General features: G+C 63.1%; 51 protein-coding genes. 26 read left to right on the forward strand and 25 right to left on the reverse strand.

Annotation, left to right across the window (positions count from 1 at the left end):
• The first annotated feature begins 36 nt into the window (after window positions 1-36).
• The 4 genes from repA to AC3WVQ_RS20270 all read left to right on the forward strand — a co-directional run bounded on the left by repA (window position 37) and on the right by AC3WVQ_RS20270 (window position 5,559).
• On the forward strand, window positions 37-1,233 hold the full coding sequence (repA, locus tag AC3WVQ_RS20255; protein WP_034787965.1) for a plasmid partitioning protein RepA: 1,197 nt from the start codon (window positions 37-39) through the stop codon (window positions 1,231-1,233).
• A gap of 3 nt (window positions 1,234-1,236) precedes the next feature.
• Window positions 1,237-2,238, forward strand: a complete 1,002-nt coding sequence (gene repB, locus AC3WVQ_RS20260) for a plasmid partitioning protein RepB (RefSeq protein WP_060582302.1) — start codon at window positions 1,237-1,239, stop codon at window positions 2,236-2,238.
• Between the two features lie 155 nt (window positions 2,239-2,393).
• A complete protein-coding gene (gene repC / locus AC3WVQ_RS20265; protein ID WP_492382932.1) occupies window positions 2,394-3,662 on the forward strand; it encodes a plasmid replication protein RepC in 1,269 nt (422 codons plus the stop codon).
• 730 nt (window positions 3,663-4,392) lie between these two features.
• The gene (locus tag AC3WVQ_RS20270; RefSeq protein WP_060582304.1) at window positions 4,393-5,559 is read left to right on the forward strand and encodes an RHE_PE00001 family protein; all 1,167 of its coding nucleotides are present in this window, start codon (window positions 4,393-4,395) and stop codon (window positions 5,557-5,559) included.
• Between the two features lie 43 nt (window positions 5,560-5,602).
• On the opposite strand, the gene AC3WVQ_RS20275 is transcribed toward AC3WVQ_RS20270, so the two are convergent.
• The 9 genes from AC3WVQ_RS20275 to AC3WVQ_RS20315 all read right to left on the reverse strand — a co-directional run bounded on the left by AC3WVQ_RS20275 (window position 5,603) and on the right by AC3WVQ_RS20315 (window position 14,882).
• Window positions 5,603-5,818 carry a hypothetical protein gene (locus AC3WVQ_RS20275; protein WP_034787730.1) on the reverse strand — a complete coding sequence of 72 codons (216 nt, stop codon included), beginning with the start codon at window positions 5,816-5,818 and terminating at the stop codon, window positions 5,603-5,605.
• A 54-nt stretch (window positions 5,819-5,872) separates the two neighbouring features.
• Window positions 5,873-6,571, reverse strand: a complete 699-nt coding sequence (locus AC3WVQ_RS20280; protein ID WP_060582305.1) for a helix-turn-helix domain-containing protein — start codon at window positions 6,569-6,571, stop codon at window positions 5,873-5,875.
• Between the two features lie 89 nt (window positions 6,572-6,660).
• Window positions 6,661-7,056 carry a hypothetical protein gene (locus tag AC3WVQ_RS20285; RefSeq protein ID WP_034787727.1) on the reverse strand — a complete coding sequence of 132 codons (396 nt, stop codon included), beginning with the start codon at window positions 7,054-7,056 and terminating at the stop codon, window positions 6,661-6,663.
• 180 nt (window positions 7,057-7,236) lie between these two features.
• A complete protein-coding gene (locus tag AC3WVQ_RS20290) occupies window positions 7,237-8,742 on the reverse strand; it encodes a tripartite tricarboxylate transporter permease (RefSeq protein WP_492382933.1) in 1,506 nt (501 codons plus the stop codon).
• A gap of 10 nt (window positions 8,743-8,752) precedes the next feature.
• Complete coding sequence (locus AC3WVQ_RS20295) at window positions 8,753-9,214, reverse strand: tripartite tricarboxylate transporter TctB family protein (protein ID WP_034787711.1); 462 nt, start codon at window positions 9,212-9,214, stop codon at window positions 8,753-8,755.
• A gap of 219 nt (window positions 9,215-9,433) precedes the next feature.
• Window positions 9,434-10,411, reverse strand: coding sequence for a tripartite tricarboxylate transporter substrate-binding protein (locus tag AC3WVQ_RS20300; protein ID WP_034787709.1), 978 nt, complete (start codon window positions 10,409-10,411; stop codon window positions 9,434-9,436).
• Window positions 10,412-10,639: 228 nt separating this feature from the next.
• Entirely contained in the window at window positions 10,640-11,425 is a 786-nt protein-coding gene (locus tag AC3WVQ_RS20305) for a pseudouridine synthase (RefSeq protein ID WP_060582306.1), read from the reverse strand.
• A 78-nt stretch (window positions 11,426-11,503) separates the two neighbouring features.
• On the reverse strand, window positions 11,504-13,066 hold the full coding sequence (locus AC3WVQ_RS20310; RefSeq protein ID WP_034787706.1) for a D-aminopeptidase: 1,563 nt from the start codon (window positions 13,064-13,066) through the stop codon (window positions 11,504-11,506).
• Between the two features lie 97 nt (window positions 13,067-13,163).
• A complete protein-coding gene (locus AC3WVQ_RS20315; protein WP_060582307.1) occupies window positions 13,164-14,882 on the reverse strand; it encodes an ABC transporter ATP-binding protein in 1,719 nt (572 codons plus the stop codon).
• 335 nt (window positions 14,883-15,217) lie between these two features.
• Here AC3WVQ_RS20315 and AC3WVQ_RS20320 point away from each other — a divergent pair, with 335 nt between their 5' ends.
• Window positions 15,218-15,511 carry a DUF6074 family protein gene (locus AC3WVQ_RS20320; RefSeq protein WP_034787698.1) on the forward strand — a complete coding sequence of 98 codons (294 nt, stop codon included), beginning with the start codon at window positions 15,218-15,220 and terminating at the stop codon, window positions 15,509-15,511.
• A 10-nt stretch (window positions 15,512-15,521) separates the two neighbouring features.
• On the opposite strand, the gene AC3WVQ_RS20325 is transcribed toward AC3WVQ_RS20320, so the two are convergent.
• From AC3WVQ_RS20325 to AC3WVQ_RS20335, 3 genes are all read right to left on the reverse strand, one after another.
• A complete protein-coding gene (locus AC3WVQ_RS20325; RefSeq protein WP_034787961.1) occupies window positions 15,522-16,742 on the reverse strand; it encodes an adenylate/guanylate cyclase domain-containing protein in 1,221 nt (406 codons plus the stop codon).
• A gap of 68 nt (window positions 16,743-16,810) precedes the next feature.
• Window positions 16,811-18,877, reverse strand: a complete 2,067-nt coding sequence (locus tag AC3WVQ_RS20330; RefSeq protein WP_034787694.1) for a 2Fe-2S iron-sulfur cluster-binding protein — start codon at window positions 18,875-18,877, stop codon at window positions 16,811-16,813.
• Window positions 18,878-18,936: 59 nt separating this feature from the next.
• Window positions 18,937-19,548 (reverse strand): glutathione S-transferase family protein, encoded by a 612-nt coding sequence (locus AC3WVQ_RS20335; RefSeq protein WP_034787691.1) that lies wholly within the window; start codon window positions 19,546-19,548, stop codon window positions 18,937-18,939.
• Window positions 19,549-19,695: 147 nt separating this feature from the next.
• On the opposite strand from AC3WVQ_RS20335, the gene AC3WVQ_RS20340 reads away from it, so the two are divergent.
• Window positions 19,696-20,589 (forward strand): LysR family transcriptional regulator, encoded by an 894-nt coding sequence (locus tag AC3WVQ_RS20340; protein WP_034787688.1) that lies wholly within the window; start codon window positions 19,696-19,698, stop codon window positions 20,587-20,589.
• Window positions 20,590-20,599: 10 nt separating this feature from the next.
• Here the strand turns inward: AC3WVQ_RS20340 and AC3WVQ_RS20345 are convergent, their stop codons facing one another.
• The 3 genes from AC3WVQ_RS20345 to AC3WVQ_RS20355 all read right to left on the reverse strand — a co-directional run bounded on the left by AC3WVQ_RS20345 (window position 20,600) and on the right by AC3WVQ_RS20355 (window position 23,702).
• Window positions 20,600-21,403: a LytR/AlgR family response regulator transcription factor gene (locus AC3WVQ_RS20345; protein ID WP_492382934.1), complete on the reverse strand. Its 804-nt coding sequence runs from the start codon at window positions 21,401-21,403 to the stop codon at window positions 20,600-20,602.
• Window positions 21,400-22,494, reverse strand: a complete 1,095-nt coding sequence (locus tag AC3WVQ_RS20350) for a sensor histidine kinase (protein ID WP_492382935.1) — start codon at window positions 22,492-22,494, stop codon at window positions 21,400-21,402. Before AC3WVQ_RS20350 ends, AC3WVQ_RS20345 begins: the two co-directional genes overlap by 4 nt.
• Before the next feature lie 113 nt (window positions 22,495-22,607).
• Window positions 22,608-23,702, reverse strand: a complete 1,095-nt coding sequence (locus AC3WVQ_RS20355; RefSeq protein WP_492382936.1) for a sensor histidine kinase — start codon at window positions 23,700-23,702, stop codon at window positions 22,608-22,610.
• A gap of 256 nt (window positions 23,703-23,958) precedes the next feature.
• Between AC3WVQ_RS20355 and AC3WVQ_RS20360 the strand changes: the two genes are divergently transcribed.
• Together AC3WVQ_RS20360 and AC3WVQ_RS20365 are read left to right on the forward strand one after the other, a co-directional pair.
• Window positions 23,959-27,000 carry an autotransporter family protein gene (locus AC3WVQ_RS20360; RefSeq protein ID WP_492382937.1) on the forward strand — a complete coding sequence of 1,014 codons (3,042 nt, stop codon included), beginning with the start codon at window positions 23,959-23,961 and terminating at the stop codon, window positions 26,998-27,000.
• Complete coding sequence (locus AC3WVQ_RS20365; protein ID WP_034787678.1) at window positions 27,000-27,536, forward strand: invasion associated locus B family protein; 537 nt, start codon at window positions 27,000-27,002, stop codon at window positions 27,534-27,536. The genes AC3WVQ_RS20360 and AC3WVQ_RS20365 overlap by 1 nt, the downstream gene beginning before the upstream one ends.
• 167 nt (window positions 27,537-27,703) lie before the next feature.
• Here the strand turns inward: AC3WVQ_RS20365 and AC3WVQ_RS20370 are convergent, their stop codons facing one another.
• Complete coding sequence (locus AC3WVQ_RS20370) at window positions 27,704-28,282, reverse strand: flavin reductase family protein (protein WP_034787676.1); 579 nt, start codon at window positions 28,280-28,282, stop codon at window positions 27,704-27,706.
• A gap of 217 nt (window positions 28,283-28,499) precedes the next feature.
• Here AC3WVQ_RS20370 and AC3WVQ_RS20375 point away from each other — a divergent pair, with 217 nt between their 5' ends.
• Genes AC3WVQ_RS20375 through AC3WVQ_RS20385 form a run of 3 tightly spaced genes read left to right on the forward strand, consistent with a single transcriptional unit; the run spans window position 28,500 to window position 29,488 of the window.
• The gene (locus tag AC3WVQ_RS20375) at window positions 28,500-28,823 is read left to right on the forward strand and encodes an ArsR/SmtB family transcription factor (protein ID WP_034787670.1); all 324 of its coding nucleotides are present in this window, start codon (window positions 28,500-28,502) and stop codon (window positions 28,821-28,823) included.
• Entirely contained in the window at window positions 28,820-29,230 is a 411-nt protein-coding gene (locus AC3WVQ_RS20380) for an SRPBCC family protein (protein WP_034787666.1), read from the forward strand. The genes AC3WVQ_RS20375 and AC3WVQ_RS20380 overlap by 4 nt, the downstream gene beginning before the upstream one ends.
• A 42-nt stretch (window positions 29,231-29,272) precedes the next feature.
• On the forward strand, window positions 29,273-29,488 hold the full coding sequence (locus AC3WVQ_RS20385) for a hypothetical protein (protein ID WP_034787664.1): 216 nt from the start codon (window positions 29,273-29,275) through the stop codon (window positions 29,486-29,488).
• Window positions 29,489-29,507: 19 nt separating this feature from the next.
• On the opposite strand, the gene AC3WVQ_RS20390 is transcribed toward AC3WVQ_RS20385, so the two are convergent.
• Together AC3WVQ_RS20390 and AC3WVQ_RS20395 are read right to left on the reverse strand one after the other, a co-directional pair.
• Window positions 29,508-29,762 (reverse strand): helix-turn-helix domain-containing protein, encoded by a 255-nt coding sequence (locus tag AC3WVQ_RS20390; protein WP_034787662.1) that lies wholly within the window; start codon window positions 29,760-29,762, stop codon window positions 29,508-29,510.
• A gap of 65 nt (window positions 29,763-29,827) precedes the next feature.
• Entirely contained in the window at window positions 29,828-30,721 is an 894-nt protein-coding gene (locus tag AC3WVQ_RS20395) for a LysR family transcriptional regulator (protein ID WP_034787658.1), read from the reverse strand.
• A gap of 122 nt (window positions 30,722-30,843) precedes the next feature.
• Between AC3WVQ_RS20395 and AC3WVQ_RS20400 the strand changes: the two genes are divergently transcribed.
• Window positions 30,844-31,539, forward strand: coding sequence for a type 1 glutamine amidotransferase domain-containing protein (locus AC3WVQ_RS20400; protein WP_034787656.1), 696 nt, complete (start codon window positions 30,844-30,846; stop codon window positions 31,537-31,539).
• A 241-nt stretch (window positions 31,540-31,780) separates the two neighbouring features.
• Here the strand turns inward: AC3WVQ_RS20400 and AC3WVQ_RS20405 are convergent, their stop codons facing one another.
• A complete protein-coding gene (locus AC3WVQ_RS20405; protein WP_034787653.1) occupies window positions 31,781-32,254 on the reverse strand; it encodes a VOC family protein in 474 nt (157 codons plus the stop codon).
• Window positions 32,255-32,508: 254 nt separating this feature from the next.
• On the opposite strand from AC3WVQ_RS20405, the gene AC3WVQ_RS20410 reads away from it, so the two are divergent.
• Window positions 32,509-33,273, forward strand: a complete 765-nt coding sequence (locus AC3WVQ_RS20410) for an SDR family oxidoreductase (RefSeq protein ID WP_492382938.1) — start codon at window positions 32,509-32,511, stop codon at window positions 33,271-33,273.
• 197 nt (window positions 33,274-33,470) lie between these two features.
• Window positions 33,471-34,208 carry a glutathione S-transferase family protein gene (locus AC3WVQ_RS20415; RefSeq protein ID WP_060517739.1) on the forward strand — a complete coding sequence of 246 codons (738 nt, stop codon included), beginning with the start codon at window positions 33,471-33,473 and terminating at the stop codon, window positions 34,206-34,208.
• Between the two features lie 75 nt (window positions 34,209-34,283).
• Here the strand turns inward: AC3WVQ_RS20415 and AC3WVQ_RS20420 are convergent, their stop codons facing one another.
• The 3 genes from AC3WVQ_RS20420 to AC3WVQ_RS20430 all read right to left on the reverse strand — a co-directional run bounded on the left by AC3WVQ_RS20420 (window position 34,284) and on the right by AC3WVQ_RS20430 (window position 36,134).
• Window positions 34,284-34,661 (reverse strand): hypothetical protein, encoded by a 378-nt coding sequence (locus tag AC3WVQ_RS20420; RefSeq protein ID WP_034787648.1) that lies wholly within the window; start codon window positions 34,659-34,661, stop codon window positions 34,284-34,286.
• Between the two features lie 10 nt (window positions 34,662-34,671).
• Window positions 34,672-35,586 carry a glutathione-dependent disulfide-bond oxidoreductase gene (gene yghU, locus AC3WVQ_RS20425; RefSeq protein WP_034787644.1) on the reverse strand — a complete coding sequence of 305 codons (915 nt, stop codon included), beginning with the start codon at window positions 35,584-35,586 and terminating at the stop codon, window positions 34,672-34,674.
• A gap of 128 nt (window positions 35,587-35,714) precedes the next feature.
• Entirely contained in the window at window positions 35,715-36,134 is a 420-nt protein-coding gene (locus AC3WVQ_RS20430; protein WP_034787642.1) for a GNAT family N-acetyltransferase, read from the reverse strand.
• A 239-nt stretch (window positions 36,135-36,373) separates the two neighbouring features.
• Between AC3WVQ_RS20430 and AC3WVQ_RS20435 the strand changes: the two genes are divergently transcribed.
• Window positions 36,374-37,342, forward strand: coding sequence for a TerC family protein (locus tag AC3WVQ_RS20435; RefSeq protein WP_210333184.1), 969 nt, complete (start codon window positions 36,374-36,376; stop codon window positions 37,340-37,342).
• 136 nt (window positions 37,343-37,478) lie between these two features.
• Here AC3WVQ_RS20435 and AC3WVQ_RS20440 read toward each other — a convergent pair whose 3' ends face one another.
• Window positions 37,479-38,894 carry an aldehyde dehydrogenase family protein gene (locus tag AC3WVQ_RS20440; protein WP_060517859.1) on the reverse strand — a complete coding sequence of 472 codons (1,416 nt, stop codon included), beginning with the start codon at window positions 38,892-38,894 and terminating at the stop codon, window positions 37,479-37,481.
• Between the two features lie 96 nt (window positions 38,895-38,990).
• Between AC3WVQ_RS20440 and AC3WVQ_RS20445 the strand changes: the two genes are divergently transcribed.
• The 11 genes from AC3WVQ_RS20445 to AC3WVQ_RS20495 all read left to right on the forward strand — a co-directional run bounded on the left by AC3WVQ_RS20445 (window position 38,991) and on the right by AC3WVQ_RS20495 (window position 53,077).
• A complete protein-coding gene (locus AC3WVQ_RS20445; RefSeq protein ID WP_051659106.1) occupies window positions 38,991-39,932 on the forward strand; it encodes a LysR family transcriptional regulator in 942 nt (313 codons plus the stop codon).
• A 117-nt stretch (window positions 39,933-40,049) separates the two neighbouring features.
• Window positions 40,050-40,592, forward strand: a complete 543-nt coding sequence (locus AC3WVQ_RS20450) for an RNA polymerase sigma factor (protein WP_034787638.1) — start codon at window positions 40,050-40,052, stop codon at window positions 40,590-40,592.
• Window positions 40,593-40,757: 165 nt separating this feature from the next.
• Window positions 40,758-41,756, forward strand: a complete 999-nt coding sequence (locus tag AC3WVQ_RS20455) for a FecR family protein (protein ID WP_051659105.1) — start codon at window positions 40,758-40,760, stop codon at window positions 41,754-41,756.
• Between the two features lie 117 nt (window positions 41,757-41,873).
• Entirely contained in the window at window positions 41,874-44,180 is a 2,307-nt protein-coding gene (locus tag AC3WVQ_RS20460) for a TonB-dependent receptor domain-containing protein (RefSeq protein ID WP_492382939.1), read from the forward strand.
• Between the two features lie 110 nt (window positions 44,181-44,290).
• A complete protein-coding gene (locus AC3WVQ_RS20465; protein ID WP_034787636.1) occupies window positions 44,291-44,581 on the forward strand; it encodes a DUF2218 domain-containing protein in 291 nt (96 codons plus the stop codon).
• A gap of 102 nt (window positions 44,582-44,683) precedes the next feature.
• Window positions 44,684-46,468, forward strand: coding sequence for an IucA/IucC family protein (locus tag AC3WVQ_RS20470; protein WP_492382940.1), 1,785 nt, complete (start codon window positions 44,684-44,686; stop codon window positions 46,466-46,468).
• Window positions 46,452-48,206, forward strand: coding sequence for an IucA/IucC family protein (locus tag AC3WVQ_RS20475; RefSeq protein WP_492382941.1), 1,755 nt, complete (start codon window positions 46,452-46,454; stop codon window positions 48,204-48,206). Before AC3WVQ_RS20470 ends, AC3WVQ_RS20475 begins: the two co-directional genes overlap by 17 nt.
• A gap of 107 nt (window positions 48,207-48,313) precedes the next feature.
• Complete coding sequence (locus tag AC3WVQ_RS20480; protein ID WP_192373398.1) at window positions 48,314-49,384, forward strand: IS110 family RNA-guided transposase; 1,071 nt, start codon at window positions 48,314-48,316, stop codon at window positions 49,382-49,384.
• A gap of 263 nt (window positions 49,385-49,647) precedes the next feature.
• The gene (locus AC3WVQ_RS20485; protein ID WP_412472498.1) at window positions 49,648-50,928 is read left to right on the forward strand and encodes an AMP-binding protein; all 1,281 of its coding nucleotides are present in this window, start codon (window positions 49,648-49,650) and stop codon (window positions 50,926-50,928) included.
• Window positions 50,925-52,235, forward strand: a complete 1,311-nt coding sequence (locus AC3WVQ_RS20490) for a DUF6005 family protein (protein WP_112771514.1) — start codon at window positions 50,925-50,927, stop codon at window positions 52,233-52,235. The genes AC3WVQ_RS20485 and AC3WVQ_RS20490 overlap by 4 nt, the downstream gene beginning before the upstream one ends.
• Window positions 52,232-53,077: a sugar phosphate isomerase/epimerase family protein gene (locus AC3WVQ_RS20495; protein WP_492382942.1), complete on the forward strand. Its 846-nt coding sequence runs from the start codon at window positions 52,232-52,234 to the stop codon at window positions 53,075-53,077. The genes AC3WVQ_RS20490 and AC3WVQ_RS20495 overlap by 4 nt, the downstream gene beginning before the upstream one ends.
• Window positions 53,078-53,134: 57 nt before the next feature.
• On the opposite strand, the gene AC3WVQ_RS20500 is transcribed toward AC3WVQ_RS20495, so the two are convergent.
• Complete coding sequence (locus tag AC3WVQ_RS20500) at window positions 53,135-54,958, reverse strand: adenylate/guanylate cyclase domain-containing protein (protein ID WP_162251832.1); 1,824 nt, start codon at window positions 54,956-54,958, stop codon at window positions 53,135-53,137.
• A gap of 117 nt (window positions 54,959-55,075) precedes the next feature.
• Entirely contained in the window at window positions 55,076-56,260 is a 1,185-nt protein-coding gene (locus tag AC3WVQ_RS20505; RefSeq protein ID WP_492382943.1) for a glycoside hydrolase family 5 protein, read from the reverse strand.
• Window positions 56,261-56,441: the final 181 nt, after the last annotated feature.

Consider the following 56,441-nt stretch of genomic DNA (forward strand, 5'->3'; position numbering starts at 1 on the left):
ATGACGATTTTTGCGCAGTTTTCGGGGATATCAATGTTGCAGCAAAAAATTCAAAGCCAGGACGCACAGGAGCATCTGCCGACGCTTCTGGCTGCCGATGCTTTGGAGCTTGCCCATCAGCTGCAGCAGCACCAAAAGAAAATCTTCCCCCCGCAAGCGCAAAAGCAGATGCGTCTCTTCAGCCCTGCCGAAGCGGCAGCCTTCATCGGAATCGGCGAAGGCTATCTGAGGCAGGTGGCCTCAGAGGGCCACGGCCCAGCGCCCTTGTCAAACGGTCGGCGCATGTATGCCGTTTCCGACATCGAACGCATTCGCCGCGTTCTCGACGATGGCGGCAAGTCGGGCAAATATGTCCCGCACCGGCGCGGCGATGAAAAGCTGCAGGTCCTGTCTGTGATGAACTTCAAGGGCGGGTCGGCTAAGACGACGACCTCAGCCCACCTCGCCCAATATCTGGCACTTCGCGGCTACCGCACGCTCGCGATCGATCTCGATCCGCAGGCTTCGCTTTCCGCCCTCTTCGGCCATCAACCGGAGTTGGATGTCGGAGAAGGCGAGACGCTTTACGGCGCGATCCGCTATGACGCCCCGCGGTCGATCGCCGATATCGTGCGGTCGACCTACACCGCCAATCTGCATCTCATTCCCGGCAATCTCGAACTCATGGAATTCGAGCACGAAACGCCGAAGGCGATGATGACGGGCGGGGCTGCAGAAACCCTTTTCTTCGCCCGCATCGGCGATGTGCTCGCCGATATCGAGAGCTTCTACGACATCGTCGTCATCGATTGCCCCCCGCAGCTCGGCTTCCTCACCATGTCGGCGCTCTGTGCCGCAACGTCCGTCCTGATCACCGTGCATCCGCAGATGCTCGACGTCATGTCGATGTCGCAGTTCCTGTCGATGACGAGTGAGTTGATGAGCGTCGTCGAAAAAGCCGGTGGCCGCACCAGCTATGACTGGATGCGCTATCTCGGAACACGGTTTGAGCCGAACGACGGCCCTCAAAGCCAGATGACCGGTTTCATGCGCGCCATTTTCGGCAATCGCATGCTGCAGAACGCCATGGTGAAGTCGACAGCTATCTCCGACGCCGGCGTAACAAAGCAAACGCTTTATGAAGTCGAGCGCTCGCAGTTTGTCCGCGGCACCTACGACCGCGCAATGGACTCTCTCAACCTCGTCAATGGCGAGATCGAGGACCTGGTCCGCAAGGTCTGGGGGAGGAAGTAATCCATGGCCCGTAAGAACCTGATCGGGATATCGGAGGAACGCGTCGACGATGCCAACGGCGCACCGGGCAACGACCGCCCGATCGCCGGGCTGATGGCCGGTGCCCGCCCCCCGACTGCTGTCGGTGGCATCACCCGGTCGCTGTCGAACATCACGCAGAAGGTCGAACGCGCCCAGGAGCTCGAGCGGCAACTTGCCGAAGGGCAAGCGGTCGTCGAACTCGATCCGGCGCTCATCGACGCATCCTTCATCGTCGATCGCCTCGGGATTGCGGCCGACGCGCAACTGAGCCTGGCTGAACAGATGCGAGAGCACGGACAACAGGTGCCCATCCTGGTCCGGCCGCATCCAACCATCGAGGGGCGATACCAGGTCGCCTACGGCCATCGCCGCCTGGCTGCTGCCCGCGACATCGGTAGCAGTGTTCGTGCGGTCGTTCGCAATCTCAATGACGAGCAATTGGTCGTCTCGCAGGGACAGGAAAACAACACCCGTTCCGACCTCTCCTTCATCGAGCGCTCGCTCTTTGGCGGCCGCCTTGAGGATCGCGGGTTTTCGCGTGAGATCATCATGTCGGCGCTGGGTGTCGACAAAGCCGCCCTGTCGAAGATGATTTCTGTTGTTCGCCGGCTACCGATTGCGCTGATCGAGGCCATCGGACCGGCACCATCGATCGGACGGCGCCGTTGGTTTGAACTCGCTGAGCTTCTCGCACAAGATGGCAAGCCGGAGGCCGCAGCCGCCTTCACGCAAGGCCGAGAATTCCAGAAGGCCGGCAGCGATCAGCGTTTCGACGCCTTGTGCACCTTCTTAAGCGCCTCCAGGGCGCGTGCCCGGCCTATCCCATGGCTGGCGCCAGACAACACAATCCCGGTGCGTATCCGTGAAACGGACGTCGAGACGACGCTTGCCTTCAACAGCAAGACGGCACCAGGCTTTGCAGATTTCGTGAGGCAGAGGCTCAAATCTCTGTACCTCGAATATCAAGAGGAAACAGGAGACTAACTGAGCAAAAGAAAAAGGCTTCCGAACGACTAGCGCTGCGGAAACCCTTCTCTCGTGTAGCAACTAGAGAATCCCATTTCCGCGAATCGGTGTCAAGAGTTTTCAACGTCGTTTCGGCGAACGGGTTTCTTTTGCCTTGGAAAAGGTGAAGAAGAATGGATCGTGGGATTGTCACGACGCCCTTCGGGCGGCGGTCGATGACGCTTGGGATGTTGGCACACCAACTTTCCAGCGCTCCGGCCGTCGACGACGGGAGCGTCGACAAATGGAAATTGTTTCGAACGGTATGTGCCGCCAAGACAAGCCTTGGGGTTTCCGACCGTTCGCTTGCGGTGCTGAACGCACTGCTGTCCTTTTACCCAAAGGCCGAACTCGACCGGGCCGCCGGCCTCGTCGTGTTTCCGTCGAATGCGCAGCTTTCGCTCCGTACGCACGGCATGGCCGAGACGACGCTGAGGCGGCATCTGACGGCGCTTGTCGAGGCTGGGCTCATCCTCAGGCGCGACAGTCCCAACGGCAAGCGTTACGCCCGGCGTGACCGCAAGGGCGCGATCGGCCAGGCCTTTGGCTTCGATCTCGCCCCGATGCTTGCACGGGCGTCAGAGTTCGCAGCGGAAGCGGCACGGCTGGAAGCGGATCGTCGCTACCTGCAGGTGATGCGCGAACGTCTGAGCCTTTGCCGGCGCGACGTCGTCAAGCTCGTCGAGCTCCTGCGCCAGTCCGATGTCCTCCAAGCGGAAGAAGCGGAAACGCAGTGCCAGGCGGTCTACACGGCACTGTCGCGCAAGCCGCTGATCACCGAAGTGGAGCGCGCCCTCGCCGTTTTGTCGGCACTCCGCGACAATCTGACTAATTACCTGGAAAACTTGCTGAAAACGCAGAATACGGCTGCCAATGAACGCCAGTATGAGCGGCACATACAGAGTTCAGAATCCGATTATCAATCTGAATCTGAAAACGCTTGTGAAATACCTGAAGCGGCATTTTCGGATCTGGCTGGCACCAAGACGTCATGCACCGCGGATGATGATACCGTTGCAGGCAGTGCAAAGTCGCCCGGCCTTTCTCGCCTTCACGATCATATCGGCGCGCTGCCGGTGGTGCTGAAAGCCTGCCCGCAGATCCGTGACTATGGACCAGCGGGGCGAATTGGCAACTGGCGGGACATGTTCCTAGCCGCAACCGTTGTCAGGACGATGCTCGGCGTCAGCCCGGAGGCCTACGACGAGGCGTGCACGGTGCTTGGTCCCGAAACGACGGCAACGGTACTCGCCTGCCTTCTTGAACGATCCGAGCACATTCATTCGGCCGGGGGCTATCTGCGGGACCTGACGCGCCGCGCGAGAAACCAGACATTCACCGTGTCGGCGATGCTGTCGGCGCGCTTGCGAGCCCAGGCCGGAGTGGTGGCCGTGAGCGGATGAACAGCGACAGGGGGCATGAGCGTCGCGGAAACGCTTTGGCTTGTCTGTGACGTTGAAATGCGGGACACTGTAAGTGCAGGGATTCGTTGACATCTCTACGTTATTCTTACGTCTGAGATTGTTTTCAGACCCTCGCCACCCATCAGAAAACATTGCTGTTTCTCCTTCTTTTGGAAAGGAAGGGGCGGTTCAGTTCCGTTGCGCGGACTCAGCGTACAAGACTTCGAATTTCTCGATCTCGAGCCGAATGATTGAGCGTCCTCCCTTGTTAGAGCCCGTTCTAGCGGCAGAATCCGTTCAGGTGGCGAACTCGCGGGCTGTTGCCAGCTGTCAACAGGTTGCTGGTTTAAAGCCGAGCGCCCTCCCCCCAAAAAGCTGGGTCGCGAAAGGGTAAACTAAAGCGACAAAGCACCAAGCATAGTTGGATCTCACTGCCGCGTGATTGCGAACACGGTATGGCTGGGGGAAACAGCGAGTATGGTACTCAACTCACTGACCGGGTTTGGCGTTGATAGACGAGACATCAACACGGTTGACAGCTGTCAACACATTGGCGTGCGCCGAGACACATGCAAGTCCTGTTTGAATAGAAATATTCGCCCCGTCGTCGTTTGCGAAATCAGGCGGCGCAGCTTGCTGGTCTTCAAGCGGTGGAGAAAGCGTCTCCTGCCTGTGGGGGAAGTGATTCTCATGTTACGTTCCACATCCGCAGGAACCGTTTATTTTCAAAATGCGATACCAGTCTCCCGATCCCTACCATCCAACGCTGATCCCGCTGATGATTTCGGCGGAAGACGCCTTGGCGCGGCTCGATGAGCGCACGAACCGTCATGTCGTCGAAGACGGGTACCGCGAGCGCGGGCATTTCTTCGATGCGACGGCAGCACTTTGGGTGGCCGGCGAACTCGTTCATGTCGAGGATCTCGTGCTGCACGATGCGCACATGGACGCCCGAGCGCCGACCCACGAGTTGACCATCGCCCATTCGGTCCTGAAAGTCCGCCGCCGCATCTGGCTCGGCGAGCCTGGTTGGGCCCTTTCTGCCCAAGGGCTTGCAGCACTCAGCGGCGAACAGAGCCCGGTCCCGGAGCTCGATATCCCTTCACTTGCGCCGGCCGAAACACGTCAGGCGGCGGGTGTCGATCGTGAGCCGGAGCGGGGCGAGCCGGAGGACGACGGCGACAGCAATCCGATGGCGGCCGAATTCGCGGCCATCGACGCCGCCATCGCTCGCTCGCAGCGCCTGCTCGATGCGCATGACCAGGACACGCTGGAAGTCGCGGAACGGACGGCGTTAGCGACAGCCCGCGAGCCGATGGGACAGCTCGGCCTGCTCTTCGACGAAGAGTGGGATGAGGAAGTGCGTCTTGACGAATGGCGCCAGATGGTGGCAGCGGCTGATCAGCTGCCGCCCTGTCTTGGAGCCGCCTTGCTCTTCGATGCCTGGGAGCGGAGGGAGCCTCTGCGCCGTCAGCATTGGCTGGGGTCATTGTTGGTCGGCGCTTACCTGCGCTCCAGAGGCAAGGTCACCTCGCACCTGCTGTCGTTCAACACCGGGCTAAAGACCATCCGCTATGAGCGACGGAGGTCCCAGGACGCACTGACCCGCTGGAGCGCCTTTCTGGAGGCGATGACGGTGACGGCGGATCTCGGTCTCAAGGAACTCGACCGTTTGTCGCTTGCGAAGACCCAGATGGACATGCGCATTCGCGATCGTCGTTCCAACAGCAGTCTGCCGGCCCTGATCGACCTGGTTCTGTCGCGGCCGATCGTATCGGCAGCTTTGGTCGCCAAGCATGTCGGGGTGACGCCGCGCGGCGCGCTGAACCTCGTTCGAGAGCTTGGCATCCGCGAGATGACCGGCCGCGGGCGTTACCGCGGCTGGGGCGTGCTTTGAACCGGCGGCAGCGCGGAAAGCTTGCCGCCGGACCGTATAGGCGTCAGCCCATCGTGATCACGATCAACAGAACGAAGATCACCGGCACCAGCGTCAATGCCGGAATGATGATCGCCGGGTAGCCGAAGGCGACGATGGCGAGCAGCCAGAGCAGCGCGCAGTTGATCAGAAACAGCACCTTGGCCGTCTGTGAACCTTGCACGGCCTCCTTGAGCATCCAGCCGAACACCGGCACGTGGTAGACAAGTCTCGCAATCATGGTTTTCCTTTGCGTGGGTGGCCGCATTGGGGGGACAGGCGGCGCGGGTTTTATTCAAGGGCGTGTCGTCTCGCCGGTCTGTTGTCGGGTGAAGCCGGCGGTCGTTTCGAGGCGTTCGGGATCGAGGACACGCATTGTCTTCGGGTGGCTGAAGTCGATCAGGCCCTCGCGCTTGAAACGGTTGAGACAGCGGCTGACCGTTTCGACGGTAAGGCCAAGCCAATCCGCGAGGTCGGCGCGGGTGAGATGGAGATGAAAGCTCAACCGGGCAGGGGCGCCGTTACGGCCGGTCCGATTGAACAGGCGCGATAGTTCCACCAGCGCACTGGCGACTTTCTCGCTGGCGGTCTTGCGACCAAGCAGCGTGGCATGGATCTGCATGCGGTGAAGCGTCGTCTTCAACTCGCTGGCGACGGCCGGATTGGTGGCGTTGAGATCCGCGTCACCCAGAGGCTCGATGCGCGCGATACTCAGCGTTTCGGCGGTGGCGATGTTGCGGCCGTCGATAGTGAAGCCGAAGAGCCGGCCCGGTCCGAGCACGTCGGTGATCTGGCGGCGACCGTCGTTGAGAAGTTGCGAAAGCACGACGCAGCCGTCAACGACACGGTAGAGCGCGCGGTTGCGTCCGCCCTCATAGAGCAGGGTCAGGTTTTCGCCGACGACACGACTACGCGAGGCCGGGCGAGGCGGCCTTATCGAGGACGCGCGAGGGGGAGCCGCTGGCGCGGCAGTGGTGATCAGGGTTTCTGGCATGAAAAACGTCCGCATGACCGACGCAAGGAGGCGTGATGCCCCGATGCCGACGGGCGTCGAAGGAGGATGTTGACAGCTGTCAACGGAGGTCAAAGCCGGATGACGACCTGTGGCGGGCCTCGCGGACGGGCATTGGGTGCGTGAACTTGTGGCACCGGTCGAACTGCCGCAACCCGGATCGCAGGTGTGCGGTTTGCCTCCAGGCGCTCGCTGAGAGAACCGTCCGGCGGCGTCAGCAGCGCCCAGAAGAACCGACAGGCGCTGCAAACATGTTTATGGCCGGGCTGGTCTTTGCCGTCTTCACCCAAACCGGTCTGGCAAAAATCGGGCAGGGACCCGTCGGGCAGGGCATAGAGCGCCAGTTCGGCCGCCGGCAGGCGAGTGGCCAGGGCAGGGCCGAGATGGGCAAAACCAAGCAGGAACAGCGCCGCGGCGCAAAGCATGCGCACGGCATTGTTCCATCTGATCTTCTCGCGACGTGTCATCGCCCCGGCTCGTTCCTGTTTCGATGGGGCAGAGATTGGCGACCGGCTTGATAAAGCTCAATGTGGCAAACCGCGCAGGGGCAGAATGCCGCAGCCAGAAGAACGCCGCACCTCCGATTGGGGCGCGGCGATTAACCTATTGAATTATATTGTTATTGTTGCGAAATTGGCGGGCAGGGATCAATCCTCCTCGACAAAAACCTCGTGGCGCTTGGCCTTCACACTCGGCAGGAACACGACGACGAGCACCAGGGCTGCGATCAGAAGCAGGATGGCGCTGATCGGTCGAGTGACGAATGTCATCGGGTCTCCGCGCGACAGGATCATGGCGCGGCGGAGGTTTTCTTCGAGCAGCGGTCCGAGCACGAAGCCGAGCAGCAACGGAGCGGGTTCGCAGCGCAGCTTCAACAGCAGGTAGCCGACGAGGCCGAAGAAGGCGACGGCATAGAGGTCGTAGACATTGGAGTTGACGCTGTAGACCCCGATCGAGCAGAACGCCATGATGATCGGGAAGAGCACGTAATAGGGGATCTTGAGCAGCTTCACCCAGAGCCCGATCAACGGCAGATTCAGGACCACGAGCATCAGATTGCCGATCCACATGGAGGCGATGATGCCCCAGAAGAGGGCGGGCTGTTCGCTTGCGACGTTCGGACCGGGCACGATGCCCTGGATGATCATCGCGCCGATCATCAGCGCCATCACCGGATTGGCGGGAATGCCGAGGGTGAGCAGCGGAATGAACGAGGTCTGCGCGCCCGCATTGTTGGCGCTTTCCGGACCGGCGACGCCGGCAATCGCACCGTGGCCGAACTCTTCGGGGTGGTCCGAGACGCGTTTCTCCACGGTGTAGGAAGCGAAGGCCGCAAGGATTGCGCCGCCACCGGGCAGAATGCCGAGCGCCGAACCGATGATGGTGCCGCGCACGACCGGCGCGAACATGCGCTTGAAGTCGTCCCTGGTCGGCATCAGGTCGGTGACTTTGGCCATCAGCACCTCGCGGGTGCGTTCGTTTTCAAGGTTGCGCAGGATCTCGGCGATGCCGAAGACACCGACGGCGAGCGCTACGAAGTTCAGGCCGTCGGCATATTCCCGGATGCCGAGGGTAAAGCGCGGCGTGCCGGAATAGATATCGGTGCCGACGAGGCCGAGCAGGAGGCCGAGGGCGACCATGGCCAGCGCCTTGACGATCGACCCGTGCGCGAGTGCGATCGAGGAGACGAGGCCGACGATCATCAACGAGAAGTACTCGGCAGCGCCGAACTTCAAGGCGATTTCGGTCAAGGGCGGCGCGAAGACCGCGACGAGGAAGGTCGAGACGGTGCCAGCAAAGAATGAGCCGAGGGCAGCGATCGCCAGGGCGGCCCCGGCCCGACCCTTGCGGGCCATCTGGTAGCCGTCGATCGCGGTGACGGCTGACGACGATTCGCCCGGCATGTTGATCAGGATCGCCGTGGTCGAGCCTCCATACTGCGCGCCGTAATAGATGCCGGCGAGCATGATCAGCGAGGAGACCGGCTCGAGTTGGAAGGTGATCGGCAGCAGCATGGCGATGGTTGCCGTTGCGCCGATGCCCGGAAGGACCCCGATCAGGGTGCCGAGAAGCACGCCGATGAGGCAGAAGAGCAGGTTGGCGGGGGAACCGGCGGTCACAAAGCCGAGCGCGAGATTGTTGAAAAGATCCATTGCGCGTCTCCTAGAATTGGACCCAGGGGCCGAAGCGCTGGAAGGGCAGGCCGAGACCATAGCTGAACACGGCGACGGAGAAGGCCGTCAGCGCTGCGGAGAGCGCCAAAGCCATGAGCGGCGTCATGCGGCCGGAGGCAAAGCAGGCGATGAGTGCCGTGAAGAACAGTGCCGGGACGAAGCCGAGGCCGCGGACCGTGAGGCCGAAGAAAACCGGCGCCGGCAAAATGAAGAGCATGCCACGCAGCGCAATCGCGCCGATCGGCTCCCCCTGGACGCGGGTGGACTGTACGAGGATCACGATGCCGAGGAGCGTCAGGATGATCGCGAGCACGAGGGGGAAATAGCCAGGCCCCATGCGGAAGGCTGTGCCGAGCTCTAGGTTGAAGGCCTGCCAGGCGAAGAACAGGCCGACCGCGGTCAGGATCCCGCCGCAGAGCGCATTGGTGCTATCGAAGGAGAGTGATTTCATCGTGTCCCCATTTGTTTTCGCGGGGTAGCCGGGCCGAGGCGTCGACGGCCTCCCGCATTGGCATTGCCGGCTCGCGCCGGGTTCGCACATTGGGCAACGTCGCGTTGACAGCTGTCAACCGCTGTTGACGGCGCCTGTCCGGACACCGTCGGGAACATGCCCATGTCAGAACCGCCGCGCCCCGAGATGTTTCGAGAGCGCGGCGCGATGAGCGGTGGATTAGTCGGCGTACTGGCCGGCCGCTTCGATCACCGGCTTCCAGCGGGCGATCTCGCCTTCGAGCTTGGTCTTCAGCGCGGCCGGGGTGGCGTCGGCGTCCGAAGACGGCTCGGTGCCGAGTTCGCCGAAGCGGGCAACCACGTTCGGATCCTTGAGCGCCACCTGCAGCGACTTCGACAGGCGTTCGGTCACTTCAGCCGGCGTACCCTTCGGCGCGTAGACGCCGTGCCAGATACCAACCTGCAGGTTCGGCAGACCACCTTCGGTGGTCGTCGGCAAGTCCGGGAAGACCTTCAGGCGTTCGGGCGAGGTGACGGCGTAAGCCTTGATCGTGCCGCCCTGAATCTGCTTGGTGGTGTTGGTCGTCTGGTCGCACATGATGTCGACCTGACCGCCGAGGAGATCGGTCATCGCCGGACCGGTGCCCTTGTAGGGAACGGTGGTCAGCGGCGTTTCGATGGCGCTCATGAACATCATGCCGCAGAGGTGCGAGGCGGCGCCGATGCCGGCGTTGGCGACGGTGACCGTGTCCTTGTTCGCCTTCACATATTCGACGAGACCCTTGAGGTCGGTCGGCTCGAGGTCCTTGCGCGCGACGATGGTCATCGGCACTTCGGTGACGAGGCCGACATATTCGAAGGCGTTCAGCGTGTCATAGGCGAGTTTGCGGTAGAGCGTCGCGCTGGTTGCCATGCCGATGTGATGGAGCAGCACGGTGTAGCCGTCCGGATCGGCCTGGGCGACGCGACCGGCGCCAAGCGTGCCGCCGGCGCCGCCGACGTTCTCGACGATGATCTGCTGGCCGAGGTCCTTCGACATGGATTCAGCAACCAGGCGCGCAACCGTATCCGTCGGGCCACCGGCGGAGAAGGGCACGACCATGGTGATCGAACGCTCGGGGTAGGTCTGTGCGTTGGCGGAAACGGCAAAAATGGAAAGGGCGGCAACGGCGCCGAGCAATGCGTTGAGGGTTTTCATCTTCTTCCTCCCGGATGAAATATGGCCAGCCGGCAAGGTTTCCTCCCACGCCGGTGCTGGATGCCCCCATTTGCGGACGCAATCTTAGCACAGACAACGGGCTGTCCGCACGATCCGACGCATTTGTCAGGAGCCTGGATCGGCTTTGGGTGGATTTGGAAACATGGCGGTGCTGGCGTGGGTGGATTTCCACCCATCGCGCGTTTGGCTGCGCGCCGCGGGAAGGGCCTAGAGGCCGGTGCGCCGCTTCAGATCGGCGATTTCGTCGGCGGTGAGGTTACGCGCAGCACCCTTCGGCAAATCACCGAGAGCGATCGTCCCGATCGAAACTCGCAGCAGCCGCAGCACTTCGAAGCCGAGCGCATCGAGCATGCGGCGAATCTGGCGGTTTCGACCCTCTTCGAGTTCCACCTCGATCCACATGTTGCGGCCGCCCACCCTTAGGCGTTCGGCCCTGGCGGCCCGCAACATCTCGCCGCCTTCGTCGATGCCGGCGACCATTTGCGCAAGCTGCGCGTCGTCGATCTGCCCGGTCAGTTGCACGTGATAGACCTTGCCGACATGGGTTTCCGGATCGAGCAGCCGCTGCGCAAGCACCGTGTCGTTGGTGAACAGCAGAAGGCCCTCGCTCGCCTTGTCGAGGCGTCCGACCGGCGACAGATGGGTGGAGTCGATGTTCTTCAGGCAGTCGAAGACCGTCGGCCGGCCCTCCGGGTCATGCCTGGTCGTCACCAGCCCGCGCGGCTTGTTCAGCATCAGGTAGACCTTCTCTTCGGCAAGCACGGCCTTACCGTCGACGGCGAGACGGTCCATGTCGACATCGACCCATGCGGTGAGGTCAGTCGCCTTGCGCCCGTTGATGCTGACGCGGCCTTCAAGCACCAGCTTTTCGGCCTGCGTGCGCGAGCAGTAACCAAGCTTGGAAAGGGCGCGGGCGACCGTCACGCGTTTTCCCGTATCGGCCGTGGGGCGGCGGCCGGTATCTCGGGCGGCTGTCGGTCGCTTCTGTTTCACGTTCTGGTCTTCCGGTTGCTGGTCATCTTGTGCAGCATGGTCCCGCCTGCGAGCATCGCCGGCGGCACAATCTCGACATCAGCCGATCTTGCTATAGTCGATCCGCCGGGCGAGCCAGCAGCCGATCGTCAGCCCCGTCACCTTGCCTTCTGCGTCACGCGAAACGACTACGGTCCAGTCTCCCGGTGCCGGCGCGTCCATCGAGCGTTTGCAGCGCAGCAGCCAGACATCGTCGGCGAGCGGCCGCAGGGCGTGCATGGCGCCTCTGCCAAGCGAACCGTCGAAACCACCATAGAAGACGCCGTTGGTGGAGACGATGTCGAGATGGGCGTCGAGTTCTGCCGCATGGTAGCGGCCGGCGATATCAGGCTTGGCGGCGCCAGAGATGCGCGCGGCGTGAACCGTCAGGTTCTCACGCGGGCGCTCCATGTGCAGCGAGGCGCCTTCCACGCGAAGGGTAACGGCCGCTGACTGCGCGCTGCCATCCGGACCGACCGCAAGCGTTTCGGCACCCGTGGCGAAGTTCAGCGCGACGCGGGATTTGCCGGCGGGCCTGGTAACGAGTGCGAGGCCCGTTTCCGGATCCAGATAGCTGCCGGTGCCGTCGGCATCCCAGGTGCCTGTCGCGGGCTCGGCATCGCTGTGGCCAAGGGCGACCTTCATCAATGCGGTCGCCGCCGCATGGGCGTCGGCTTCATGGTTGAACATCACCACGACCGAAAGGCGCTCAGCGGGCGCGTAGAGCCTGCGGCTGCGGAAGCCGCGCAGCGCGCCGCCATGGCCGGTGATGGCGACGTCGCCGATCTTTTCATGCGCAAGGCCGAACCCATAATGGGCCGGGCGGCCATCGGCATAGGTCTGCGGTACGGACAGGCGGCGATAGAGACTGTTTTCGTCATTCCGCGTCCGGTCGATGAAGCATTCCCAGGCGAGCATATCGTCGAGCGAAGCGGAAACACCGGCATCGCCCGCCCAGTAGATGTTGTTGGCCGCCTCGAAATAGCCAGCCGTCTCATTGCCCTCGTAGCCGACGATACCGTCGGGGGGCAGGCTCGTATCGGCGGTGAGGGCAGCGGTCTGCATGTCGGCCGGGCCGAACACGGAACGCTGATAGAGCTCGGCCATCGAGCGCCCGGTATGCGCTTCGATGAGGTCGGCGAGAATGCGGAAATTGCCGTTCGAATAGGAGTAGCGCGTGCCCGGCTCGAAATGGGTCGACCGCGCGGAGGAGAGCAGGGGCCGTGCGTCCTCGCGGCGGAAGGCGCCGTCGTGCCTGGCGCCTTGCAGCACGGTCAGCGCCCAGTAGTCGCGCAGCCCCGACTGGTTGTGACAGAGATGGGCCACGGTCGGGCGCTTGCCTTCGAGCAGAGGCAGGTAGGCGTCGAGCGCGCGGTCGAGCTTTGCCGGTTCGCCGACGGCGTCCAGAAGCACGGCGCAGGTCATCTGCTTGGTGATCGAGCAGATCGGTACGCGGGTTGTCGCCGTCATCGGCCTGCGGGCGGTCAGGTCGGCGTAGCCCCAGCGGTGGCTGAGGATCACCTGACCATCCCGGACCACACCGGCGACGCCGCCGGGACCGGGATAGTGTTGGGGCAGGGCTTTTAGGGCGCGTTCGAGAGTGGAAAGTTCGGAAGTGGTCATGGCGCTGAAGGATCGGTCCGACGAAGGGCAGGGCGGTGTCTGCCTTCGTTCGTACCGTCCCCTCCCGGCACTTGCAATGCCGCGCCGACAGCTCTCCTCAGCCGGCGCCTGCCTGGGCGTGATAGAGGCGGCTGTAGGCGCCCTTGGCGGCCAGCAGCGTTGCATGCGGTCCCTGCTCGCGAATGCCGCTGCCGTCGACCACGACGATGCGGTCGGCATCGCGGATCGTTGCCAGCCGGTGCGCGATGATCAGCGTCGTGCGCCCCTTGGAAAGCTCGGCGAGCGACTGCTGGATTGCTCTCTCGGTTTCCGTGTCGAGCGCCGAGGTGGCCTCGTCGAGAATGAGGATCGCCGGGTTTTTCAGGAACATGCGGGCGATCGCCAGTCGCTGTTTCTGTCCGCCGGAAAGCTTGACGCCGCGTTCGCCGATCACCGTGTCCATGCCGTCGGGCAGGGCGGCGATCATGCCGTCGAGCCGGGCGCGCCGCGCCGCTTCCAGGATGTCGGCTTCGTTTGCTCCGAGCCGGCCATAGGCGATGTTGTCGCGAATGGTGCCGGCAAAGAGGAAGACATCCTGCTGCACGATACCGATCTGGCCGCGCAGCGACGACAGGGTGATGTCGCGGATATCGGTGCCGTCGACAGTGATTGCGCCTTCCATCACTTCGTAGAAGCGCGGCAGAAGCGAGCAGATCGTCGTCTTGCCGGCGCCCGACGGGCCGACGAAGGCGATCGTCTCGCCGGCGCGGATCGCGAGGTCGATATTCTGGATGATCGGCTTTTCGGCGCTGTAGCCGAACGAGACGTTGCTGTAGGTGATGTCGCCCTTGAGATCAGCGACGTCGGTCGCACCGGGACGATCCTCGATATCGGGCTCGGTTTCCATCAGTTCGAGGAAGCGCTTGAAGCCGGCGATGCCCTTCGGATAGGTCTCGATCACCGAATTAATCTTCTCGACCGGCCGGAAGAAGACGCCGACCAGAAGCAGGAAGCTGACGAAGCCGCCATTGGTCAGCTCGCCCGTCAACACGAAGTAGCACCCGGTAATCATCACGATCAGCTGCGTCAGCCGCATGCTCATGTAGCTCAGCGACGTGCTGGCCGCCATGATACGGTAGGCCTCAAGCTTGGTGCGGCGATAGTTCTGGTTGTCGGTCTCGAACAGGCTGCGCTCATGGGCCTCGTTGGCGAAGGCCTGGACCACGCGCATGCCACCGACATTCTCCTCGATACGGGCGTTGAAGTCTCCGATCCGGCCGTAGAGATTGCGAAAATTCCGGGTCATGCGCCCGCCGTAGCGGCTGGTCACCCAGGCGGTCAGCGGCACGACGGCGGCTGTAATCAGCGCCAGCTGCCAATGCACCATCAGCATCAGGATCAGCGCACCGATGAAGGTCATGACGGCAATGAACAGATCCTCCGGACCGTGATGCGCGACCTCGCCGATTTCTTCCAGATCCTTGGTGAGGCGGCCGACGAGATGGCCGGTCTTCTGGTTGTCGAAGAACGAGAAAGAGAGCTTCTGCAGATGATCGAAGGCCATGCGCCGCATGTCCGTCTCGATATTGATGCCGAGCATGTGGCCCCAATAGGTGACGGTTGCCATCAGGCCGGTGTTGAGCAGGTAGACGATCAGCAGCCCCACGGAGGACAACAGGATCAGTGTCCATTCCTGGCTCGGCAAGAGCTGGTCGACGAACAGCTTCACCGCAATCGGGAAGCCGAGTTCGAGCAGGCCTGATAGTACGGCGCAGGAAAAGTCGAGAATGAACAGGCCGCGATAGGGGCGGTAGAACGCGAAGAAACGCTTCAGCATGCACGTGCACTCACTGGGGGCGGGGGCGCCATGGGCGCTGATAGAAAGATGATTTTTAATGTCATGTTTTTGGATCGAAACCAACCCAGAAAAGCGTGAAAGCGTGTCGGCCACGTGACGCGACCGATGTCTCGTGCACCTGCGAGACGCAATCGGTTCACTTCGGCACCGGTGGGAAGGAAACGTTAACCATAGGCTTCGTAGAAATGGAATCAGCAGAGCAAATCGCCTTCGGTTGGGGACACCGGAAGCGGAGCCATTGCTCGATATCACTACGCGTAGGGCGTCTTTGTGCGTTCGCGTCAACGCACGAAGTCCAGGGGGCAAACGAGACGATGGCAAGCAATCAATCAGTGGAAGCCACGGAAACCAACACCATTGTTCCGTTTCCGGTGGTCAGGAGATTGCATGCCATTCGCAGTGCTGCCGCCGAGCTTGAAGATCTGCACGGTGCCGAAGCGCTGCAATTCTGGCGCCGCCGCTGCCGCGCTCTAGCGGATGAGCTCTTTGCCTGCGGATGTTCGGAAGACGAAGTGCGCCATCAGGTTCTGGTTTTTCAGGACGAGGTGCAGATCGAGCTGCAGCATCGCCACCTCTCGCGTCTTTCTGCAGGCGCGATGAGCCAGTAGCCGCTGCGTCTCAGGCCACCGGCAATTCCGGATCCCAGGTAAACAGCTCCTTGGCCCTCGCGATGCCGCGCAGCGCAAAGCGGCCGAGCGAGACTGCGTGGACCCGTTCATCCGGCGGGCAGGCTTCGACGAAATCAGACGACATGATCATGTGCCGCTCGACGGAACGGCACATCGAGGAAATGCGGCTCACCTCATTGACCGCCGGGCCGACCACGGTGAAATCGAGGCGGGTCTGGCTGCCGATATTGCCATAGAAAACTTCGCCGATATGGAGCCCGAGATAGACTTCGGTGGTCGGCTTGCCTTCGGCCTGCCGGCGGGTGTCGAGTTCCGCAAGCATGCGGCGCAGCTGCCGTTCGGCGGCGATTGCGTTGGCGCAGGCGGTCCCCGGATCGTCGGCATTGAAGATCGCCAGAACACCGTCGCCGATCAGCTTCAGCACGCTGCCGCCATGGTCGTGAATGGCGGTGATCACGGTTCCTGAATAATCGTTGAGAAGCGGGATGATCTCGTCGGGTGCTGCGGTGTCGGAGATGCGCGTATAGCCGCGCAGGTCGGAAAACCACATGACCGTTTCGATGCGTTCGGCCGAACCGCGGGCAATGCTGCCTTTGACGACGCGCTGGCCGGCATCGGCGCCGAGATAAACGTCCGCAAGCGTGCTGATGATCCTCACGCATGAGCCTGCCTTCACCGCCAGCGCAAGCGTTGGCAGCAGGATACGGAGTGCTGCGATGTCATCGTCGCTGAAGCCACCGTCGTTCCGCGTCGTCCAATAGGAATAGAAACAGTCCATCTCGCCGACGCGGCCCTGGTCGGTGAAGTGGTGGATCATGCTGACGCAGTCGGTGTGGCCTTCGTCTTTCAGCTTGTCCAATATGTTGTAGGTGGTGCCCTCGTCGGAGGAAAGCCGGATGCGGCGCTCCGCGGTTCGGTCGCAAAGCATGTGGTAGAAGATCGAATTCTGCCAGTTCAGCAGCGCCTCGCCCGTGGTCGTCGAGCCGTATTGGATGACCTCCGGCGTGATCTCGCTTTCGTCGTTCCACTGGAACGCGCGCCCCTCGAATTCGGGATGCAACGTGTCGATCAACCCGAGCGCGCGGGCAAGGTCGAGACCGGCTGCCCGACATTGCTCGCAGAAGCCGGCAAACAGCTCCGGCTCGTCCAGTCCCTTCAGGCCCTGTTCTGAAAGCCAGAGCACGATATCGCGTAGCTGTTGGTCGTTCATGGCGCATCCCGCTCGGCCGAGGTCGACTGCCTGATGATGTGGTGCATCATCCATAGCCGAACCAGGGCTCAGAGCGAAAGATGCAGTTTGCCCGTTTCGCTCTCCGCCGGCACGGCGCAACAGATCAGCGCTTCGCCTTCGCCGACCGGGAAGGAGGGCTGCGAGGGGTAGGTCACCCTGCCCTCCAGCACTGGCGTCCGACAGGTGCCGCAACTGCCGTTGCGGCAGCCGTATTCCGGCTTCAGGCCACGCGCCTCCGCCAGATCAAGCAGCGTGCCTTCGCCCGGTTGCCAGCGCGCCTCCTTGCTCGACTTGGCAAAGACGACGTGAACCGGGGCGTTCGCCGCCGGTACCATCACCGGGCCAGAACCGCCGTCCGGTCGCCGGGTCAGCGACGACAGCCCGAAGGCCTCCGCATGGATGCGGGCATCGGCGATGTTGAGCGCCCGCAAGCCGTCATAGAGCGACTGGGTGAAGGCGGCCGGGCCGCAGAGATAGAAATCGTAGTCGTCGAAGGGCAGGGTGGCCTTGAGATGGGTGAGGTCGATGCGACCGGCAATGTCATAGTCCTGGCTTTCGATGGCCGTTGCCGGCTGGCTCAGCGCCCGCACCAGACGAATATTGCCCTCGCCTTCCGCGACCAGGTCGGCGATCTCCCGATCGAAGGCGCGCTCTTCCGGCGAGCGGGCGGCCTGAAAGATCCAGGTCGGGCGCGTGCGCCGCTTGCGGCGGCTTTCGGCGACAATGTGCTTGAGCATGGCAAGGATCGGCGTGATGCCGACGCCGGCGCCGATCAGCACGGCGGGCCGCCGCTCGGTTCCATCGATCGTGAAGCTGCCGGCAGGCGCCCGCGCCTCGATCCGGTCTCCAGGCTTCAGTCCGTGCAAGTGGCGGGAAGCCACGCCGTCCTTCTTGACGCTGATGCGGTAGAGACCATCCGTCGGTGCCGAGGACAGCGTATAGCTCCTGACGAGCGGTCTTTCGCCGTCTCCGACGTTGATGCGGATCGGCAGGTGCTGGCCGGCCTGATGGGCCATGAGCCCGACGCCATCGTCCGGCGCGAGGTAGAGTGAGCGGATCGTCGTGCTCTCGTCCTCAACGCGGGCAATCCGGAACGGGCGCCACGCATCGGCAAGGGCCGCGGCCTCAAGCCGGACCTTCGCCTGATCCCAGTCGCCGGTGGAATTGAGACTGGGAGACCAGCCGCCCTCCTCGAAGGCCCAGCGAAGCGGCAGGCCGTCCTCGCGATAAATGACCTTCTCCGGCCGGAAGCGCCACAGGCGTTCGGCGCCCTGAAATGCCGCGACCTCCGGAGAAGACAGGATCACCTCGGCGCTGCCGGTCATCTGCAGCATGTCGCCGGTCGCAAAATCGACGAACAGCAGTCCTGCGCGCGGGTTGACCATGAAATTGCCGAGCGTGTTGAAGAACAGGTTTCCGGAGAAGTCCGGAATCGTCAGCACGCCGTCCTCGCCGATCTGTACGAAACCCGCCTTGCCGCCGCGATGCGAGACGTCGACCTGGCGCTCGCCGCTGTCGCGATCGACGTAGGACGCCACGAAGAAGGTGTCGGCCTTGGCGATGATGGCCCGGGCGCGGGCGTCGAGCACGCGACCATGCACCGGGCGCACCGAGGCCGGCTGGTGCGGGTCGCGAACGAAGGCGAACTGGCGAAGCTGGATATATTGCGGGCAGTTGCCGAAGCTCTGCCGGACGCGGAGCGTGAAGCCGTCGTCGGCATCGCGCCGGATCGCGCCGTTCAACCGGTTCCTGCGCCGGGTTTCGAGCTGGATGCCGAGCATGCCGATGGAGTGCGCGTCCTCCATGCCGGCATCGGCCGGATCATCCCTGTCACGCGGCAACCGTATATCGAGATTCCAGGCGTCCGGCGCCTGCATGAAGCCGGGGGCTGCCGCGCGCATCGTCGCCCAGACATCGCCGCTCGCGTCGACGGCTCCGAACATGGCGAAGGGCAGCATCGGGAAGAATTGCTGGTGCTGCTCCGGCATGAAGCTGCGCACGAAATTGCGCCCGGTCGCATCCATGCGCTCGGCGACGCCGAGGCTGCGCTGGATGGCGAGTTCGCCTTCGTGCCACGGCGAATCCGGCTTTTTCTGTTGTGCGTTGTCCGGCATGGTCGGGTGTCCCGGTTGGAAGGGGGCCGGGGCAGCGCTGCCGCCCCGGGGAGCTTGGATCAGGCGGCGAGGCCGACGGCGGTCTTCTCAAAGCCGACGAAGCCGGGCAGGCGCTCGATGCGCGAAAGCCAGGCACGAACATGGGCGTAGTCGGAAAGGTCGACATTGCCTTCCGGTGCTGCCGACACGTAGCTGTAGAGGGCGACGTCGGCGATGGTCGGCCTTGCGCCCACGAGGAAGTCGTGGCCGGCAAGCTCCGCATCAATCTGTGCAAGCACCCGGTGGGCCCTGGAGATAGCCCCTTCTGCATCCAGATTGGCGCCGAAGACCGTGACGAGACGCGCGGCTGCCGGACCAAAGGCGATGTCGCCAGCGGCAACCGAGAGCCATTTCTGCACCTTCGCCGCCGAGGCCGGATCTTCCGGCAGCCAGTCGATGCGGCCGAGCTTCTTGGCGAGGTAGACGAGGATGGCGTTGCTGTCGGCGATGACCGTGCCTTCGTCGTCGAGCACCGGAACCTGACCGAAGGGATTGAGCGCGAGGAATTCCGGCGCCTTGTGTGCCCGCGCCTTGAGGTCGACGTCGATCAGCTCGTGCGGCACGCCGAGCAGCGACAGGAAAAGCTGCGCCCTGTGCGAGTGGCCGGAGAGCGGATGGCGGTAGAGTTTCATGGGAGATGTCCTCGAAGAGCTTGAGAACCGTCACGGCCCTCCGGCGGTTCGGAATGAACCACCTTCGAGATCAATCTATGACTTTCCAATTTTCGGCAGTAGAATGCGATTTCGATAGTCTGATTTCCGAATTATGGAAGGATAAAAGTGGACCGTCTCGACGCCATGGGGGTTCTGATCGCCGTCATCGAAAACGGCAGCCTGTCGGCCGCCTCCCGGCACCTCAAGGTGCCGCTGGCCACGATCAGCCGGAAGGTTTCCGAGCTTGAAACGCATCTGGGCGCGCAACTCATCACCAGGACCAACCGCAGGATCCAGCTGACCGAGGCCGGCCGCGTCTATGTCGAGGCTGCCAAGGAGATCCTTGCCCGCGTCGAAGAGGCGGAACGGGTGGCAGCCGGCGAATACAGCACGATCAAGGGCGATCTGACGGTCTCTGCGCCCATCGTCTTCGGACGCCTGCATGTGCTTCCCGTCGTGGTCGATTTCCTCAAGGCCCATCCCGAGGTCGATATGCGGCTCGCCTTGGGCGACCGGTTCGCCAATCTCGTCGACGATCACATCGACGTGGCGCTGAGGATCGGCAACCTGCCCGACAGCAATCTCGTGGCGACGAAGATCGGCACGGTGCGCCGGGTGGTCTATGCAAGCCCCGATTATGTCGCGCGGCATGGCGTGCTCCGGCACCCGAGCGAACTTGCCGATCACGATTGCATCACCTTCGAAAACGTTACGGCCGCCCATGTCTGGCGTTTCCTCGACGGCGGGCGCGAGCTGGCCGCGCCGATCCGGTCGCGGCTTATCGTCAATACCGCGGAATCCGCCGTCGACGCGGCGATATCCGGTCTTGGATTGACGCGGGTGCTTTCCTATCAGGTGGCGCGCCAAGTGGCGGACGGCCTGCTCGTACCGCTGCTGGAAGACTTTGAGCACCCGGCGCTGCCGGTCCAGCTCGTCTATCTTCCGCAGGGGCTGGTGCCGATGAAGCTCCGGGCCTTCGTCGACTTCGCCGCCCCGCGGCTGCGCGCGGTCCTGCGATAGTGGGCGGCGGCTAGTCCGGCTGGCTGCGTTCGCCGGTCGTCGGGCGGATGTGTCGGGCGTAGGTTCGGCCGACGCGGATCTCGCTGCCGTCGGAGAGAAGGGCGATGAGCGCGGCGAAGGGGGCCTGCTTCAGCCCCACGATACAGTCCCGGCGCACGATCGAGCTGCGATGCAGCCTGAGGAATTCTGCGGGATCGAGGCGACGCTCGAGCGAGGCGAGGCTTTCGTGGTGCAGATAGGACCGGCCCTCGACGTGAATGCGGACATAGTCGCGTTCCGCCTGAAAGCGCACGACCCGGTCGAGCGCGATCCGCACGAATTCTCCCCGGGCCTTGATCCAAAGGTCGCCGGTCTGGGTTTCGTGCTTGCGCAGCGCCTGGCGCAGCGCCGTCACGGTTTCGTTGAGTTCGAGCACCCGCTCGGCGCTCGTGCGTGCGGCGATTGCGAGGCGGGCTCGCTCGATCGCGGTGCGCAGGCGGCTGGATTCGATCGGCTTGGTGACATAGTCGACCGCGGCGGCTTCGAAGGCGCGCAGCGCATAGTGGTCGAAGGCGGTCACGAAAACGACTGCGGGTGCGTGGTCGCCCAGCCGTTCCAGGACATCGAAGCCGGTGCCGCCCGGCATCTGGATGTCGAGCAGGATCGCATCCGGCGAAAGTTCGGCAACCATGGAGCAGGCTTGCTGCACGTTGCCGGCCGTTCCCACCACCTCAACGGCGGACATGGCGCCGAGCAGGCGCAGCAGGCGCCGCCGCGCCAGTGGCTCGTCTTCGATGACGAGGATTGAAAGCGGAACAGTCTGGATTTCATTCATGCAAGCCTCAGCGGCATTGTGATTGCAGCTCTGAAACGACCGGGCGTGACGAGACCCGAAACGCAGGCGCCGACGCCGGGAAAACGGGCCTGGACGCGATCGGCTACATTCTTGAGGCCGATCCCCGTGCCCGGCCTCCGCTCGGTTTCGGGAGTTGCCGCAATGTCGTTTTCGACGGAGATTTCCAGCGCATGGCCCACTTTGGCGGCGCTGATGACGATTTCCACCTGATCCGGCGAGCGGCTGACCCCGTGCTTGACGGCATTTTCGATCAGCGGCTGCAGGATGAGGCTTGGCACCAAGGCCTCCTCGAGACCGGTGTCGATGTCCATTCGGAGCCTCATGCGGTCGCAATAGCGCTCGCCCTCGATATGCAGGTAACGGGCCTGGAGCGCGAGTTCGTCGGCAAGCCGCACGTCGTGCAGCGGGTCAAGCTCCAGCGTCGTGCGCAGAAAGTTGGACAGCGACATCACCATGCGCGTCGCGGCAAGGGACCGCCCCTCCTCGATCAGGCCGGTGATGGAGTTCAGTGTGTTGAACAGGAAATGCGGGTTGACCTGGTAGCGCAGCGCTCGCATCTGTGCGGCGAGTGCCTCCTCGCGCGTGATCGCCAGGCGTCGCTCGCGCTCGCGCAGTTCGAAGCTGTAGAGCAATGCCACGAAGAAGAAGGACCAGCCGACGAAGGTCGCCATGCTGTAGACCAGCGTGTAGCCGATGCTGGTCCAATCGGGCGTGATCGGGTCGGGACGCACGATGAAAAGATAGAGAAGAAAGTCGACGCCGGTATTGGCGATCGCAGCCATCAGAGCGGTCGTAAAGCCGACGACGATCTTCAGCGCGATGTGTTGATGGCGGACGCCGAACATCGCAGCGGCGATGCCATAGGAAAAGACCATGCCGCAGGACATCAAAAGGAGCTTGCCTGGCGCGGACATGATCGGGTCGATCCCGAGGATCGCCCAAAGAATGCTGCTGATCAGGAATTCCACGAACCAGTAGAGTAAACCGAGCCAGAGCGTCGCGCGCCGCACGCTGGCGATGTAAGCGCTCTCGTCCACCGATCTTGCGTCGTCCTCAGGTTTCATGGCCATTTTTATCCTTCAACCGGCCGCCGATGTCGATTGCCGTTCGTCGGCCAAATCGAGCGGTTTGCAGAAAGGCCCGGACTTTCGACTACCGGCCGTCGTTGGCCGGAGAGCGGCGATCAGACCAGCCGCAGCGGCATGGTGATCGCTGCCCGAAAACGGTGCGGTGCCACGAGGCCGGATATGAAGGCTCCGACCTCGGGGAACCGGGCCTTGATGCGGTCGGCGACATTCCTCAGTCCGGTGCCGGTCCCGGCAGGTTTATTCGCCGGGCGCGGCGGCTCGTTCGCCATGTCGTTTTCTACGGAAAGCTCCAGCGTCTCGCCTTGCCTTGCCGCCCGGATCACGATCTCGACCACGCCGATCGAACCGCCGACGCCGTGCTTGACCGCATTTTCGATCAATGGCTGAAGGATGAGGCTCGGGACCAGCGCCTGCTCCAGGCCCGGTGCAATCTCGAGCTTGACCCGCATGCGGTCGGAGAAGCGTTCGCCCTCGATGTTGAGATAGCCGAGCTGCAAGGCCAGCTCGTCGGCAAGGCAAACGTCCTGCATCGGATCCAGCTCGAGTGTCGTGCGCAGGAAGGAGGAGAGCGAGAGCACCATGCGGCGGGCGGTCGTCGATGCGCCCTCTTCGATCAGCCCGGCAATCGAGTTCAAGGTGTTGAACAGGAAGTGCGGATTGACCTGGTAGCGCAGCGCCCGCATCTGCGCCGTCAGCGCTTCCTCCCGTGTCACGGCAAGCCGGCGTTCCCGCTCGCGCAGTTCGGAATTGGCGAGAAGGGCGATGTAGAGAAACGCCCATCCGTGAAACAGCGCCATGCAATAGATGAGGGTGTAGCCGACATTGGTCCAGTTGATTGGGCCCGGATCGCCATGCTCGATCAGGCCGTGACTGAGGAGATCGATGCTGGCATTGATCGCTGCGGCGACGAGCGCCAGAGCGGAGCCGAGCAGAAGCTTGAAGAGGATGGACCTGCCCCGGAAGCGAAAGAGTGCCACTGCCATCGCATAGGACATGAGTGTCCCGTTCAGCATCAGGATCAGGGTGATCGGCGCGATCGCAATCGGGTTATATCCAAGGAAAGCCCAGAGCGTACTGCTGATGACGAACTGCATGAACTGGTAGAGGAGCCCGAGGAAGAGCGTCGCCCGCCGAACGCTTGCGGCATATCCAGCCTCGTCAGGCAAAACCGTCTCATGTCCTCGCGCCATGCGAGGTTTTATCCTTCAAGTCCATATGGTTGTCGACCGCCGTTCGTCGCCGAAAACAAGCCGTTTGCAGAAACCCACAGCCCTTCGACGCCGCAATCTGCCGTTTGCAGAAAGCCGAATTCTCGCTTTTTGCGGGCTTGCTATAGCCGCCCCATGACCCGTGCTTTCCCGGCGAATCCGTTCGCCTGGGATTTGTGCGCCCACGAATGAAAAGGAAAAGGGGCAGACATTGAATACCTGTGCGAAGGCGGACGTTTTGAGGATCAACCTTCTGAGTTCGACGGCGCTCGGTCGCGCCGGCCTGCTCTCGCTGGCTCTGGCCGCCGTGCCACTCGTGCCGTCGCCGGCAAAGGCGGCCGGCTTGCTGGTTCCAAACGACACAACGTGGTCCAGCGACCATACGATCAACGGCAATCTCGTTATCCGCGGCGGGCCGGGCGGCGCGACACTGACGATCAACAATGGTGCCAAGGTTGAGAGTACCGATGGTTACATCGCAGACAGTCGCGGCAGCGTCGGCACGGTCGTCGTCTCCGGGCCGGGCTCGACCTGGGACATCGTCGATGCCAATCCCAACGGCGACCGCATGCTCTTTGTTGGCGGCTTCGAAGGCGGTATCTATGGCGGCAAGGGCACGCTGAGCGTCGAGAACGGCGGCAAGGTTTCGGCTAAGGAGACCTATGTCGGCGCCCTGCAGGAGGGCGACGGAACGCTCGTGGTGCGCGGCGCGGGTTCCATGCTAAACACCGAGTTCCTGGGGGTCGCTTACGGTGCACTGACGCTCAACACCGCTACAGTTCGGATCGAGGACGGCGGCCTCGTCAACACCAACAAGACCTACTTCGAAAACGGCACGGTGCTCGTCACCGGCGACAATACGCGCTGGGTCAACACCGGTGAATTCACGATCGGCGACAGCTTTACCGTCGAGAAGGGCGCTGTCGTTTCCACCAACACCGCGATCCTGCGTGAGGACGAGAGCACCGACACCATCCAGGCCGTTATCGACGGCGCCGGCAGCGAACTCAAGGTCGCCGACAGGTTGCTGATCGGCGAGGCTGGTCGGGCGAACCTTTCGATCGCCAACGGCGGCAAGCTCTCGGTTGGCGGTGACATCGTGCTCTCCGCCGTCGGCGGCATCAACAACGAGGGCATGGGCAACCTGACGATTGGCGGCAAGGTCAATCTCAACAACATCGCTGAACCGATCGCCGAACAGGCGCAGGCGGCAGGCACGGTCAATTCCTCGGCGAAGATCGATTTCGGACCGCGCAAGGGCTACGTCAACTTCAACCATACGAACACGGGCTACGAGTTCGCCAACACGATGGTCGGCAAGGGCACGATCACCAACTTCTCCGGCGAGACCATCGTTGGCGGCGACCTGTCGAAGTTCTACGGCAAGGTGAATGTCTCCGGCGGCAAGCTGGTCCTGAAGGGCAATATCGACACGATCGACAACGACCCGGACAACGGTCCCGTGGACTTCAGCGAGACCCGCTTCGAAGTGAGCGGCGGCACCCTGATCGTCGATGGCGAAACGGGACGTGTTGAGGGCGATCGTTTCTATACCAATGAAGTGAATGTGCTCGGCGAGTTGAACCGCATTCGCAATCCGAACTCGACCGCTTTCGGCAGGCTCGGCGGCTCCGGCACGGTCGGCGACACGTTTATCGACAAGAATGCGATCATCTCGCCCGGCAACAATTCGACCGGAACGCTGACGATCATGGGCCGGCTGGATATGGCCTCTGGCTCGATCTATGAGGCCGATATCGCCGGCGACGGCCGCTCCGACCGGATCGTTGTCAAGAGCATAGGCACCAACGACAACACCGGTATCGCCAAGATCGGAACCGGTACCAATGTCCAGGTGACGGCACTCGACGCCAACACCAGCTACAAGACCGGTCAGACCTACACGATCCTGACCGCCGATCGTGCGATCGAAGGCAAGTTCGCCGAGGCGATTTCGAAATCGGCGTTCCTCGAAATCTCGCTCGACCAGAAGGAAAAGCAGGTCGATCTGACGATCAAGGTCAAGAACGGCGGCAAGCCGGGCGGCGAAGAGCCGGGTAAGCCGGGTGAGCCGGGTGGAGAGCCGAAACCGGGCGGAGAGCCCAAGCCTGGTGTCTTCGAAGGCGAGGCTGCCACCGGCAACCAACGGCAGACGGCACTGGCGCTGAACACTCTTGCCCAGAGCGGCCCGTCGGTCGGCCTCTACAATGCATTGACACTGCTCGACGGCGCCGGGGCACGCCGTGCCTTCGATCAGCTCTCCGGCGAAGTCCATGCGTCGGCCCAGACCGCGTTGATCAACGACAGCAGCCTGTTGCGCCACGCGGCGAACGACCGCATCCGCGATGCTTTCGGCGACGTCGGCGCTGCAAACGTCCCGGTTCTGGCCTACGGTCCGGAGGACAAGATCACGACAGGCGCAGTCGCGGCGGTCAACTCTGTCCCGGTGGCGCCGCCGGCCATGGTCGGCTGGGGACAGGTGTTCGGGTCCTGGACCAACACCGACGGCAACGGCAACGCCGGTGCGCTCGATCAGTCGACCGGCGGTTTCGTTACCGGTTTCGATGCGGCTATCTCGGACAATGCGCTCGTCGGTATCATGGCCGGCTACAGCCGGACCAACTTCGACGTCGACAGCCGCTCGGCGAGCGGCAACAGCGACAATTACCACCTTGGTGTCTATAGCGGCAGCCGGTGGGGCGACGTCGCACTGCGCTCGGGCCTTGCCTATACCTGGCATTCGATCAACACGTCGCGCAATGTCGCCTTCCCGGGCTTCAGCGATCAGTTGAAGGCCGATTATGACGCCGGTACCTTCCAGGCCTTCGGTGAAGTCGGCTACCGCATCGACCTGCCGAGTGTCGCGCTCGAGCCGTTCGCCAACCTCGCCTATGTCAGCCTGCACACCGACGGCTTCACCGAGCGCGGTGGTGCGGCGGCTCTGTCGACCCGGAGCAACACGACGGATACGACCTTCACGACGCTCGGTCTTCGCGCTTCGGCTCCGCTCAGCCTTGGCACAACCGAAGCGAAGCTGCGCGGCATGCTCGGCTGGCAGCATGCCTTCGGCGATACGACCCCGTTCTCGTCGATGGCGTTCGGCACGGGCAGCGCCTTCTCGGTCGCCGGTACGCCGATCGCCGAGGATGCGGCGATCATCGAAGCCGGCATCGACTTCGCGCTGACCGGCAATGCGAGCCTCGGCATCACCTATACCGGCCAGTTCGGCTCCGGCACGACGCAGAACGCCGTGGACGCCAAGCTCGATGTGCGCTTCTGATGCGCAGGTTCGTCTGGCTCTCGACAATGCTGATGGCGACTTTCGTCGCCATCACGCCGCTTCATGGGGAAGACGCCGCCGGCAAACCCGCGGCGCCCTCCCAGCTTTCGGAGACCTACGAGGACTGGAGCGTCGCCTGCGCCGAGATCGAGGGAAAGAAACATTGCCTCCTCTCGCAGCGCCAGTTCCACAAGAGCGGTCAGCATGTCCTGACGATCGAGCTTCGCACGGCGGCCGAAGCCGGGCTTGAGGGGAGCCTCGCGCTCCCCTTCGGTCTTTATCTGGACAAGGGCGTGACGCTTGGCGTCGACGACGCGACCGGCGGCAAGCCGACCCGCTTCCGCACCTGCTTGCCGCTCGGCTGCATCGTGCCTTTGACCTTCACCGAAGCGACGGTTGCGCTGCTTCGTAGCGGCACGGCATTGAAGATCGGCGCGTTCGCCAGCGACAGCCAAAAGGACGTGGCGTTCGCTGTCTCGCTCAAGGGCTTCGCTGCAGCACTCGACCGGGTGATCGCCCTGTCCGGAAAGAGCTGAGGCAACGTCACGGCCTTCGCTTCACCGCCAGGCTTTTGGCCGGTTTTTTTAAGGTGCGTAGCCTCCCGGGGCGGGCCCGGTCGTGCGAAAGAGCGCGGCCGGGTCTTCTCCATGGGGGAACCGAGTGTCGCCATCCGGACGCGCCACCGTTGGTGGGCGCTTTCGGCCTATCGGGAGGACACGTCGATCGCATCGCCGATGGCGTAGAAATGCCCGCCCGCCACATAGTGCAGGCTGCGCAAGGCCGGATCGGCCGTCTCGAACATCCAATGCCCGTCGCGAAACACGCGATCGTCGGCCCAGGCCGCGAAGACTTCGCCGATGAACAGGTCGTAGCGGCTCTCGATCGACGGCTCGCTGATCAGCCGGCAGGCGAGCCAGGCGGAGCAACCGGTAACAAGCGGAAGATCATAGTCCGGCATGTCGAACAGTTTGACGCCGGCGTTGCGAAGTTTGTCGGGATCGTCGTGAAGGCTCGTGGTGCCCACCGCATGGGTCAGCAGCGCCTGGGCGGCGGTCGGCACCTGGATGACGAACACGCCCGCTTCCTCCGCGAGGCTGCGGGTACGGGTGGCGCTGTCGAGCACGACCGTCAGCTTGGGCGGATCGTAATCGAGCGCGCAGGCCCAGGCTGCCGCCATCACATCCTGAACGCCGCCATGGCGGGCGGAAACCAGGACTGTCGGGCCATGGTTCAGCAGCCGGTATGCCTTTTCGAGAGGAACGGCACGAATATGCGAAACCATCAGACTACCTCACCGCCATTGGCGGACATTGACCGATCATGCCTCTTCTATAGGGGCGCTGCATTTCGCCAACAAGCGCAACCTTTCGCGGTGCCGGAGGGGCGGTACGGCAGCGGCTAAGGCACTTGAAAGGGATGCGGGCCGACGAAACATAAGCATTTGACAAACGCATACCCGTTTGGCTATACGTTATCTCATAGCCAAACGGGTATGAGATATGACTGAGTTACAGGACGCGGTTTTTCGGGCGCTCGCCGATCCCACACGCCGTGGGCTCTTCGAACACCTTTGCCGCCAGGGGGATACCACGGTCGTCGGCTTGTTGGCCGATGCCGGGGTTTCGCAGCCGGTCGTGTCCAAGCATCTCAAGATCCTGAAGGCTGCAGGGCTCGTGCACGACCGGCATGAGGGCCGCTACACCTATTACAGCGCCCGGCGCGAAGCGCTCGCGACGCTGGTTGACTGGACGACGGAGATGGCCGGCTTCTGGCAGGACCGCTTCGACGATCTCGATGATCTCCTGAAGAGAATGGACCAATGATCGAAACAACGGAAACCACCCGCTCTGTCGTCGTCGAACGCGACTTTCCCTATCCGCCGGAGAAGATCTGGCGCGCGCTGACGCAGCCGCATCTGATTGCCGAATGGCTGATGCGCAACGATTTCATTCCCGAAGTCGGCCGTCGCTTTACCCTTTCCGCCGATTGGGGCCAGGTCGATTGCGAGGTTCAGACGATCGAGGCGAACCGCTCGCTCGCCTATCGCTGGGACACCAAGGACTTGACCAGTGTCGTCACCTGGACGCTCGCGCCCGCCAGGGGCGGCACGAGCCTGCGCATGGAACAGCGCGGCTTCAGAGCCGACCAAAAGGCCTATTTCCAGGGCGCGACGGTCGGATGGCCACGCTTCTTCACCCAGCTGGAAGACGTCGTCGCGAAACTCGACTGATCGCAGCCATTGACGACCGTTGCTCAAACCCAAGGTGCCAGAATGACCGCCCTGATCCGGAAAATCCATCGCTGGACGTCGCTGCTCTTCTCCCTGGCCGTTGCCGCCATCTTTGCCGGCATGCCAGTAATGACGCTCCCCGAATGGGTCTACTACCTGCCCCTGCCGCCGTTGGCGGTGCTGCTACCGACCGGCATTTACCTTTTCGTGCTGCCCTATCTGGGCAAGCCCGAGGGCAGGATGCAGGCGGCGGAGTAGGGAATAGCGCCAGCCCGGCTCAATCCGCGGACAGAGCCGGGCTGGCAAAGCGCTTGCGATATTCGGCCGGCGTGACGCCGACATGGCGCATGAAGGCGCGCCGGAGCGTATCGGCATCGGCAAAGCCGCAGCGGGCGGCGACCTGCTTGGGGGCGTCCTGCCCCTGCTCGAGCAGGCGCCTGGCCGCCGCGACACGTGCTTCTACGATCGGCCCAACATCGGGCATAAGCGACCAGCGAAACAGATAGGGCGCAAAATCGCTGCTGATTGTCATACTGCGGATCCGCTGATTGCGCGCGGTGGCACCACGGCCACGGCGCGAACTGACGAGCGCTTCCCTCAGGCCTGCTCCACGAGGCAGTCGATCAATGCTCGGGTCGCAGCCGGTAGGTTTCTGTGCGGCGGATAAATGAGGGAGAAGGGGCGCGACCGGCCACCGAATTCCGGCAGAAGCTCGACCAGGCTGCCGCGCGCCAGGCGGTCGCGCGCGATGAAATCATAGGTTTGGCAGATCCCGAGGCCTGCCTCCGTCAACGAGACGGTGCCGAGCACGTCGTCCTCCACCTGGATCGGGCCATGGGGTATCCAGTCGAGGTCGGCTCCGGCGACGCGCAACAGCCATGGGGCCGGACGCCCGCTGCTCGGCATGATGAAGGGCAGGCAGGTATGTGCTGCGAGCTCGTCGACAGAACGCGGCATGCCACGCCGCGCGACGTAATCGGGCGAGGCGACCAGCCTCAACGGCGCATCTTCGAGCCTTCTGCCGATCATGCCGCTGTCGGGGAGCTGGCCGAGGCGTATGGCAAGGTCGTAGCCCTCGGCGACCAGATCGACATTGCGGTTGGCAATCGACAGCTCGACGGTGACGGATGGATGCCTCGTCGCGAAGCGGGTCAGCTTTTCCGGCAGCTGGAAATGGCCATAGGTCGTGGGCGCACTGAGCCGAACGCGTCCGGCAACAACGCCGTCGCCTTGAATGGCGCGTTCGGCCTGATCGATTGTCTCGAAGGCTGCTCGCACCTGATCGAGGTAGACCCGCCCGGCGTCGGTGAGGCTGATGCGCCGCGTCGTCCGCCGCACCAGCTGCGTGCCGAGTTTCGTCTCGAGCCTGGTGATGGCGCGGCTCAGCACGGAAGGCGTCGTGGCCAGCGCGACGGCTCCTGCGGTCATCGACCCCTTGTCCATGACGGTGATGAAAGCCTCGACATCGGCGAGGTGATCGAAGCGACGCATTTTTGCCTCTGAAGACCAGATCATTTCCTGCGCGGCGCATTTATCGCCGCAGATGGAAGCAATAAATAAGCAGCATCAATTGAGAGCCGCAATGTCAGGCTCGCTTCAACCAGGAGAAAATGATGCCAGAGACGACATCCGTTCCGAAAAAGCCTGTGCTCTTTGTGCTCACCAGCCATGGCACTAAGGGGGAGGGCGGCCAACCCACCGGCTTCTATCTTGGAGAGGTCACCCACCCGCTTGCCGTGCTCGAGGCGGCCGGCATTGCCGTCGAGTTTGCTTCGATCAAGGGCGGCGAGCCGCCGGTCGACGGGCTCGACCTCAATGACGGGACCAATGTCCGCTACTGGAACGACGAAGGGTTCCGTGCCGCAATCCGCACGACGGTTCGGCTCGATGATATCGATCCCGCCCGCTACGCGGCCATTTTCTTCGCCGGCGGTCATGGCGCCATGTGGGACCTGCCACAAAGCCGCGCCGTCGACCGGGTGACGCGTTCGGTGTTCGAGGCCGGCGGTGCTGTCGCGGCGGTCTGCCACGGACCGGCAGCCCTCGTAAACGTCAAGCTTTCCGACGGCCGCTATCTGGTTGCTGGCCGCAACGTCAGCGCCTTCACCGATTCCGAAGAGCGCGCCGTCGGCCTCGACAAGACGGTCCCGTTCCTGCTCGCAAGCACGCTTGTCGAGCGCGGTGCGACGCACCATCCGGCCGCGGACTGGACATCGAAGGTGGTTGTCGATGGCAGGCTGATCACCGGCCAGAACCCGCAGTCGGCGACTGGGGTCGGCGAGGCGCTTCGCGATATCCTGAGTGCCTGATCCCGCGTAGCCGGGCACTTGGAAAGGTTCGGCAAGTCTGTCCCGATCGTGCTGCCGGCGATGCGTCGCCGACAGCGTGAGGCGAACCGGACAGGTGGGGCGCTCGACTGCCATTGCGTTGGCCATGGCGGGAAACCGGAAAAACCGCCATGTTCACCATCCCTGTCGCGTCCGGTTGACACGGCCCGCACACCATTGGGTAAGCCGTCTCGGGCCGGAAAGTTCCGTCGGAGCGGAGGCTTCAGCCGCGCCGCGCCGCCTCGATCGCAGCGACGTCGATCTTGCCCATGGTCATCATCGCTTCGAAGGCGCGCTTTGCTTCGCCGCCGCCGGCCGCCAGGGCATCGGTCAGGACCCTTGGCGTGATCTGCCAGGAAATGCCCCATTTGTCCTTACACCAGCCGCAGGCGCTCTCCTGTCCGCCATTGCCGACAATGGCGTTCCAGTAGCGGTCGGTCTCCTCCTGGTCGTCGGTGGCGACCTGGAACGAAAAGGCCTCGTTGTGCTTGAACATCGGCCCGCCGTTGAGGCCGAGGCAGGGAATTCCGGCGACCGTAAACTCCACCGTCAGCACGTCTCCCGCCTTGCCCGACGGAAAGTCGCCGGGCGCGCGGTGCACGGCACTGACCCGGCTATCGGGAAAGATCTCGGCGTAGAAGCGAGCGGCTGTCTCGGCCTCCTTGTCGTACCAGAGGCAGATCGTATTCTTGGCCATGACGCGTCCTTTCGTTTTGAAGCCGGAGGGGCCGTTTCCTTCGCCACCTGCTCTGCGAGATAGGTCGGTGCCCCCGTTTCTCCACCCTGAAATCTTCCCGCACTTGCCTTTGCCCGACGGAACGCGCGTCGAAGGCATGTGCGCCGGGTCGTCGCATCCGGCGCTTTCCCGTTGGAAATTCAACCGCTGATACCTAATTGTGCAGCCTCGATACGCGCGCGAGGCTTCTCTTCGCGCGCTCCTAGGGGATGCGGATGATACAACTGAATGGAACTGTTGCGGTGGTAACAGGTGCTGGTCGCGGCCTCGGAGCGGCCCTGGCCTATGCATTGGCCGAAGCGGGCTGCGCTCTCGTGTTGTGCGGGCGCAGCCAGAGCGCGCTCACGGACGTGGCCGAACTGATTGTCCGTGCTTTCGGGCGACGGGTACAAACCGTTGCGCTCGATCTTGCGGATGCGAAAAGCGTGGCTGCGGCAGTCGAGGGCATCAAGGCCGAGAACGGACGCATCGATATCCTCGTGAACAACGGCGCCATGTGGCTCGAGGACAGTGACGAGGATCATCCTGATGACGCGGTGCTCGGCGTCGTCAACGCGGCGGTTACCGGGACCTTCCTGTTCACCCAGGGGCTGCTGCCTTTGTTCGCTCACTCGCCCCGGCCGGATATCGTCACGATCGGCTCGATCAGCGGCCTGCCTAATGCCGCACTCCAGACCGTGTCCGTGCCCTTTTATGCTGCCAAGCGGGCGCAGGCCGCCCTGGCCGATGGCCTGCGCCAGAAGCTTGCAGGTACCCCCGTCCGTTCGATCGTCGTCCACCCGCCATACATTGAGGACATCTCGCCGCTTGATGGCGCATGGGAGGCGGCCGGCAGTCGACGGAAGGGCGAGGCGGCGACGAACCGGGACATCGCCGAGGCAGTGCTGTTCGCGCTGACGCGGCCGCGGCATGTAACCTTGTCGATCACCGTCGATGCCGACGAAGGCGGCCTCTATCCGTCTCCGGCTCGCTCCGCCTAGCGGCGGGGGCCTGTCAGAGACCGATCCGATACATTGCCGAAGGCCCCAATGGCGTTCGGCGAAAATCAGGCATCGTTCGCCGAGATCCTTCAATCTCGATCGTCCACATATGCAGACGATAAGTCCAATTTAGGCCGACTACAGAGGCGCCGTCCACGTCGATATATCCATGACATCAACAATGGAGAAACGACATCATGCACAGTGTCTCTGAACCGATCTTCACCTCAGGCTTTCCACTCGGAAGTTCCGCCGGCCTGGTCACCGCCTTCGAATGGCTCGGCCAGCCCTATCGCCTCACCCGCGTCGACATGCTCGGGGAAATGCGCACCGACGCCTATGAGCGCTTCAACGGTCGGGTCGAAACGCCCGCTCTCGTGACCGACAAGGGCGACGTGCTGACCGAGACCATGGCGATCGCCTTATGGCTGGAGGGGCGCGATCAGGAGCGTCGCATCAGCTTCGCCCCGGGCACTTTCGAGGCGGACCGCATGCACCAGTTCATCGCCTTCCTCAACACCGGCTTCACCGGCGCGTTCTTCTCGATGTGGGTGGCGCTGGAATCCGAAGACGCCACGGAGGAATACCGCGAAACCTTGCGCGCCTTCGGCCGCGAGTTCGTCGCCAAGCGTCACAAGCAGTTGGAAGCGATGATGGGCGACAGCAATTACCTCATCGGCGACCGGCCGACGCTTGCCGATGCGGTCTTTGCCGGCGTGGCCCGCTGGGTCGATTTCCACGAGGCGATCGATCCGAAGGACTATGCGCGCAACTATCCGCGCATCCACGCGCTGCGCCAGCGCATCGAGGCCGATCCGGCCTTCCGCTTCGCAGTGGCGATCGAGGATGGCGAGCCCGTTACCGGCAGCGGTGCGATGAAGGGGCTTGTCCCGCTTGAGGATGTGTTGCGGATGACGGGCGCACTCCGCGCGTGATGTAAAAAAGTGAGGTGGCGCACCGGCAGGCGGTGCGCCACCTCAAACAGTTGGAGCGGCCAGCCGCCGCCGACATCACACCTCGAATACGTCGACGAACGATTCCGGGAAGCTTTGCCGGGCAACCTTCTCGTTGATGACGAGCAATGCTTCGTAGGACACGGGATCGAAATCCTTGTCGACCGGCAGCACCTCGCGTCCGAACAGGAGGTTCAGCCGGGCGGCATCGAGATTGCCGCGCTCGAATGGTTCCGCGCCGAAATGATGCCAGAGGGCGTGGAGGAAGGCCGCATCGATGCGGTGCGCCCCGGAGCCGGGCCGGGCATGGCGGGGCAACGCCTTGATCGGCGTTGCTCCCTTGGGGTTGGCCCGACGGATGACGAACTGGATGCCCGTGCCCGGCATGGCGTAGGGAAAACCCCGGTGTTTCGTCATATCAGCCAGCTTGGCCATTCTATTCTCCTTAGGCGGTCTGCTTCTCGACGATCTTGTCCTCAGTCTTCGTATCGAAGTCGGAAGCGTCGTGACGCTCATGCAATTGTTCGGACGGGTTGCCGCTCAAGCGGTTGACCATGCGGCCACGCTTGACGGCCGGCCGGGCGGCGATCTCGGCCGTCCAGCGCTGGACGTGCTCGTAGCTCTGAACCTCGAGGAAAGTACCGGCATCGCCATATACCTGCCCGAGCGCCAGATTGCCATACCAGGGCCAGGTGGCCATGTCGGCAATGGTGTATTCCGAGCCGGCGAGGAAGCGGTTCTCCGCGAGATGGCGATCGAGCACGTCGAGCTGGCGCTTCACCTCCATCGCGTAGCGGTCGATGGCGTATTTGATCTTCATCGGCGCATAGGCATAGAAATGGCCGAAGCCGCCGCCGAGGAACGGTGCCGAGCCCATCTGCCAGAACAGCCAGTTCAAGGTCTCTGTGCGGGCGCGAAGCTCGCTCGGCAGGAAGGCGCCGAATTTCTCGGCGAGATAGGTGAGGATCGAGGCCGATTCGAACACGCGCACCGGCGCGCCGCCGCCCTTGGGCGCATGGTCCATCAGCGCCGGGATCTTGGAGTTCGGGTTGACGTCGACGAAGCCAGAACCGAACTGGTCGCCGTCTCCGATCCGGATCGGCCAGGCATCGTATTCGGCGTCCTTATGGCCGGCCGCCAGCAGCTCTTCGAGCATGATCGTGACTTTCACGCCGTTCGGCGTCGCCAGCGAGTAAAGCTGCAACGGATGCTTGCCGACGGGCAGATCCTGATCGCGCGTCGCGCCGGCGGTCGGACGGTTAATGCTGGCAAACGCGCCGCCATTGCCCTTGTCCCAGGTCCAGACCTTGGGAACGTCATAGCCGGCGGGGAAATTGTCAGCGGGGGATTTTTCGGTCATCAAATCTGTCCTTGTCTTGGCGGAAACCTCGAACGTCGTGTTCGCTTATATAGGAAGTTTATCAAGCCACCACATCGACTTGGCTGCGAGGACGACCATGCTCAAAGGCCAGACGCTGGAGAATTTTTTTATCGAAGTTGGATGAGACCGGCATCCGTCGGCACGAAACCGCACCGGTCGACGTAGAATTCGCGCAGATGCGGGTCGAAGTCTACATGCAGCCATTCGCAGCCCGAGGCCTTGGCGTGCGTTACGGCCTCTTCGACGAGCAGCGTGGCGTAACCCTTACGCCTCAACGGTAGCGTCACCATCGTATCGAGCAGGAAAGCATGCACGCCACCGTCCCAGGCGACATTAACGAAGCCTGTCAGTGCGCCCGAGATCCGCATGGTGACCCAGCCGAGGCTGAAGCGGTTGACCTGGCTCCACCAGTCGTCATCGGTCAAGGCGTGCTCGAAGCATTCGGCGTGCAGGGTATTCAGTTCCTTGTTTTCAAATGCGCCGCGCCAGGCGAACGCGGGTACTTCAGTCGGATTCTCTACCGTCACGGTTCAACCTCAGAGTTTGCCGGGATCGATTTTGACCACCAGGGCTCGGCTGCCAGCAAGCGCGGCCGAGTTCTTGAAAAAAATCATGGGCCTCCCTTGATACCGGAAAACCGAGCTCCTATCTGCCGCCTAACCCGCTGGTCCGGGCCCCTCTGGCGAGAGCTTCGGCACTCTTGCGATGTCGGACCTTATTCCGACAACATGTGCCGATTGGGGACCCGTCTGTGGACTTTTCCTTCATGTCTGTAGTGTGGCTGGGAACGCCACTGTGGCTGTGGGCGAGCTTTTTCGCCCTCGTGATCGCTATCCTGTCGTTCGACCTTGGTATTCTCCATAAGGAGAACAAGGAGATCAACGTTGCCGAAAGCGTCAAGCTTTCCGCCTTCTATATCGCCCTCGGCCTGAGCTTCGGCGGCTTCGTCTGGTGGTATCTCGGTGCCGAGTCCGGCCTTGCCTATATGACCGGCTTCGTCGTCGAAAAGACCCTGGCGCTCGACAACGTCTTCGTCATCGCCCTCATCTTCTCCTTCTTCGCCGTCCCGCGCATCTACCAGCACCGCGTGCTCTTCTGGGGTATCCTTGGCGTTATCGTGCTGCGCGCGATCATGATCGGCGTCGGCGCGACGCTCGTCGCCGAATTCTCCTGGGTTCTCTATATTTTCGCTGCGTTCCTGGTCTTTACCGGCATCAAGATGCTGGTGATGAAGGAGGCCGAGCCCAACGTTTCGGACAACGCGCTCGTGCGCTTCATGCGCAGCCGTTTCAACGTCACCGAGGAACATCACGGCGAGCGCTTCTTCGTGAAGCTCGTCAACCCGAAGACCGGCAAGATGACCTGGTTCATCACGCCCCTTTTCATGGCGCTGGTCATGGTCGAGGTGGCCGACGTGATCTTCGCCGTCGACTCGGTTCCCGCGATCTTCGCGATCACCACGGACCCGTTCATCGTCTACACCTCGAACATCTTCGCTATCCTCGGCCTGCGCGCCCTCTACTTCGCGCTCGCTGCCATGATCCATCGCTTCCGCTACCTGAAGCCGGCGCTGGCCGTCGTCCTGATCTTCATCGGTTCGAAGATCTTCGTCGCCGATCTCCTGGGGCTAGAGAAGTTCCCCGCGGCCCTGTCGCTCGGTGTCACCTTCGCGATCATCGCTTCGGGTGTTGTCTGGAGCCTGGTCAAGACCAAGGAAGAGCAACTGCCGGCATAACGCCCGGGCTCATCCGACCGTGACGAGAAACGCGGCGGCCTTCGAAAGGGGGCCGCCGCGATCTTTTTGGCCTTGCCGAGCGTGGGGTTGACCCTCGCCCGGACGACCCGTCGGGTCGAGCCGTCCGGGCGAGGCATCACCCGATGATCGCCTTCGGTTCGAGGAAGGCGTCGAGGCCGAAGGGACCGAATTCGCGGCCGATGCCGGATTGCTTGAACCCGCCGAAGGGCGCTTGAGCGTCGGCCGGGGTTTCGTTGATCACCACGCGCCCCGCCTCCAATTGTCGGGCGATGCTGCGCATACGTTCGGCGTCGGTGCCAAGAACGTAGGACTGCAATCCGTATTCCGTGTCGTTGGCAATCGCGATCGCTTCCGCTTCCGTTTCGTAGGAAAGAACGCTGAGCACGGGGCCGAAGACTTCCTCGCGCGCAATCCGCATGTCGTTGGTCACACCGGAAAAGACGGTCGGGCGGACGAACCATCCCCGTTGCAGCCCTTCCGGCCGGCCTTCGCCGCCGACAAGAAGCGTCGCACCCTCTTCCTGCCCCAGGCGGATATAGGCCTGGACACGCTCCCACTGCCGGGCGCTCACCATCGGGCCGATGTCGGAGGCCGGATCGCTCGAAGGTCCGGGTCGCAGCGCGGAAACGGCGTGCGCAAGGCGCGATATCACCTCCGTATGTCTTCGCTTCGGAACAAGAAGCCGGGTTCCGGCGATGCAGGCCTGCCCGCTGTTGCGGAAGGCCGATGCCAGAACATGCGGGATCGCCCGGTCGAGGTCCGCGTCATCGAGCAGGATCTGCGGCCCTTTTCCGCCCAGTTCGAGCGTCACGCGCTTGAAGCTTTCCGCTGCATTGCGCAGGATCTCCCGACCGGTCGTGGTGGAGCCAGTGAAGGTGATCTTGGCGATGTCGGGATGCCGGCTGAGTTCCGCGCCGACCACGTGGCCGTAGCCGTTGACGACATTGAGGACGCCATCGGGCAGTCGCGCTTCGTGCAAGACTTCGAGCAGCACCTGGGTCTGGATAGCGCTCATCTCCGACGGCTTGATCACGATGGTCGTGCCGGCCGCGATCGCCGTGGCGAGTTTGGTGCAGATGAAGCCGATGTTGCTGTTCCAGGGTGTGATTGCCGCGGCCACGCCCACGGGTTCCATCACCACCTCCGCATTGCCGATACGACGGGTAAAGGCGTAGTCGGCCACGGTCCTTGCCGCGACGTCGAACACGTTCGCGGCGTGCGGCACGGAGAATGCGAGGAACGACTGCGGCGCGCCGTATTCGATGGTCATGGCCGCACGAAGCGCATCGGCGTTGGCGGCGACAGCCTTCGCCAGCGTTTGCAGCATGGCGATGCGTTCGGCCGGTGTCGTTTGCCGCATGGCCGGGAAGGCCCGTTTCGCGGCAGCAATGGCCGCGTGCGCATCCCGATTGTCGCCCAGCCGGACCTCGCCGATCTTTTCCTCCGTGGCGGGATTGAAAAGCGCGAAGCGCTCGTCGCCGTGAGGCGCAACGAAAGCGCCATCGACATATATCTGCTCAATGATCTTCATCGTCCGATTTCCTGTTGCGATGAAAAGGATATGCATCGGAACGATCGTCAGGATAAGATCATCAATCACAGACACTCTGATGAGGAAAATAGCGCAATGAAGGCGAGCCTGTCCGAACTGGAGGCGGTGGCGGCAATCGCGCGGCTCGGCGGCTTTCGGGCCGCTGCCCGGGAACTCGGGGTTTCGTCCTCGTCGTTGAGCCATGCGGTCCTGGCGCTGGAGGCGCGCCTCAATGTGCGCCTGTTCAACCGCACGACGCGATCGGTGGCGCTGACGACGGCAGGCGAGGCTTTCGTTGCCGAGATCCTGCCGGCTCTTGCCGCCATCGACGGCGCCGTCGAGCGGGCGACGGAGTCTCAGGCACGACCGAGCGGCATGCTGCGGCTCAACACCTCCCCGGGAGCGGCGAAGATGGTTTTGCGGCCGCTACTGATCGAGTATCTGAGGCGATATCCAGAGATGGCGCTGGAGGTTGCGACCGACAATGCGCTGGTGGATATCGTAGCGCTCGGTTTCGACGCCGGGTTTCGTCTCGCCGAGGCGGTTCCTCCGGATATGGTCGCCGTTCCGGTCGTGCCTCAGTCGCGCATGATCGTCGTGGGTTCGCCGGACTATTTTCGCGAAAGAGCGGTGCCGCTGCTGCCGGGCGATCTGAGGCAGCACGCCTGCATCCGGGCGCGCATGGCAAGCGGCAGGATCTATCACTGGGAGTTTTCCCGGCGCGGGGAAAGCGTCGAAATCGATGCGCCGGGACCGCTCATCCTTGACGACAGCGAACTCATGCTTCAGGCGGCTCTCGGCGGGGTGGGACTGGCCTATCTCTCCGATCATCACGTCCGCGACGACGTCGAGGCCGGGCGTCTGGTTCCGGTGCTGGAAGAGTGGACGCCGCCCTACGATGGGCTATGTCTCTATTTTCCTGGCCGCCGGCACGTACCGGCGAAATTGCGTGCCCTGATCGATCTGGTCCGGGAACTGCGTTCCGGCGGCCCCCGCGCGCCCGCTCACACCCCGCATTCGCCAGCCTTGAAATTTTAACATGAGTATTACAGACGAGTTTATTTCTGCGTGCTAAGAGACACGGCGCTCGATTGGTCCCTTGGCCATAGATCGCCTCTCGGCAGGGGTGCGCACGCCGCGCCAAATCGAAATTATATGATCGGATCAGACACAGTGGTCGACATCGATACGCGCCATCAGGTCTATTTCGCCAACCGTACTGCCCTGGTCGCCTATGCCACGCGGATCGTCGGATCGCGGGAAACGGCCGAAGATATCGTGCAGGAGGCCTTCATTCGATTTGCGCCGGCAAACACCGGCAATCCGCCTTCTGCCGGACCGTCCGGGCTTTCGCTCGCGTATCTCTACAAGATCGTCCGCAACCTGTCCCTCGACCTCTTGAAGCGCCGCAAGATCGAAGCGCGGGAAGAGCAGAGCGAGCCGCCGTTCTGGTCGATGCCGATCGAGGTGCCGACGCCCGAGGACATCATTCTCGTCAGCGACGAAATCAGACGCATCTCCGGCATTCTCGAAGACCTTCCCGAGGAAGTGCGGGTCGCGCTCGAGATGCACCGTTTCGGCGGCTACACCCTCGAAGAGATCGCCGCCCATCTCGACATCTCCGTCGCGACGGCGCACCGCCACGTGCGCGCCGCCATGATGCGGGTTGCGACAACGCTTGCGGGTGGGGCCTCCTAGAATTTCAGGGGTCCCCGTGTGAAAAAAAATCGGGTGCTGGTCGTCTTTATGACAGAGCGAAAGTACCACGGAAGCGTCCCGCTTCCCGGTGACGCCGCTTGACGGGGTTGGGGGCTACAGAAACAAAGTGCTAGGGCGTCGAACATCCAAGCGGCAGGCAGGGCTTTGACCAAGGACAACCACATATCGGAGGCGCTGCTCGAAGAGGCCATGGATTGGTTCCTCGAGTTGAAGGCGCGCCCGAACTGTCGCGACACGCAAGCCCGGTTCCGCGCCTGGCTGGGCCAGTCGGAATTGCATGGCCAAGCCTGGCAGACGGCGTTGCGGACCTGGCAGCTGCTCGGTGAGGTGCCGCCGGTGCACGAGCATCTATGGCGTGGGGCAAGGCCGTCCGTTTTCGTCGAGCCACCGGTCCGCCAACGTCGCCGGATGGGAACGGGCGGCTTGGTCGCCGGCGTGGCGCTGGCGCTTGCTGCCTGCCTCGTCCTCTTCGTCTCCCTGCCGTCGCTTCTCGTGTGGTGGCAGGCCGATCACGTGACCGAGACGGCGCAAAACAGGACGATTACGCTTGCGGACGGGACGATCATCGAAATGGGCGGCGGCAGCGCCATCGCCACCGACATCAGCGCCGGCACCCGCCATGTCAGGCTGCTGAAGGGCGAAGCCTATTTCAACGTCGCCCGCGATCCCTCGCGTCCCTTTGTCGTCGAGGCGGGTGGCGTCGAGGTGTCCGTGCTGGGGACTGCGTTTGATGTGCAGCTGGCGAGCACGGAGACGACCGTCGAGCTGGCGCACGGCACGGTGGCCGTCTCCTATAGTGCAAACGCGCACAAGCAGAATTTCGAACTGGCCCCGGGAGAAATGGCGACGGTGAGCCATGCGACCGGCGCAGTCTTGCGAAGCGCGATCGCGGCGGATGATATCGGCGCCTGGCGAAGCGGCAGGATGTTCGTCAATGATGTCACGGTCGCCGCTGCCGCCGAGCGGCTGCAGCGCTACCATTCTGCCTGGATTTCCATTCCGCAGCCGGATCTGGCAGGGCGGCGTGTAACCGGCGTCTACGATCTGAAGGATCCGGATCGGGCGCTCCAGGCGCTGGTGCAGCCTTTCGGCGGCAAGGTACGCGAGGTGACCCCCTATGGCCGCATCCTGACGCGGTTTTAATTGGAGTAAAAAAATCAGGAAAAAATCGCGCGCCGGTGAAAAAAAATCCGGGGCCGGTCGTCTTTGGTTGGAAACGCGCGCCCGCAAGGCCGCGTGGAATGCCGAGACGGGGGTAAAATGCGTTCGCCGAAATGCCGCAAGGGACATCTGAAATTCGATACGGGACGTCGCCGTGAAAGACGGCGCCTGCTGACGACGACGGCGATCGCCGCGTTTTCCTCCCTCGCGCTGATGCCCGTTTCCACGGCCTCCGCCCAGCAGACCACGTCGCGCGTCAGCAACGCCCGCAGCTTCGACATCCCGTCGCAGCCGCTTTCCACCGCGCTCAACGCCTTCGGGCGGCAGTCCGGCCTGCAGGTGACCCTGGCGGCTTCCACCTCGCAGGGGCTTCGCTCGGCGACGGTCAGCGGAACGATGACGGCGGACCAGGCGCTTGCCCGGCTTTTGTCGGGCACCGGCATTTCCTACAGGATATCGGGCGGCACCGCGCTGGTCGGCTCGGCCGTGTCGGCGGGTGGCAGCGCTGCTGTCGCTGCGGACGGAGCAACGGTCCTCGATCCGATTTCGGCCTTCGGTGCCGGGCCGCTCGGCGCCGGCGAGATCGTCATCTCGTCGGAAGACCTGAAGCGCAAGAACCCCGCCAACATTGCCGACGTGTTTTCCGGCGAGCCCGGCATTTCGGTCGGCAGCTCGTTGCCGATGTCGCAGAAGGTCTACGTCCACGGCATCGAGGAAACCAGCCTCGCTGTCACGATGGATGGCGGCCGACAGAACAACAAGGTCTTCCACCACAACGGCACCAACCTCATTGACCCCGGCCTGCTGAAGGCCGTCAACGTCGATGCCGGCGTTGCGCCGGCCGATGCCGGTCCCGGGGCGCTTGCCGGCGCGATTGCTTACGAGACGATCGACGCGCGCGATCTGCTCGATGGCGACGGCTTCGGCGGCTTTGTCACGTCGAGCTACAATTTCAACAGCAACACGGTGACGACCGGGATCTCCGCATACGGCATGCGCGACGGGCTCGAGTTCCTCGGCTACTTCAATTTCGGCAACGGCAACGATTTCACCGCCGGCAATGGGCAGGACGTGGAAGGCACCTCGACAGACGTGTTGAGCGGGCTTGGCAAGCTTGCCTACGAGTTCGACAGCGGCGACCGTTTCGAGATCAGCCACGACCGCATTCGCGACGACGCGCCGCGTCCGTTTCGCGCTAATATCGGCTTTATCGACGGACGCCCACCATGGGAGCCGCGCGTGCGCGACTACATGCTCGACCGGCAGAACACGGTGTTTACCTATACCGACAGCACGCCGGAGGGCTGGTGGGATCCAACGCTGATGCTCGCCTACTCCAGGACGGAGGTCGAAATTCCGATCATCCTGCCGCCGCGCCTCAACATTCCGCCCTATCCCGCCACCGGCACCACGAGCAGCTTCAACGGCAAGTTCGAGAACAAGTTCTCGTTCGACATGGGTAACGTCATTGCCGGCGTTGACTTTTATGACGACAAGGCTGACCTCGACGACATGTTCGATGCCAGCACCGAGAAGGCGCGCAATGTCGGCATCTATGCCCAGGCCCGGCTCGAGCCCTGGGAGAGAACGCGCCTCTCCTTCGGTGCGCGCGGCGACACGCAGCAGTTTACCGGGACGACGGGAGAAGAGTGGAACAATTCGGGCCTCAGCGGCAACGTCTCGGGCGAGTACGACCTCATCGAGGACCTGCTGACCGCCAAGGCGGGCTATTCGCACGTCTGGGCAGGCATTCCGCTCGCCGAAAACTTCATCATGAATCCCAACTGGAACTATGGCAGCGGTCCGAAGCCGGTGACGGCGGACAACTATATCCTGGGCCTGGAGGCGAACTACAACGACTTCACCGTCGAGGGCAGCGTCTTCCAAACCGATATCGATGACGCGCGCACGCCGCGTTATGCGGTCACGCGCGGGATCGAAGCGCATGACGTCCGCTCGCGCGGCTTCGAGATCTGCGCCGGCTACAGCTGGGGCGATGGTTTTTTCAAGGTGAAATACGCCAATATCGACGTGGAGATCGACGGCAAGCCTGCCGATTCTGATCTCGGCACCTATCTGGCCGCGCCGGCCGGCCAGATCATCACGCTGCAAGCGGTCCACACGCTGACGGACTGGGGCGTCACTTTCGGGGCCGACGCGGAAATTGCGCTCGACTACGACGACGTTGCCGACGGCAGCAAGCCCTTCGAGGGCTACCAAGTCTTCAACGCCTTTGTCGAATACGTGCCGCCGGAGCGGCCGAACCTGTCGCTGCGCGCCGAACTGAAGAACATTTTCGACGAAACCTATTCGGATCGGGCGACCTACGGTCAGGAGTTCGGAACGGTGACGCCACTCTACGAGCCGGGCCGTTCCTTCATCCTGACCGCCAAGGCGACTTTCTAGGGCGTCCGCGACCGCAACGGCCGCCGCCTCCAGGTGGCCGTTGCCTCAACAAGCGGAGGCGGCCACCCAAGCGCCGCCCACGCAAGCGAAAGCCGAAACGGGAGTTCCAGATGCAAGAAGCCACCACCCATTTTGCGACGGAAGACGGCCAGAAATACCTGACGCAGCTCTGCAAGCATTTCGCCCACAAGGTCGACGTCGAACAGGAGGGCCCGCGCGCCGAGCTCAGGTTTTCCTGCGGCACCGGCTACCTCCATGCCACATCAGAAGGCTTGAGCATCCGCGCCCGCTCACCCGATGACGCCAACCTTGCGGACACGAAATCGGTGATCGAAAGCCATCTTCTGCGCTTCGCGTTCCGGGAAGAGCCCGATCCGCTTGCCTGGCAGCCCGCCGGCTAAGCGAACCGCTCGCAAGCTAGTTCCGACAAGAAAATTCAATGTGTTGGTCGAAAGCGCCCAACGCAATTGCGCGGCTATGCGTGTCGCGTGCCGAGGATCAGGATGCAATCGTCTAGGCAAATAGCAGAAATCGCCACCTTTCAAAGCTTCGCAAACTGCTACCTGCGCGAAGTCAATCCGGGCATCCGGGCCATGCATCGCGCCGCAGGCGGCGCCGTCGACTGCGTGGAATGGTCTCTGCCCAGGCAGCAGATGATCCTGCGCGCCGAGGTGACATCGCCGTCGCTCTGCGGCCCACACCATTTCGGCAGGGTCTGGGGCAGGGGCGTGTCCGACGCCACCTGGCGCCATATCGAACTGATTTCGGCGCTCCATATCCTGGTGCACGAATGCTACCGCCAGGTCGACGAGGCCAAGGCCGACGCCCTGCGCGGTTTCGAGCTCGAACTCTTGATGCGCGTGCTCGAAAGTTACCAGCAGACGGCACTCTATATCGACAGGGCCGCGGCGGAGCCGGCGGACGGCGGTCATTTCGTCGAAGCGGAGCAGTCGCTCGTCTTTGGCCATTGGCAGCACCCGACGCCGAAGAGCCGCCAGGGCATGACCTATTGGCAGCAGGAGAGCTACGCGCCGGAACTGCGCGGCCAGTTCAGGCTGCACTACTTCGCGGCAAAACGCGGCGATATCAGGCACGATTGCGCGCGCGCGGTTGCAGCGCCCGAGATCGTGCGGTCCCTCGTCGGGCCGGACGCCGACGGCATCGCGCTCGGAGACGACGAGTATCTGTTGCCGATGCATCCGCTTCAGGCTGAAGCCCTGCTGCTTGATCCCGATATCCGCGGCATGCTGGGGGAGGGGCGGCTGCGGCATCTCGGCCCCGCCGGCCCGGCCTTTACCGCGACCTCGTCGGTGCGCACGGTTTACGGCGCCGATGCCGGCTGGATGCTTAAATTTTCCCTGCCCGTGCGCATCACCAACTCTGTGCGTCTCAATCGTCGTCAGGAGCTCGAAGCGGGTGTCGCAATGGCGAAGCTGATCGACCGGATCGGTTTTGCCGAACGCTCGCGAAACTTCCGCATCATTCAAGACCCCGCCTATATCACGCTCGAGCTGCCGGGACGCAGCGAGAGCGGCTTTGAAGTCATCCTGCGGGAGAACCCATTTGCGGACGGCGGTGGGCGGGGCGTCGTCACCGTCGCGGCCCTGACGGCCGATCCGCTACCGGGTGCGCCATCCCGGCTCGCAAGGCTGGTTGAGGCGGCTGCTGCGCGCGCCGGCGAGAGCCTGGCGGACACGGTGCTTGCCTGGTTCCGCCGCTATCTCGACTGCGCCGTCGAACCGCTGATCCGCCTCTATGACGATTACGGTATAGCGCTCGAAGCCCACCAGCAAAACAGCTTGCTGGACGTCGGCACCGGCTATCCGTCCGTCAGCTACTATCGGGACAATCAGGGCTTCTATCTCTCGGAGCGGTACCGCAGCCTGATTGCCGGCCATGTGCCCGAGACGCAAACGATCGCGTCCCTCTATTTTGCCGAGAGCGAAATTCGGGATCGCTTCGCCTATTACCTGATCGTCAATCAGGTCTTCTCGGTGATCAGCCGCATGGGCCATGACGGGCTCTGCGACGAGAGCCTGCTCCTGCGCGAACTGCGCGCGCATCTCGAGCGCTATGCCACCCGAATGAGTGGAGCCGGGCGTGACTTTGCCCGTCACGTGCTCGACATGCCGACGATCGTCTCCAAGGCCAACCTGACGACGCGTCTCTACGACGTCGACGAACTGCAATCCAGCAACGCGCCGTCCCTTTATCGCCCCGTGCCGAACCCGCTGAGGGCGCCGGCTGTTCTGACTGCGCCGAGGACCGACCATGCCATTGCCTCTTGATCTCAAGGGCCGCCCGGACGAGCGGGTGCTTCGCCAGCTCGTTGCCGCGCTGCTGTTCGAAGGTATCGTTGAGGCCAGCGAGCACACGGGCGGGGATGTCACCACCTTCCACTGGTCGCTCGGCGGCCGGCAGTTCCGCTGCCACGGCGCTATCGGCCCCTTTGGCCGGCTGCGGCTGGCTGCCGGATCGGTAGAGATGCATGATGATGCGGACGGCTGGGTCGTGCCGCCGCTGGCGCAGCTGGTATCCGTCCTGCCGGGCAGCGGACCGACGCGCGGAAAGCTGCTCAACGAACTCACGCAGACGATCGCTTTCAGCGCCTGGAACGAGCGTCAGGTACCGGCGCGGCTGCGCCGCGCTTTGTCATTTGCGGAGTTGGAGGGAGCGCTTGAGGAGGGCCATCCCTATCATCCCTGCTACAAGGCGCGTACCGGCTTTTCCGTCGCCGACCATGCAGCCTATGGGCCCGAAATGGGAGGAGCGTTCCAGCTTGCCTGGCTTCTGGTGGCGCGCAAGCATCTTCGCTGCGCGATCCCCGGTGACGAGGATGCCTTCTGGGAAGCGGAACTGGGGGAGGAAACCTGGTCCGAACTCCGGGCGAAGCGGCAGGAGCGCGGTGTTTCGCCTGATGCGTTCGGTCTCGTACCGCTACATCCCTGGCAATGGCGCGAACTCAATGAGAGACAGCTTTCTGGCTGGATCGCCGCGGGCGAAGCCCTTTGCCTCGGCCCGGCGGGGGACCGATACACGGCGACGCAGTCGGTCCGATCCCTGTTGAACCGGGACCGACCGTTGGCCGCGAGCGTCAAGCTGCCGCTCAACATCGTCAACACCTCGTCGCGCCGTACCCTTGAGCCGCATTCGGTCTGCACGGCGCCGGTGATCTCGCGCTGGATCGCCGAGATGGTTGCCGGAGATCCGGCCTTTCGCGACCGTTATCCGCTCACCGTCCTGCAGGAATATGCCGGCATCATAGCCGACAGCGACGGCCCTTTGGCCGGACAGGTCGCAGCCATCTGGCGCGAGAACGCGGAAGCGACGCTTGGCTCCGGCGAGGCCGTCATTCCCTTCAACGCGCTGATGATGGTCGAAGCGGACGGGCGTGCCTTCGCCGACGACTGGATCCAGCGCTTCGGCTTGATGCCCTGGATCAACCGCCTGATTGAAGTCGCGGTCCTGCCTGTCTGGCACCTGCTGGTGCACCATGGGCTTGCGGTAGAAGCGCACGGGCAGAACATGCTGCTCGTCCATCGCGATGGCTGGCCGGCCCGGCTGATCCTGCGCGATTTTCACGAGAGCATCGAGTTTTCGCCGGGCTTTCTGCGCGCGCCGGAAAAGGCGCCGGATTTCCTGTCGCTCGAGCCGATCTACCGGGAGGCGGAGCCCGACCAGTTCTATTGGACGGACAACCTGGATTCGCTGCGCGAATTGGTGATGGACACGCTGTTCGTCTACAATTTGAGTGAGATCTCCCACCTTCTCGACCACTGCTACGACCTGCCAGAAACGCTCTTCTGGCAGCGCGTTCAAACCGTGCTTGCCGCCTACGAGGCGGAGCACGGCGCGACGGAGCGGCTGGCGCAGCTCGGCTGCAACCAGCCCCGCATCCTGACCGAATCCCTGATGACGAGGAAGCTGCTCGCGCTCAAGCCGGAATACCACCACGAGGTGGCAAACGCCTTGGCCGCAAGGATGCTTCAACGAAGGAGGCGGCATGAAAGAGACCGCGTCCGCTGAGAGAACGGATCACTGAGATGCAGGTGATGATTGAGGGACAGCCACGCTTCCGGCCTTTCGGCTTATCCTGTTGGGGTTTTGGAGATCTCAACACGGGAGTTGGAAGCATGACTGCGTCCTATGATTACCATATCGGCGTTGATTACCACAAATCCTATAGCCATCTGGTGGTGCAGGACAGCAGCGGCAAGACGCTGCGCTCCGGCCGGGTGAAGAACGATCGCCAGTCGCTCGGCGGGTTTCTCGAGCGGTACCGCGAAAACAGCCATGCGGTTGTCGAGGCGACGCGCAACTGGATGGTTATCTACGACTGGCTCGACGACATTTGTGATGATGTCGTTCTCGCCCACCCGTTGAAGGTCAAGGCGATCGCCGACGCCAAGATCAAGACCGACAAGATCGATGCGACCGTGCTGGCGCATTTGCTGCGCGCCGACCTGGTGCCGGAAGCCTGGGCGCCAAGCGAGCGGTCGCGGGACCTGCGTGTCGCCCTGCGGGAGCGGATGTTCTACGTGCGGCTGCGCACGATGACGAAGAACCGCATCGTCACGGTGTTTGATCGCTATCCGGAGCAGACGGCGCAATTGAAGACGCTCGGCGATCTGTTTGGTAAGGCCGGCCGCATTCAGCTTTCGCAGGTCAACGTCTCTGAGATCGACCGCATCCAGATCGACCGTGGCCTCGCTTTCATTGGCGACATCGATGAGCGGATCAAGCAGTCGGAAGCGACGATCCGGGCGATGACCAAGGCCAATCCCAACGTGAGGCTGTTGAAGACGATCCCCGGCATCGGCGAGTTCTTCGCCCGTCTGATCGACGCGGAGATCGATGACATAGCGCGGTTCCGCAACCCGAAGAAGCTGGCCGCCTATGCCGGGCTGGTGCCCTCGACCTATTCGAGCGGCGGCAAGACCTATCACGGCAAGATCATCAAGCAGGGCAACAAGTGGCTGCGCTGGGCTTTTGTCGAAGCGGTCACCCCGGCGATCGCCAGCGATCCACAGCTTCGCGCCCAATATGAGCACCTGAAGATCAGAGGAACCAACAAGGCGCGTGTGGCGATGGCGCGCAAGCTTTTGACGATCGCCTTCCAGATCCTGCGCGACCAGCGCGCTTACGAGCCGCGCGGCGAAAGCATCATCACGGAAGGCGCGTCAATGAAATCCCGACTGTCCTGATGACTTTCTAGCGAGCCTAGCAGTGCCGGGCTGCGCTCCTCAAGGAGAATGGGAAGCCGGGAGCCGAACGCCACTCTGTGACCGAAGCCAAGCCATCAGGTCACGCATTGGAGAATGGTTCAGAACCGAAGGACGGCCCTGTCCAGCGGAACGAAGACCATTGAGCCGATCGGCAAAAAAGGCCGGTCAGAACAAAACCGAACCCAAGGAAAGCCGCCAACTCAAGGCGTTCCGCCCCTTGCGTTCTTTCATTGGAGAAAGCCATGATCCGTATCGATGACAGGCTCTATGACGAGGCCTATTTCAGCGCCAGATCGGCCGAACTCGCAGCCGAGATCGGCCTTGGCGCACAGGACACCGGCCGCTACGCCGTCTGCTTCTCGGAGACGGTCGATTGGCTGGCTCTGTTCTTTGCCATCCGCAAGGCGGGCGCGAGCGTGCTGCCGATCCATCCGGGCACACCCTATCCGGCCGCGCGCAAGCTCGCGATCGGCGCCGGCTGCGACCGGCTGTTCTACAACAGCCTGACGGCCGAAGTTCTAGAACCATCCGACCTGCTTTCGGCTGAGGGCACGCTGTTGCAGATGAGCTCCGGAACGACGGGCGCGCCGAAATGCGTGGCGCGCAACTGGACGGAAATCGATGCCGAGATCGAAAGCTATGTCGCCACCTTCCGCGAACCGGAGGACATGACGCCGGTCGTCGCCTGCCCGACCACCCATTCCTACGGGCTGATCTGCGGCATCCTGGTGGCGCTGAAGCGTGGGCAGACGCCGGTCATCGTCAACACCGCGAACCCGAAATATCTCCTGAAGGTGCTGCGCGAGATCGAACGGCCGCTGCTCTATTCCTCGCCGGCGATCCTGCACACGCTGGCGCGGCTGACGCCCGCGGGCGAACAGATCCACGCGACGATGACGTCGGGCACGCTGCTTCCCGATCCGTGGTTTGCCGACATTCGCACCAAGAGCCGGTTCATGTTCCAGCAATATGGCTGCTCGGAATCCGGCTGCATCGCCATCAATCCGGATGTGACTTCCGCCGGTGACATGGGCTTCGTCCTGCCGCATCTGATCGCCGCCACCGGCAACAGCGCCGAGGACGCGGGTGAGATCGTCGTTAGCAACGGCGACTGCGCGCCGATCCACACGCGTGACCTCGGCTACCGGCGCGCCGACGGCATGCTGGTCTTCGTTTCCCGCCTGGACGACATGATCAACGTCTCCGGCCTCAACGTCTATCCGAAGGACGTGGAGGATGCCGTCATGGCGATGCCGGCGGTCACCGACGCCGTGGCCTTCCGCAAGGCCGATCGTTTTGCCGGCGAGCGCGTGGCGCTGCTCTTTAGCGCCGAGGCGCCGGTGGCGCCGCAGGCCGTGCGCGAATGGTGCAGCCGACACCTCGCATCTCACCAGTTGCCGATGGAAATCCTGCAGATCGATGCAGTTCCGCGCCAGGCGAACGGCAAAATCAGCCGCCGCGATGTCGCGGCCCGTCATCTGGCAGGCGAATTCAACAAACCGATTGCGGGAGCCGCATCATGACCGAAAGCGAAGTTCTGGCGGCGATCGAGGCCGTCCTGACCGACAAAATGGCGCATGGACATATGGACGGCTTCGGCCTCGATGCCCGTCTCAACGAAGATCTCTATCTCGACTCCGTGCTGATCCTCGAAATCTTCCTCAATCTCGAGCTCGAATACGGGTTGTCGGTGCCGGAAGAGGCGATCGCAAAACAGGAGATCGAAACGGTCGCCGATCTCGTCGCGCTCTATGTGCCGAAGCCGACCGCCGCCATCGTGCCCGCCTTTCCGCTCACCGGCGGGACGACCGACGAGGGGGTGCACGGCGAGGCCTATTACGACATCAAGGTCCATTGCTTCGTCAGTTGCGTCTCGGACGGCCTGAAGCGAAACGGGCTCGATCAGCGGCCGTTCTATTTCGGTGTCTGGGACGCGAAGTTCGCGGTCAGCGAGCGTTTCGAGCTTCTCTATCATGCGCCCGATATCACCCAGGAATTCTTCCGTGGCTGGTTCGAGCGGCTTTACGGCGTTTCCGTCGTCGAGTGGTACGATCCGCAGCGCACCAAGCTCGACAACCTCGCAGTGCTGCTCGGGCTGATGAAACAGCGCGGCGAAACCGGCTCGGTCATGGTCATGCTCGACATGTTCCACCTGCCGGAGCGGGAGAACAAGTTCAACCAGAACCCCTTCCCGCACTATCTGATGCTGCAGGAAACGGCCGATCCCGACACATGGTTCGTGCACGATCCCGACTATCGCTGGGAGGGCGAGATTGCCCGCGAGAAGGTCGTTCACGCCATCATGCAGCCGACGGTCGGCGGCGGTTATGTCTTCGACAATGCCGAGGCGCGCGCGCCGTTTGCCGAAGATCTGAGGGCCTATTTCGAGGCCTGCTTCGTCCGGGACCGCAATCCGCTGGTCGATGCCGTCAGAGCGATCGTCGCCGCGCATCTCGACGGGACGAACGGTGTCGCACTCACTGATCTCGGCGCCGCGGTGCGGGAACTGCCTGTTATCACCATCCGAAAATACGCCTATGAGCACGGCTTTGCCTTCTACTGGCGGGCGCTGAAGTTGCCGGCCGCCGAGTTCGAGGGCTGGTGTGGGGAGATCGAGGCGCTGGTTCAGTCGCTGAAGACGCTGCACTACGCGGTCATGAAGCTCGCCCAGACAGGCGATCGCTCGCTGGTGGGCGCCGTCATCGAGCGTCTCGACGAAGCTGACCGGCTGGAGACGAAGCTGAAGGTCAAGCTCGCAGAGGTCTTCGATCTCTGGTGCGATCTTGCCATCCCCCAGGAAATCCGTCCCTTGAAGAGAGTTGCGCGATGAGAGTTTCGCTCTGCACCATCACTTTCCGCCACCATCTGATCTCGCTCGACGAGATCGCCGCCTGGGCCGAGGCCAACGACTTCCAGGGTATCGAACTCTGGGGCGCGCATGCGCGCAACCTCTCGCCGCGCGCGGATCGCAACGCCGAATGGCTCGACGGCTACGGCCTCTCGGTGCCGATGATCAGCGATTACCTGCCGCTCGACGGTGACGTGGAAGCGCTGCGGCACAAGGCGGTCGAGCTTTGCCGACTGGCGCGCCGGTGGCGCACCCGCAAGATCCGCACCTTCGCGGGAAGCCGTGGCAGCCTTGACGTCAGCGCTGACGAGCGGCGAGAGATTGTCGAGCGACTGAAGGAGATCTGCACCATTACCGCGAGCTACGGCATCCAGCTGCTTGTCGAAACGCATCCGAAGACGCTCGCCGACACGGCGGCCTCGACGATGCAGCTCATCGAAGAGGTGGACCATCCCTCCTTCGCCATCAATTTCGACACGCTGCATGTTTGGGAAGGCGGCGACGACCCGGTCGCCGTGCACCGTGCGATGAAACCGCACATTCGCCACTACCACCTGAAGAACATCGTCGGCCGGGCAGAACTTTCCGTCTTCGAGCCGGCCAATGTCTATGCCGCGGCTGGCAGCCGGCGCGGGATGACGCCGCTCTTCGAAGGGGTAGTCGACTACGAACGATTCCTGACGGAAATCGCCGATGAGCCGTCGGTCGACGCGTCGCTTGAATGGTTCGGCAATGATTGCTTCGAGACCCTGCGTGGCGACCGCAGGCAGGTCCGCGAGGCGGTTGACGGGACCGAGCCGAACCGCCGGGCCGCCGGCCAATAGGCGTTACGCATCATGATGGCCCGGAGGTCTGCGCGCCGGCTCGTGTCGGCGCGGGGCCTATTGTGTCTGAAGCCTGTAGATCTCGGTCTCTTCGCTTCGGCCGGCCAGACAATGTTTGCCGAGCTGGGCGAGATCGGAGCGATCGTCATCAGCCACCAGACCGAAGGTTTCGCCGCTCAGGAGGATCATTACCTCTTCACTTGGCGCGATCGATTTGCCGAGCTGCTCCAGCCGGTTGCAGGCGTTCACCGTGTCGCCGACGATCGTATAGGCCGACCGACCGGTCATGCCGATATTGCCGGCAACGACCGACCCGGAATGGATACCGATGCGCACCCTGAGGGGCGGCAGGCCCTTTAGGCGTCGCTCGGCGTTGTCGCTGGCGATCGATTTGGCGATCGCCCGCGCTGCCCGGATTGCCCGATCTGCATGGTCCATTTGCGCGTCGGGTGCGCCCCAGAAGGCCATGACGCAATCACCGATGAACTTGTCGATGGTGCCGCCTTCGCTTTCGATGCAGTGGCCGAGCAGATCGAAGTGGCTGTTGAGCAGTGCCGCCACGTCGCCGGCGCTGGTCTTTTCTGCCGTCGCGGTGAAATCGACCACATCGGTGAACATGATGGTGACGGTGCGCTGGGTGGATGCCAGGTCCTCACGACCGATCAGGTGGCGCACGAGCTTCTTCGGCACATAGGTCTCAAGCCAGCGCAGCCCAGTCAGCATCGTGTTGTAGGCCTTAGCCTGCTCGTCGAGTTCGGTGAAGAGGCTGCCGGGAAGCGGCCGCAGAGCGGCAAAATCGAGCATGCCGACGGCACGGACCTCACGCGCCATGCTGGTGACCGGGCGAACGATCAGGCGACCGACAACCCACGCGATGACGATCGCGACGAACAGCACCGCGAGGCCGGCAATGCCGGCCCGCAGCAGGTCCCACACCGGCTTCTCGACCGCTTCGATCGGAACCTCGACACCGATAATGAGCGGAGAGGGAGCGTAGCCGCGGATCTCGCGCGTCAGGACGACCCGTCCGTCGTCCCCGAGCTTGACCGCGCGTATCTCCATGTCCGAATCGTCGAAGGTCTCGGCCGGTTCTTTCCACAGTGCGGCGAGAAAAGGGTCGCCCAGTTCGTCGAGCTTCGGCAACCGATGCTCCGCCGAAAGGAGCGGATGTCCCGCGGCCATCAGCGGATGGGCGAGAACCTGGTCGCGGCCGTAGAGGACGAAGGGCGTCGCCCCCGGGTTCGAGACGGCAATCTGGCGCAGGAAGTCGGACATGGTGTCGACCGTTATCGTGGCACGGAAAACGCCGGCAAATTCACCGTTGTGGTTTGCCGGTTGCTGCAAATTCGTGACTGACGTGCGTATCGCCGGATCGGGTACGAAATAGACGGGCCCCCAGTGAGGCGTGCCGCTGCGCCGCGCTTCCTCGATCTCCGCGCGCTCGTTGTCGCTCGTGACCTGGTCGGTATAGGAAAAGACACCCTTTGGACCCTGCGTAACGCCGATGATATCGCCGTTGGGCTTCACGAAAGAGAGTACTCGAACTTGCGGCGTTGCCGCCAGAGCGCCCGTCATCACGCGTTCGAACTTCGGCGAATCCTTCGGGTCGAGGCGGCCGGCACCGACCTCTCGCGCCAGAAAGGCGAGCTGATCCTCCACAGGCGAGAAGCGGCTGCCGATTTGCGTCTGCACCGCCTCCAGGCCGAGATGCGCCGATTGCACGAGCAGGTCGCGGGTCGTGCCCGCTGACATGAACCAGACGACCGAGAGGATGACGGCTGCGGTCAGGGCGACCAGGGCTGCCATCACGATCGCCAGGGTGCGCGACAGGGAGATGGTTCGGTTGGGTGTTTCGGCGTCAGTCGCCTTGGTCGTCTGCACCAGCATGCCTCATGTTGCAGCAGGTGCTCGCCATTCGCGCGGCCCCGCAAGGAATGCACCCTCTTCTAGCTGTTTTGGGCTTTTTTCCAAGCGTGCGCCGGCCTTTCCCGTTCTGCGTCAATCTGTCCCTTGCAGCCGCCGGCTGATCGGCTCGAACTCCGGGGTCGCCTTGCGCGGCGTCGTGTCGCGCTCGTTGGCCTCCATCTGCTGCCAGTATTTCCAGCCGACCTTTTTCGCGCCGAGCTCGTAGTCCATGCCGTCCCAGGCATCCTCGCGGAAACTGTAGAAGGCCCAGTGCAGACCGTCCCTGTCGAGCGTGGTCAGCACGTCCTCGAGGTAGGTCTTGCAGCCGGACCACAGGCGCATGCAGCCGAACTCGCCGGCCACCAGCCGATTGAGCGGCACGCCCTTTTCTTTTGCCCATCGCACCGGCTCTGCGAGATAGGCTTCGACCCGCGCCCTGTCCCACGTCTCCTCGCCGTCGCCGAAGGGCACCTTGCCGGGGTAGGCGTAGGGCTTGTCGCGCTTCATGTTCGGTGCGCTGGTCGCGGCATAGGGCTCATACATGTGGAAGCTGTAGAGCACCTTCTGGTCGGTGAGCGCTGCCGGCCAATAGGAAAAGGCGTCGGCGGCCGCATACCAGCCGGCATCCGCCATGACGGGCGTTGCCGGGTCGACCGCCCGGATGGCGGCGATCACCGTCTCGTAGAAGGCCCTGAGGTCCGAGGCGCTGCCCGCCTGGTCGCCGTACCACGCCTGCATCGTCTTTCGGTCGGCATGTTCGGCAAGGCCGTTTTTCTTTTCAGGCGCCGGCTCGTTGACGATGTTGTAGGCGGCGACCGCGGGATGGTCCTTCAGCGCGCGGGCCAGATCCTGCCAGAAGGCTGCTGCCTGGCCCCACCAGATCTTGTCCTGCCAGAGACGGCCGTCGAACCGGTTGCCGTTGTTCTGCGCCCAGCGCATGCCGGGCAGCGACAGCGGCGCGATGACGACCTTGAGGCCCGCCTTGTCGGCCCGGTCGAGGGTCTCCTTCAGCGTCTTGAGGTCTGCCGCCGGTATGCCTTCGTATTTGTCGGCGTCGCCGATCAGATAGTCGCGCTTGGCCGGCTCCCACTTGTCGTAGGACAGGCGCACCCAGGTGGCGCCGTAGCCGGCCAAGGCCCTGAAATAGGCGTCGTCCGGGGGCAGTCGGTTGAAGCTGTTGCCGCCATGCTGCGGCTTATCCCAGAAGGTGATGAGATCGGCGGCACTGGCGGAGCCCGCAAGGCTGCAAGCGAGGAGGGCGGAGGCAATCAGGCGCATTCGGTCGGTCCTTCTGGAGTTCTTGGCCTTCGCGGCTCTTGGTTTGGCGCGGCCAACCTACCGGCGGATCGTTTCGCTGAAGTTCCCTGGGGAACAGCGTCAGGGTTCAAAGCGAGTTTGCGAAACCCATTGGCGGTGACTGATGCCGAGCGGTTTCGTTCTTCGCGAGAAAAAGGCCTCG

This window comes from Ensifer sp. EB106-05-01-XG146 (assembly GCF_058791875.1).

Excerpts from the sequence above, each read along its gene's own strand:
- repB (WP_060582302.1), top strand. The coding sequence starts at position 1,237 with ATGGCCCGTAAGAACCTGATCGGGATATCGGAGGAACGCGTCGACGAT.
- repC (WP_492382932.1), top strand. The coding sequence starts at position 2,394 with ATGGATCGTGGGATTGTCACGACGCCCTTCGGGCGGCGGTCGATGACG.
- AC3WVQ_RS20270 (WP_060582304.1), top strand. The coding sequence starts at position 4,393 with ATGCGATACCAGTCTCCCGATCCCTACCATCCAACGCTGATCCCGCTG.
- AC3WVQ_RS20275 (WP_034787730.1), bottom strand. The coding sequence starts at position 5,818 with ATGATTGCGAGACTTGTCTACCACGTGCCGGTGTTCGGCTGGATGCTC.
- AC3WVQ_RS20280 (WP_060582305.1), bottom strand. The coding sequence starts at position 6,571 with ATGCCAGAAACCCTGATCACCACTGCCGCGCCAGCGGCTCCCCCTCGC.
- AC3WVQ_RS20285 (WP_034787727.1), bottom strand. The coding sequence starts at position 7,056 with ATGACACGTCGCGAGAAGATCAGATGGAACAATGCCGTGCGCATGCTT.
- AC3WVQ_RS20290 (WP_492382933.1), bottom strand. The coding sequence starts at position 8,742 with ATGGATCTTTTCAACAATCTCGCGCTCGGCTTTGTGACCGCCGGTTCC.
- AC3WVQ_RS20295 (WP_034787711.1), bottom strand. The coding sequence starts at position 9,214 with ATGAAATCACTCTCCTTCGATAGCACCAATGCGCTCTGCGGCGGGATC.
- AC3WVQ_RS20300 (WP_034787709.1), bottom strand. The coding sequence starts at position 10,411 with ATGAAAACCCTCAACGCATTGCTCGGCGCCGTTGCCGCCCTTTCCATT.
- AC3WVQ_RS20310 (WP_034787706.1), bottom strand. The coding sequence starts at position 13,066 with ATGACCACTTCCGAACTTTCCACTCTCGAACGCGCCCTAAAAGCCCTG.
- AC3WVQ_RS20315 (WP_060582307.1), bottom strand. The coding sequence starts at position 14,882 with ATGCTGAAGCGTTTCTTCGCGTTCTACCGCCCCTATCGCGGCCTGTTC.
- AC3WVQ_RS20320 (WP_034787698.1), top strand. The coding sequence starts at position 15,218 with ATGGCAAGCAATCAATCAGTGGAAGCCACGGAAACCAACACCATTGTT.
- AC3WVQ_RS20325 (WP_034787961.1), bottom strand. The coding sequence starts at position 16,742 with ATGAACGACCAACAGCTACGCGATATCGTGCTCTGGCTTTCAGAACAG.
- AC3WVQ_RS20330 (WP_034787694.1), bottom strand. The coding sequence starts at position 18,877 with ATGCCGGACAACGCACAACAGAAAAAGCCGGATTCGCCGTGGCACGAA.
- AC3WVQ_RS20335 (WP_034787691.1), bottom strand. The coding sequence starts at position 19,548 with ATGAAACTCTACCGCCATCCGCTCTCCGGCCACTCGCACAGGGCGCAG.
- AC3WVQ_RS20345 (WP_492382934.1), bottom strand. The coding sequence starts at position 21,403 with ATGAATGAAATCCAGACTGTTCCGCTTTCAATCCTCGTCATCGAAGAC.
- AC3WVQ_RS20350 (WP_492382935.1), bottom strand. The coding sequence starts at position 22,494 with ATGGCCATGAAACCTGAGGACGACGCAAGATCGGTGGACGAGAGCGCT.
- AC3WVQ_RS20355 (WP_492382936.1), bottom strand. The coding sequence starts at position 23,702 with ATGGCGCGAGGACATGAGACGGTTTTGCCTGACGAGGCTGGATATGCC.
- AC3WVQ_RS20365 (WP_034787678.1), top strand. The coding sequence starts at position 27,000 with ATGCGCAGGTTCGTCTGGCTCTCGACAATGCTGATGGCGACTTTCGTC.
- AC3WVQ_RS20370 (WP_034787676.1), bottom strand. The coding sequence starts at position 28,282 with ATGGTTTCGCATATTCGTGCCGTTCCTCTCGAAAAGGCATACCGGCTG.
- AC3WVQ_RS20375 (WP_034787670.1), top strand. The coding sequence starts at position 28,500 with ATGACTGAGTTACAGGACGCGGTTTTTCGGGCGCTCGCCGATCCCACA.
- AC3WVQ_RS20380 (WP_034787666.1), top strand. The coding sequence starts at position 28,820 with ATGATCGAAACAACGGAAACCACCCGCTCTGTCGTCGTCGAACGCGAC.
- AC3WVQ_RS20385 (WP_034787664.1), top strand. The coding sequence starts at position 29,273 with ATGACCGCCCTGATCCGGAAAATCCATCGCTGGACGTCGCTGCTCTTC.
- AC3WVQ_RS20390 (WP_034787662.1), bottom strand. The coding sequence starts at position 29,762 with ATGACAATCAGCAGCGATTTTGCGCCCTATCTGTTTCGCTGGTCGCTT.
- AC3WVQ_RS20395 (WP_034787658.1), bottom strand. The coding sequence starts at position 30,721 with ATGCGTCGCTTCGATCACCTCGCCGATGTCGAGGCTTTCATCACCGTC.
- AC3WVQ_RS20400 (WP_034787656.1), top strand. The coding sequence starts at position 30,844 with ATGCCAGAGACGACATCCGTTCCGAAAAAGCCTGTGCTCTTTGTGCTC.
- AC3WVQ_RS20405 (WP_034787653.1), bottom strand. The coding sequence starts at position 32,254 with ATGGCCAAGAATACGATCTGCCTCTGGTACGACAAGGAGGCCGAGACA.
- AC3WVQ_RS20410 (WP_492382938.1), top strand. The coding sequence starts at position 32,509 with ATGATACAACTGAATGGAACTGTTGCGGTGGTAACAGGTGCTGGTCGC.
- AC3WVQ_RS20415 (WP_060517739.1), top strand. The coding sequence starts at position 33,471 with ATGCACAGTGTCTCTGAACCGATCTTCACCTCAGGCTTTCCACTCGGA.
- AC3WVQ_RS20420 (WP_034787648.1), bottom strand. The coding sequence starts at position 34,661 with ATGGCCAAGCTGGCTGATATGACGAAACACCGGGGTTTTCCCTACGCC.
- yghU (WP_034787644.1), bottom strand. The coding sequence starts at position 35,586 with ATGACCGAAAAATCCCCCGCTGACAATTTCCCCGCCGGCTATGACGTT.
- AC3WVQ_RS20435 (WP_210333184.1), top strand. The coding sequence starts at position 36,374 with ATGTCTGTAGTGTGGCTGGGAACGCCACTGTGGCTGTGGGCGAGCTTT.
- AC3WVQ_RS20440 (WP_060517859.1), bottom strand. The coding sequence starts at position 38,894 with ATGAAGATCATTGAGCAGATATATGTCGATGGCGCTTTCGTTGCGCCT.
- AC3WVQ_RS20445 (WP_051659106.1), top strand. The coding sequence starts at position 38,991 with ATGAAGGCGAGCCTGTCCGAACTGGAGGCGGTGGCGGCAATCGCGCGG.
- AC3WVQ_RS20450 (WP_034787638.1), top strand. The coding sequence starts at position 40,050 with ATGATCGGATCAGACACAGTGGTCGACATCGATACGCGCCATCAGGTC.
- AC3WVQ_RS20460 (WP_492382939.1), top strand. The coding sequence starts at position 41,874 with ATGCGTTCGCCGAAATGCCGCAAGGGACATCTGAAATTCGATACGGGA.
- AC3WVQ_RS20465 (WP_034787636.1), top strand. The coding sequence starts at position 44,291 with ATGCAAGAAGCCACCACCCATTTTGCGACGGAAGACGGCCAGAAATAC.
- AC3WVQ_RS20470 (WP_492382940.1), top strand. The coding sequence starts at position 44,684 with ATGCAATCGTCTAGGCAAATAGCAGAAATCGCCACCTTTCAAAGCTTC.
- AC3WVQ_RS20475 (WP_492382941.1), top strand. The coding sequence starts at position 46,452 with ATGCCATTGCCTCTTGATCTCAAGGGCCGCCCGGACGAGCGGGTGCTT.
- AC3WVQ_RS20480 (WP_192373398.1), top strand. The coding sequence starts at position 48,314 with ATGACTGCGTCCTATGATTACCATATCGGCGTTGATTACCACAAATCC.
- AC3WVQ_RS20485 (WP_412472498.1), top strand. The coding sequence starts at position 49,648 with ATGATCCGTATCGATGACAGGCTCTATGACGAGGCCTATTTCAGCGCC.
- AC3WVQ_RS20490 (WP_112771514.1), top strand. The coding sequence starts at position 50,925 with ATGACCGAAAGCGAAGTTCTGGCGGCGATCGAGGCCGTCCTGACCGAC.
- AC3WVQ_RS20495 (WP_492382942.1), top strand. The coding sequence starts at position 52,232 with ATGAGAGTTTCGCTCTGCACCATCACTTTCCGCCACCATCTGATCTCG.
- AC3WVQ_RS20505 (WP_492382943.1), bottom strand. The coding sequence starts at position 56,260 with ATGCGCCTGATTGCCTCCGCCCTCCTCGCTTGCAGCCTTGCGGGCTCC.